59 protein-coding genes, 2 tRNA genes, 1 other RNA gene and 1 pseudogene are annotated in these 57,671 nt (G+C 29.4%); 7 read left to right on the top strand and 56 right to left on the bottom strand.

Annotated elements, in window-relative coordinates; genetic code table 11:
* Positions 1-51 precede the first annotated feature (51 nt).
* From BR69_RS0106380 to ssrS, 26 genes are all read right to left on the bottom strand, one after another.
* Positions 52-753, bottom strand: coding sequence for a TIGR03936 family radical SAM-associated protein (locus BR69_RS0106380; protein WP_027632443.1), 702 nt, complete (start codon positions 751-753; stop codon positions 52-54).
* A complete protein-coding gene (locus BR69_RS0106375; RefSeq protein WP_027632442.1) occupies positions 737-2,590 on the bottom strand; it encodes a TIGR03960 family B12-binding radical SAM protein in 1,854 nt (617 codons plus the stop codon). The genes BR69_RS0106380 and BR69_RS0106375 overlap by 17 nt, the downstream gene beginning before the upstream one ends.
* A 98-nt stretch (positions 2,591-2,688) precedes the next feature.
* The gene (locus BR69_RS0106370; RefSeq protein ID WP_027632441.1) at positions 2,689-3,549 is read right to left on the bottom strand and encodes a M50 family metallopeptidase; all 861 of its coding nucleotides are present in this window, start codon (positions 3,547-3,549) and stop codon (positions 2,689-2,691) included.
* 18 nt (positions 3,550-3,567) lie between these two features.
* Positions 3,568-4,371, bottom strand: coding sequence for a M23 family metallopeptidase (locus tag BR69_RS0106365; protein ID WP_027632440.1), 804 nt, complete (start codon positions 4,369-4,371; stop codon positions 3,568-3,570).
* 134 nt (positions 4,372-4,505) lie between these two features.
* Positions 4,506-4,880 carry a methylglyoxal synthase gene (gene mgsA, locus BR69_RS0106360; protein ID WP_027632439.1) on the bottom strand — a complete coding sequence of 125 codons (375 nt, stop codon included), beginning with the start codon at positions 4,878-4,880 and terminating at the stop codon, positions 4,506-4,508.
* 21 nt (positions 4,881-4,901) lie between these two features.
* A complete protein-coding gene (gene rodA / locus BR69_RS0106355; protein ID WP_027632438.1) occupies positions 4,902-6,017 on the bottom strand; it encodes a rod shape-determining protein RodA in 1,116 nt (371 codons plus the stop codon).
* Between the two features lie 112 nt (positions 6,018-6,129).
* Positions 6,130-6,396 carry a cell division topological specificity factor MinE gene (gene minE / locus BR69_RS0106350; protein WP_027632437.1) on the bottom strand — a complete coding sequence of 89 codons (267 nt, stop codon included), beginning with the start codon at positions 6,394-6,396 and terminating at the stop codon, positions 6,130-6,132.
* A gap of 13 nt (positions 6,397-6,409) precedes the next feature.
* Positions 6,410-7,207 carry a septum site-determining protein MinD gene (gene minD / locus BR69_RS0106345; protein ID WP_027632436.1) on the bottom strand — a complete coding sequence of 266 codons (798 nt, stop codon included), beginning with the start codon at positions 7,205-7,207 and terminating at the stop codon, positions 6,410-6,412.
* A gap of 17 nt (positions 7,208-7,224) precedes the next feature.
* A complete protein-coding gene (gene minC / locus BR69_RS0106340) occupies positions 7,225-7,857 on the bottom strand; it encodes a septum site-determining protein MinC (RefSeq protein WP_027632435.1) in 633 nt (210 codons plus the stop codon).
* A gap of 127 nt (positions 7,858-7,984) precedes the next feature.
* Positions 7,985-10,732: a penicillin-binding transpeptidase domain-containing protein gene (locus tag BR69_RS20070; protein ID WP_051623517.1), complete on the bottom strand. Its 2,748-nt coding sequence runs from the start codon at positions 10,730-10,732 to the stop codon at positions 7,985-7,987.
* A gap of 15 nt (positions 10,733-10,747) precedes the next feature.
* Positions 10,748-11,236 (bottom strand): rod shape-determining protein MreD, encoded by a 489-nt coding sequence (gene mreD / locus BR69_RS0106330; protein WP_027632434.1) that lies wholly within the window; start codon positions 11,234-11,236, stop codon positions 10,748-10,750.
* A gap of 13 nt (positions 11,237-11,249) precedes the next feature.
* Complete coding sequence (gene mreC / locus BR69_RS0106325) at positions 11,250-12,095, bottom strand: rod shape-determining protein MreC (RefSeq protein WP_027632433.1); 846 nt, start codon at positions 12,093-12,095, stop codon at positions 11,250-11,252.
* A 2-nt stretch (positions 12,096-12,097) separates the two neighbouring features.
* The gene (locus tag BR69_RS0106320; protein WP_027632432.1) at positions 12,098-13,117 is read right to left on the bottom strand and encodes a rod shape-determining protein; all 1,020 of its coding nucleotides are present in this window, start codon (positions 13,115-13,117) and stop codon (positions 12,098-12,100) included.
* Between the two features lie 19 nt (positions 13,118-13,136).
* Positions 13,137-13,820 carry a RadC family protein gene (radC, locus tag BR69_RS0106315; protein ID WP_027632431.1) on the bottom strand — a complete coding sequence of 228 codons (684 nt, stop codon included), beginning with the start codon at positions 13,818-13,820 and terminating at the stop codon, positions 13,137-13,139.
* 65 nt (positions 13,821-13,885) lie between these two features.
* Entirely contained in the window at positions 13,886-14,452 is a 567-nt protein-coding gene (locus BR69_RS0106310) for a Maf-like protein (RefSeq protein ID WP_027632430.1), read from the bottom strand.
* A gap of 12 nt (positions 14,453-14,464) precedes the next feature.
* Entirely contained in the window at positions 14,465-14,725 is a 261-nt protein-coding gene (locus tag BR69_RS0106305) for a DUF4321 domain-containing protein (RefSeq protein WP_051623516.1), read from the bottom strand.
* A gap of 317 nt (positions 14,726-15,042) precedes the next feature.
* Positions 15,043-15,750 (bottom strand): SPOR domain-containing protein, encoded by a 708-nt coding sequence (locus BR69_RS0106300; RefSeq protein WP_027632428.1) that lies wholly within the window; start codon positions 15,748-15,750, stop codon positions 15,043-15,045.
* A 113-nt stretch (positions 15,751-15,863) separates the two neighbouring features.
* A complete protein-coding gene (locus BR69_RS0106295; RefSeq protein ID WP_034849445.1) occupies positions 15,864-16,448 on the bottom strand; it encodes a C40 family peptidase in 585 nt (194 codons plus the stop codon).
* A 103-nt stretch (positions 16,449-16,551) separates the two neighbouring features.
* Entirely contained in the window at positions 16,552-17,025 is a 474-nt protein-coding gene (locus BR69_RS0106290) for a GNAT family N-acetyltransferase (protein ID WP_027632426.1), read from the bottom strand.
* 210 nt (positions 17,026-17,235) lie between these two features.
* Positions 17,236-17,895 (bottom strand): TVP38/TMEM64 family protein, encoded by a 660-nt coding sequence (locus BR69_RS0106285; protein ID WP_051623514.1) that lies wholly within the window; start codon positions 17,893-17,895, stop codon positions 17,236-17,238.
* A 16-nt stretch (positions 17,896-17,911) separates the two neighbouring features.
* Positions 17,912-18,793 (bottom strand): FUSC family protein, encoded by an 882-nt coding sequence (locus BR69_RS20065; RefSeq protein ID WP_034849443.1) that lies wholly within the window; start codon positions 18,791-18,793, stop codon positions 17,912-17,914.
* A 274-nt stretch (positions 18,794-19,067) separates the two neighbouring features.
* The gene (locus BR69_RS0106275; RefSeq protein WP_027632424.1) at positions 19,068-19,241 is read right to left on the bottom strand and encodes an HTH domain-containing protein; all 174 of its coding nucleotides are present in this window, start codon (positions 19,239-19,241) and stop codon (positions 19,068-19,070) included.
* Positions 19,242-19,308: 67 nt separating this feature from the next.
* Positions 19,309-20,142: a sulfurtransferase gene (locus BR69_RS0106270; RefSeq protein WP_027632423.1), complete on the bottom strand. Its 834-nt coding sequence runs from the start codon at positions 20,140-20,142 to the stop codon at positions 19,309-19,311.
* Positions 20,143-20,363: 221 nt separating this feature from the next.
* Positions 20,364-20,885, bottom strand: coding sequence for a peroxiredoxin (locus tag BR69_RS0106265; RefSeq protein WP_027632422.1), 522 nt, complete (start codon positions 20,883-20,885; stop codon positions 20,364-20,366).
* Positions 20,886-21,117: 232 nt separating this feature from the next.
* Entirely contained in the window at positions 21,118-21,555 is a 438-nt protein-coding gene (gene msrB / locus BR69_RS0106260) for a peptide-methionine (R)-S-oxide reductase MsrB (RefSeq protein ID WP_027632421.1), read from the bottom strand.
* 559 nt (positions 21,556-22,114) lie between these two features.
* Positions 22,115-22,311, bottom strand: a non-coding RNA gene (ssrS, locus tag BR69_RS21450) — 6S RNA.
* 176 nt (positions 22,312-22,487) lie between these two features.
* Between ssrS and BR69_RS0106255 the strand changes: the two genes are divergently transcribed.
* Both BR69_RS0106255 and BR69_RS0106250 read left to right on the top strand, forming a co-directional pair.
* Complete coding sequence (locus tag BR69_RS0106255) at positions 22,488-23,078, top strand: hypothetical protein (protein WP_027632420.1); 591 nt, start codon at positions 22,488-22,490, stop codon at positions 23,076-23,078.
* A gap of 486 nt (positions 23,079-23,564) precedes the next feature.
* On the top strand, positions 23,565-24,752 hold the full coding sequence (locus BR69_RS0106250; RefSeq protein ID WP_027632419.1) for a CapA family protein: 1,188 nt from the start codon (positions 23,565-23,567) through the stop codon (positions 24,750-24,752).
* Between the two features lie 214 nt (positions 24,753-24,966).
* On the opposite strand, the gene BR69_RS0106245 is transcribed toward BR69_RS0106250, so the two are convergent.
* Positions 24,967-25,161, bottom strand: coding sequence for an alpha/beta-type small acid-soluble spore protein (locus tag BR69_RS0106245; RefSeq protein ID WP_027632418.1), 195 nt, complete (start codon positions 25,159-25,161; stop codon positions 24,967-24,969).
* A 253-nt stretch (positions 25,162-25,414) separates the two neighbouring features.
* Positions 25,415-27,028: a beta-N-acetylhexosaminidase gene (locus tag BR69_RS0106240; protein ID WP_027632417.1), complete on the bottom strand. Its 1,614-nt coding sequence runs from the start codon at positions 27,026-27,028 to the stop codon at positions 25,415-25,417.
* A gap of 342 nt (positions 27,029-27,370) precedes the next feature.
* Between BR69_RS0106240 and BR69_RS22160 the strand changes: the two are divergent.
* Positions 27,371-27,985, top strand: a pseudogene (locus BR69_RS22160) (histidine phosphatase family protein).
* A 152-nt stretch (positions 27,986-28,137) separates the two neighbouring features.
* Here BR69_RS22160 and BR69_RS0106225 read toward each other — a convergent pair.
* The 12 genes from BR69_RS0106225 to glsA all read right to left on the bottom strand — a co-directional run bounded on the left by BR69_RS0106225 (position 28,138) and on the right by glsA (position 41,343).
* Complete coding sequence (locus tag BR69_RS0106225) at positions 28,138-29,613, bottom strand: protein adenylyltransferase SelO (protein WP_027632415.1); 1,476 nt, start codon at positions 29,611-29,613, stop codon at positions 28,138-28,140.
* A gap of 459 nt (positions 29,614-30,072) precedes the next feature.
* Positions 30,073-30,603, bottom strand: coding sequence for a GNAT family N-acetyltransferase (locus BR69_RS0106220; RefSeq protein WP_027632414.1), 531 nt, complete (start codon positions 30,601-30,603; stop codon positions 30,073-30,075).
* A 59-nt stretch (positions 30,604-30,662) separates the two neighbouring features.
* Positions 30,663-32,054, bottom strand: a complete 1,392-nt coding sequence (locus BR69_RS0106215; RefSeq protein ID WP_027632413.1) for a HAMP domain-containing sensor histidine kinase — start codon at positions 32,052-32,054, stop codon at positions 30,663-30,665.
* Positions 32,036-32,719, bottom strand: coding sequence for a response regulator transcription factor (locus BR69_RS0106210; protein WP_027632412.1), 684 nt, complete (start codon positions 32,717-32,719; stop codon positions 32,036-32,038). Before BR69_RS0106210 ends, BR69_RS0106215 begins: the two co-directional genes overlap by 19 nt.
* Before the next feature lie 35 nt (positions 32,720-32,754).
* A complete protein-coding gene (locus BR69_RS0106205; RefSeq protein ID WP_034849441.1) occupies positions 32,755-33,510 on the bottom strand; it encodes an ABC transporter ATP-binding protein in 756 nt (251 codons plus the stop codon).
* Between the two features lie 11 nt (positions 33,511-33,521).
* Positions 33,522-35,849 (bottom strand): ABC transporter permease, encoded by a 2,328-nt coding sequence (locus BR69_RS0106200; protein ID WP_027632410.1) that lies wholly within the window; start codon positions 35,847-35,849, stop codon positions 33,522-33,524.
* A gap of 164 nt (positions 35,850-36,013) precedes the next feature.
* Positions 36,014-36,097, bottom strand: a tRNA-Leu gene (locus BR69_RS0106195).
* A 20-nt stretch (positions 36,098-36,117) separates the two neighbouring features.
* Positions 36,118-36,203: transfer RNA gene (locus tag BR69_RS0106190), tRNA-Leu, on the bottom strand.
* Positions 36,204-36,272: 69 nt separating this feature from the next.
* Positions 36,273-36,833, bottom strand: a complete 561-nt coding sequence (locus tag BR69_RS0106185) for a lytic transglycosylase domain-containing protein (protein ID WP_027632409.1) — start codon at positions 36,831-36,833, stop codon at positions 36,273-36,275.
* 20 nt (positions 36,834-36,853) lie between these two features.
* A complete protein-coding gene (gene coaE, locus BR69_RS0106180) occupies positions 36,854-37,453 on the bottom strand; it encodes a dephospho-CoA kinase (protein ID WP_027632408.1) in 600 nt (199 codons plus the stop codon).
* 12 nt (positions 37,454-37,465) lie between these two features.
* Positions 37,466-40,063 (bottom strand): DNA polymerase I, encoded by a 2,598-nt coding sequence (gene polA, locus BR69_RS0106175; RefSeq protein ID WP_027632407.1) that lies wholly within the window; start codon positions 40,061-40,063, stop codon positions 37,466-37,468.
* Between the two features lie 362 nt (positions 40,064-40,425).
* Complete coding sequence (glsA, locus tag BR69_RS0106170) at positions 40,426-41,343, bottom strand: glutaminase A (protein WP_027632406.1); 918 nt, start codon at positions 41,341-41,343, stop codon at positions 40,426-40,428.
* Positions 41,344-41,712: 369 nt separating this feature from the next.
* Here glsA and BR69_RS0106165 point away from each other — a divergent pair, with 369 nt between their 5' ends.
* Positions 41,713-42,306 carry a recombinase family protein gene (locus BR69_RS0106165; protein ID WP_027632405.1) on the top strand — a complete coding sequence of 198 codons (594 nt, stop codon included), beginning with the start codon at positions 41,713-41,715 and terminating at the stop codon, positions 42,304-42,306.
* An 82-nt stretch (positions 42,307-42,388) separates the two neighbouring features.
* On the opposite strand, the gene lgt is transcribed toward BR69_RS0106165, so the two are convergent.
* Together lgt and BR69_RS0106155 are read right to left on the bottom strand one after the other, a co-directional pair.
* Positions 42,389-43,147, bottom strand: coding sequence for a prolipoprotein diacylglyceryl transferase (gene lgt / locus BR69_RS0106160; RefSeq protein WP_027632404.1), 759 nt, complete (start codon positions 43,145-43,147; stop codon positions 42,389-42,391).
* A gap of 156 nt (positions 43,148-43,303) precedes the next feature.
* On the bottom strand, positions 43,304-43,870 hold the full coding sequence (locus BR69_RS0106155) for a hypothetical protein (protein ID WP_027632403.1): 567 nt from the start codon (positions 43,868-43,870) through the stop codon (positions 43,304-43,306).
* A gap of 445 nt (positions 43,871-44,315) precedes the next feature.
* Between BR69_RS0106155 and BR69_RS0106150 the strand changes: the two genes are divergently transcribed.
* Positions 44,316-44,645 (top strand): HesB-like protein, encoded by a 330-nt coding sequence (locus tag BR69_RS0106150; protein ID WP_027632402.1) that lies wholly within the window; start codon positions 44,316-44,318, stop codon positions 44,643-44,645.
* Between the two features lie 234 nt (positions 44,646-44,879).
* Positions 44,880-45,344 (top strand): hypothetical protein, encoded by a 465-nt coding sequence (locus BR69_RS0106145; protein WP_027632401.1) that lies wholly within the window; start codon positions 44,880-44,882, stop codon positions 45,342-45,344.
* 246 nt (positions 45,345-45,590) lie between these two features.
* Here BR69_RS0106145 and BR69_RS0106140 read toward each other — a convergent pair whose 3' ends face one another.
* Entirely contained in the window at positions 45,591-46,379 is a 789-nt protein-coding gene (locus tag BR69_RS0106140; RefSeq protein WP_027632400.1) for an EFR1 family ferrodoxin, read from the bottom strand.
* Positions 46,380-46,834: 455 nt separating this feature from the next.
* Between BR69_RS0106140 and BR69_RS0106135 the strand changes: the two genes are divergently transcribed.
* Positions 46,835-47,590 carry an exodeoxyribonuclease III gene (locus BR69_RS0106135; protein WP_027632399.1) on the top strand — a complete coding sequence of 252 codons (756 nt, stop codon included), beginning with the start codon at positions 46,835-46,837 and terminating at the stop codon, positions 47,588-47,590.
* A gap of 41 nt (positions 47,591-47,631) precedes the next feature.
* Here the strand turns inward: BR69_RS0106135 and BR69_RS0106130 are convergent, their stop codons facing one another.
* The 13 genes from BR69_RS0106130 to BR69_RS0106070 all read right to left on the bottom strand — a co-directional run bounded on the left by BR69_RS0106130 (position 47,632) and on the right by BR69_RS0106070 (position 57,530).
* On the bottom strand, positions 47,632-48,294 hold the full coding sequence (locus BR69_RS0106130) for an MIP family channel protein (protein WP_027632398.1): 663 nt from the start codon (positions 48,292-48,294) through the stop codon (positions 47,632-47,634).
* Between the two features lie 167 nt (positions 48,295-48,461).
* Complete coding sequence (locus BR69_RS0106125) at positions 48,462-49,175, bottom strand: FtsZ/tubulin family protein (protein WP_027632397.1); 714 nt, start codon at positions 49,173-49,175, stop codon at positions 48,462-48,464.
* A 62-nt stretch (positions 49,176-49,237) separates the two neighbouring features.
* Entirely contained in the window at positions 49,238-50,035 is a 798-nt protein-coding gene (locus BR69_RS20055) for a helix-turn-helix domain-containing protein (RefSeq protein WP_034849439.1), read from the bottom strand.
* Between the two features lie 280 nt (positions 50,036-50,315).
* Entirely contained in the window at positions 50,316-50,654 is a 339-nt protein-coding gene (locus BR69_RS0106115) for a DUF2500 domain-containing protein (protein WP_027632396.1), read from the bottom strand.
* A gap of 92 nt (positions 50,655-50,746) precedes the next feature.
* Positions 50,747-51,619 carry an aminoglycoside 6-adenylyltransferase gene (locus BR69_RS0106110; protein ID WP_027632395.1) on the bottom strand — a complete coding sequence of 291 codons (873 nt, stop codon included), beginning with the start codon at positions 51,617-51,619 and terminating at the stop codon, positions 50,747-50,749.
* Positions 51,620-51,815: 196 nt separating this feature from the next.
* Positions 51,816-52,178 carry an NUDIX domain-containing protein gene (locus BR69_RS20050; protein ID WP_051623512.1) on the bottom strand — a complete coding sequence of 121 codons (363 nt, stop codon included), beginning with the start codon at positions 52,176-52,178 and terminating at the stop codon, positions 51,816-51,818.
* A 332-nt stretch (positions 52,179-52,510) separates the two neighbouring features.
* Positions 52,511-53,647 carry an amidohydrolase family protein gene (locus BR69_RS0106100; RefSeq protein ID WP_027632394.1) on the bottom strand — a complete coding sequence of 379 codons (1,137 nt, stop codon included), beginning with the start codon at positions 53,645-53,647 and terminating at the stop codon, positions 52,511-52,513.
* A complete protein-coding gene (locus BR69_RS0106095) occupies positions 53,640-53,894 on the bottom strand; it encodes a hypothetical protein (RefSeq protein WP_027632393.1) in 255 nt (84 codons plus the stop codon). The genes BR69_RS0106100 and BR69_RS0106095 overlap by 8 nt, the downstream gene beginning before the upstream one ends.
* Before the next feature lie 137 nt (positions 53,895-54,031).
* Positions 54,032-54,529 (bottom strand): hypothetical protein, encoded by a 498-nt coding sequence (locus tag BR69_RS0106090; RefSeq protein WP_027632392.1) that lies wholly within the window; start codon positions 54,527-54,529, stop codon positions 54,032-54,034.
* Between the two features lie 266 nt (positions 54,530-54,795).
* Positions 54,796-55,290 carry a hypothetical protein gene (locus BR69_RS0106085; RefSeq protein ID WP_027632391.1) on the bottom strand — a complete coding sequence of 165 codons (495 nt, stop codon included), beginning with the start codon at positions 55,288-55,290 and terminating at the stop codon, positions 54,796-54,798.
* A gap of 211 nt (positions 55,291-55,501) precedes the next feature.
* Positions 55,502-55,714, bottom strand: a complete 213-nt coding sequence (locus tag BR69_RS0106080; protein ID WP_027632390.1) for a phage integrase SAM-like domain-containing protein — start codon at positions 55,712-55,714, stop codon at positions 55,502-55,504.
* Between the two features lie 101 nt (positions 55,715-55,815).
* On the bottom strand, positions 55,816-56,814 hold the full coding sequence (locus BR69_RS0106075; RefSeq protein WP_027632389.1) for a GGGtGRT protein: 999 nt from the start codon (positions 56,812-56,814) through the stop codon (positions 55,816-55,818).
* Positions 56,815-56,837: 23 nt separating this feature from the next.
* Positions 56,838-57,530 (bottom strand): iron-sulfur cluster assembly scaffold protein, encoded by a 693-nt coding sequence (locus BR69_RS0106070; protein WP_027632388.1) that lies wholly within the window; start codon positions 57,528-57,530, stop codon positions 56,838-56,840.
* Between the last annotated feature and the right edge of the window lie 141 nt (positions 57,531-57,671).

Genomic DNA, 57,671 nt, shown 5'->3' with positions numbered 1-57,671 from the left:
TTTTTAATTGCCTAAAGTATTAAGCCTTCAGAAAAACTGAAGGCCACTCTACTATACATATTTATATAAAGGAATAAACTCTTCATCTTTTTTTGTAAACATTTCAGTTCTCTCTATATATGTAAAGGCTTCTCTATCTGATCCTTCTACATTTCCCTTTATATAATCTGTAAAAAGTTCTGGGGATAGATGTTCTCTACTTCCACAATAAGCTCTAAGATCTATGATAACATATTCTGAATCGTATCTTAAGGCTGCATTAATAATTTGTGGCCTTATGTCTACCATCTTTTCTCCCTTTTTACTCTTTTTTATTATCTCCCAATTAGTTTTTTCTAAAAGTTTTTCTATATGATAAAGTTTTTCTTTAGGATTTTCAAACTTTATTTTAATAATATAATCTGCAGCATCTATTAATGCCATAGCCTTTGGAACTCTCTTCTCATTCTCAATTATTTCTATAGGTGTAACCTCTAGAAACTCTATTCCTAAGTTACTAAAACTATTTAATTTTTCCTTAAGTTCTTCTATGTCTATATCTTCTGTTAAGATTAAATCCATATAATCTCCCTTTGAATAATGTCCTACAGATAGAGGCTGAGCTATAGAAAGACTCATATGAGGATTAAAACCTTTAGAATACTCTGCAGGAAGAGCTGCTCTTCTTACGATCTTTTGAAGGGTTCTCATAAGATCTAAATGAGATATAAATTTTATTGAATCATTTTTTGTAAATTTAATTAGATAACGCACCTTCAAAGCACACTCCTTCCTTAAAATTAACATTTACTCCGCAACCTGTACAACCTTCTCTACAATTTTTAGTAAGCTCTGCTTTTTTAGCCTTTTCATTTTCTCTTACTAAATATTCTCTATTTACTCCAATATCTATAAAGTCCCATGGAAGAATTTCATCATAGCTTCTTTCTCTATAAGCATAGAAATCACCATCCACATTACATTCTCTCATAGCTTCCATCCAAAGGTCAAAATCAAAGTATTCAGACCATCCATCGAATTTAGCACCTTTTTCGAAGGCTTTTATAATCACATCACAAAGTCTTCTATCTCCCCTTGCAAATACAGCTTCCATATAGGATACTAAAGACTCATGATAATTATAATTAACTGCACTACTTTCAATGCTTAACTTAACAGCTTTTATCTTTTCTCCAACCTCTTCCATAGTAGCTTGAGGCGCCCATTGGAATGGTGTAAAAGGTTTTGGTACAAATATAGATGTACTTGCAGTTACCCTAAGCCCCTTATTTCTAATATACTTTGGCACCTTAAAATACTCTCCTGCTACCTTGTCTGCTAAATGAGCTATTCCCTGAACATCTTCTATTGTTTCATAAGGGAGACCTATCATAAAATAAAGCTTAATAGTAGACCATCCTGCCTCAAAAGCTGAATGAGCCGCCTCAAGAACTCTTTCTTCTGTAACACCCTTATTTATTATATCTCTCATTCTTTGGCTACCAGCTTCTGGCGCAAAGGTAAGACCTGTTTTTCTAACCTTTTGAATCTCCTTAATTAAGTCGACAGAAAAGGCATCTATTCTTATGGACGGTAAGGATACTGCTACCTTATTCTCCCCATGAGTTTCCATTAATGTATGTATTAAATTTTGTATATCTGAATAATCACATATACTTAAAGAACTTAAGGATATTTCGCTATATCCTGTGCTTTTAAGTAAGGTGTCCGCTTGCTTTAAAAGGGTTTCTGTAGATTTTTCCCTAACTGGCCTATATATCATTCCAGCTTGGCAGAATCTACATCCATTAGTACATCCTCTAAAGGTTTCAAGAACTACTCTATCATGTACTATTTCTGTATATGGCACTATTATTTCATCTGGAAATTCCACTCCATCAAAATTAGCTATAAATCTTTTTGAAACTTTATTCGGAACATCCTCGTATTTAGGAGTAAATTCCTTTATGGTTCCATCTTCATTATAGGTAACATCATATAATGAAGGTACATATACTCCCTGTATTTTAGAGATTTCTCTTAAAAACTCTTTTTTCTTATTCTTACCTTTATATTTTTTATATACCTCTAATACATCATTCATAACTTCTTCTCCCTCTCCAAGTTCAAAGAAGTCTACTATATCATAAAGAGGTTCTGGATTATAAGCACAAGGACCTCCTGCCATAACTATTGGCTCATCTTCCCCTCTTTCAGAGGCTCTTATTGTTATATGTGCCATATTAAGCATATTTAATATGTTAGTATAACTCATTTCATACTGAAGAGTAAATCCAAGAAAGTTAAATTCCTTTAAGGAATCCTTAGTTTCTAAAGTAAAAAGTGGTATATTTTTTTCCCTTAATAGACCTTCCATATCTGGCCATGGAGCAAAGCATCTTTCACAATATGTATCTTCTCTCTTATTTAAGGTATGATATAATATTCTGCTTCCTAAATGAGCCATCCCTACTTCATAAGTATCTGGAAAACAAAAAGCAAATCTTATATGCTCTTTATTTAAATCTTTATAAACAGAATTTAATTCTCCCCCTGTGTATCTAGCTGGTTTTTCTACTCTAAATAAAATATCATCTAAGTTTATATTCATTAAATTTTCCTCCCAAGGACATAGTTCTTATAATTTACATTCTAAGATATAATTATAAGAATAAACCTAGGATTTGTAAATGAAAAGCCATGGAAAACTTATTCCATGGCTTTTTTTTCCCTCTTTATCATATATTCTTCAATGGACATATTTCCATATAACTTAAGAGTTTCAATTACTTCATATTCATATATTACTCCTAAAACCTTCATATTCTCATCTAATATAGTAAAAATATTGTTTTTATTTTTATCCACAATCCCTAAGAGATTTATTAAATCCCTTTTATAATAAACAGATATGCTTTTATTTTCTATATAATTATCCTTTAGAAATCTATTTTTCTTTTTCACTATGTCTCCCATAATTATATATACTATCCTCTCTTTCTCTTTATAAGATATTATAAGTATTAAAAGTCCTATTAGAAGGAGGGTTATATTAAACACCTTATTTATAACAAGGATTATAAATAAACCTAATATGAAAAAACCACTTATAAAACTAACTCTTATGGTTATAAGATTTGCTTTTTTATATATTATTTTTCTACTTAATAAAGCTCTTAAAATCCTAGCACCATCTAAAGGAAATGCTGGAATTAAGTTAAATAAACCAAGGCTTAGATTAATAAATCCACACCATACTATTGTATTATTTTTTATAAATATACTCATAAGAAAAAAAATAATAGCAAAAATAAGATTTAAAAATGGGCCAGCTAATGACACTAATATATCTTCTTTAGGTTTAAGATCATCAAATTTTTTACTTTCTATATAGGTACCCATAGGTATTATTTTTAAACTAATATCTTTAATCCCTAATATTCTAGCACATATAATATGAGCCATTTCATGTAAAAATACAAATATAAATCCTCCAATAAAAGCTTTTCCAAATCCTATAACAATAATTAATGCTATGTATGGTATAAATAATTTATTAATCTTAATCATGAAAATCTCCTAGAAAAATTATTTTTTTATAAATTCTAAAGGATTTTTTTCTTCTCCCATATAAGACAATTGAAAGTGTACAAACTTTATTCCACCATTTTCTTTAGCTCCATACCCTATGACTTGTCCTTTTTCCACCATATCATCTTTTTTAACTTCTATCTTATCTATAAAGGAATATTTTGTTTCTACTCCCCCTCCATGATCTATTGTTAAGTAAAATCCTTGTCCTTCTTTTTCACCATACTCCTTTACTCTCCCTCTATAGCTTGATTTAATTTCATTTTCCCTACAAAGTATATCTATTCCTTTATGATTCCCTTCTCCTATACAGGATTTTTCTTCGTTAAATGCCTTGAGTACTTCTCCCTCTAAAGGAAAAACATACTCATCACTTAAAGATTTAAGAGGAGAATTGAAATTTTCAAAAGAAGCTTTTATGTTTACCATTTTAGAAGACATATACTCCTTAATCTCTTCTATTTTTATGTTCTTAAAATCTATGGACTTTATATATGTTACATATCCTTTATAATCAATATCCCTGCTAACCATTTCTTTTCCATAGGTATATATATATTTGGTTTTATCAGTTTTAATTTCTCTGCATAATAATACAATAGAAAATAGCATTAAGGTTCCTATAAGCTGAAATATTATAATATTTCCTATGTTATCCTTAGTAATTCTCGGAAGTATTGATATATTTCTTTTTCCTTGTAATCCATAAGGTTTTTTAGCATAATTCTGATCTCTTCCCCCATTGTTTTTTTGTACTATTTGTGAATAATAGCTTTCATATTGATGATTATAATTTCCCATTCCTCTCCCCCTTTCTACTAGATAATTATTTTTCTTATATTCCTAATAGAATATATATGATACATGAACACCATATTATTCTTAATATAAATATAAAAATACCTTGGTAAGAACTTACCAAGGTATTTTTATATTTATACTTGTTTTCTTTTTAAAGCTGCTAAAAAAACTTCAGCACTACCAATATTAGTTGCCACAGGAACACAGTGAACATCACATATCCTAATTAGGGCTGTTACATCTGGTTCATGGGGTTGAGATGTCAAAGGATCTCTTAAGAAAATAACAAAATCAATTTTTCCTTCTGCTATTCTCCCTCCTATTTGTTGATCTCCTCCTAAAGGACCAGATAAAAGTCTTTCAACCTTTAGGTTTACTATGTCCTCTAAAAGTCTTCCTGTAGTACCTGTTGCAAAGAGTTCATGACTTTCAAAGATACTTTTATATCTTCGAACAAATTCAATCATGTCATCTTTTTTCTTATCATGGGCAATTAATGCTATTCTCATAAAATCCCCCTCTTATATGTTTTAGAAATTTATTTTTTTTCTTCGCATTCCAACATTAAGCACAAGAGCTAAAGCCATGTAATTGGATAAAACAGCACTACCTCCATAACTTATAAGGGGAAGGGTTATTCCTGTAATAGGCATAATTCCAATAGTCATACCTATATTTTGAAGTATAGAAAATAGCCATGTGGATAAGAATCCAGCACAAATCATACTTCCAAAAATATCTTTAGAACCCTTTGCTATTTTTATGACTCTATAGAGAAGTATTCCATATAAAAAAAGTAAGAAAAGTCCTCCTATAAAACCCCAATGCTCTCCTATAACAGCAAATATAAAATCCGTATGGTTTTCTGGAACGAATTCTGATACATAGCTAGTTCCAGAACCTACTCCACTACCATAGGCTCCACCTGAACCTATTCCTATCATTGATTGTTTAAGCTGCAATCCTATTCCTAATTCATCTGATTCTGGACTTAAAAAAGATGTTAATCTCTTCTTCCAGTGTGGTTGCATTAATGAAGAATTCCATACTACCGCAACTAAGGTTATTACAGACATAAACCCACCTACAATAACTTTAAGTTCAAGACCTGCTATATACATCATTCCAAGTACTATAAAGAAACATATCATAGTAAGTCCCATATCCGGTTGAAGTAATATAATAACCATAGGAATAGCTGCATATACTGCAAGGATACAAAAGTTTTTTAAATCATTTATCTTTCCATCCATATCATCAAGCTTTTTTGCAATCATAAGGATTATTGCAAGCTTTGCAAATTCTGCTGGTTGTATAGATATAGGTCCTACCTTTATCCATCCTCTTGCTCCATTTATAACCGCTCCAAAAAACCTAGTTCCTATAAGGGAAAGTACTGTAGCCCAATAAAACAAAGGAACTAAGTTTTGTATTATAGTATAATCCATAAGTAGTATAATATATACTACAAACAAGCTTACTCCTAACCACATAATTTGTCTTTTAATAGAATACATTCCGGATTTTTGATATGTAGTTAAATATATATTCAGTATACCAAATAAAAAGATTATTAGGGATAATATAATAACTCCAAAATCTAATTCCTTTAGCAGCTTCGATTCTAACTTTAGTTTATTTAGCACTTTTATCCCTCCACTTAAGTTTTCAATTCATAGTATAACATATTAAATGCTTTTTAAAACTATTTTAAATAAATATTCACAATGTATTTATTGTTTTGGAGGAAGTGCTTCTCTATTTATTCCTTAAACTTCTTATAGGAATATTAGCTACTAGTGCTGGAGAATCTCCTTCCCCTTCACTACCTTGATTTATAGCTATGTCTATTTCTTCACTTTCTATATCAACATATTTAGATATTACCTCTAAAATTTCATTTTTTATTTTATCGATAATCTCTGTAGGCATATCTCCTCTATCATGAATCAATATAAGTTTTAATCTATCCTTAGCTACATTTTTTGATCCTCCCTTAGAGGTTAATTTTCTTAAAAAATCCATTAAAAGAGACCTCCTATTTAAGCTTAAATAGCTTTTTTAATGAGTTAAAGAATCCAGTGTTCTGAGCTTCAAAAGTCATAAAAGGGACTTCTTCCCCAAGAATTCTTTTTGCAATATTTCTAAAGGCTTCTCCTGATTGAGCATCATTATCTAACACTATAGGCTCACCTTTATTTGTAGATACAGTTATTTCCCTATCATTAGGAACAACCCCTAATAGTTTTACAGAGAGAATCTCTATAATATCATTTATATCTAACATTTCCCCATTTTTAGCCATTTCAAAATCTATTCTATTAACTATAAGATCATGAGTTTCAAGACCCTTAGCATCTAATTTTCCTATAACTCTATCTGCATCACGTACAGAAGTTATTTCTGGATTTACAACTACAACCGCCCTGTCTGCTCCTATAATTGCATTTTCAAAGCCTTGCTCTATACCAGCAGGACAGTCAATTAAAACATAATCGAACTCCTTTTTAAGTTCATTTACTAAAGTAAACATTTGCTCTGGAGATATATCATTTTTATCTCTAGTTTGTGCTGTTGGTAGTAATGCAAGATTTGAAAATCTCTTATCTTTTATAAGAGCTTGTTTTAATCTACATCTTCCCTCTAACGCATCTACTATAGTATATACTATTCTATTTTCAAGACCCATTAAAACATCTAAGTTTCTAAGCCCAGTATCTCCATCAACCACAACAACCTTTTTACCAAGAGCTGCTAAAGCAGTTCCTATATTTGCTGTAGTTGTAGTTTTGCCTACTCCTCCCTTTCCAGAAGTTATAACAATAGACTCTCCCATAAAAAATTACCTCCAATTTAAATGTATTTATTTACTAGATACGGCTCTACTACTATTGATCCATCTCTTATCCTTGCGACCTCAGGATAGCGAGGTTTTTCTCCATCATCAGGTGATATAGTAAGAATGTCACCTATTTGCATAATTTGTGGTTCCATAGAAAAAGCCGCAATTATAGCTCTTTCATTACCACTAGTACCTGCATGAACATGTCCTTTTATAGCTCCTAATACTATTATATTTCCTCCTGCAAATACCTCTGCTCCAGAATTAATGTCTCCAACTATTACGATATTTCCAACATAGCTTATACTTTGTCCGCTTCGTATAGTTTTTCTAATAAACTTTGTCCTACCTTCATAAACTCCAGTAAAAACCTTATTTATCTTTTCATCTTTATCCTCATAAATGCATTCTTTTATAAGGAATTCTTCAAATAAGAGATTTTCAAGCTTTCTCTTATCCCTATCAGTTATGTATTTTAGATTGGTAGTTATTTTTAATGTAGAACCTTTATAAAACTGCTTTCCCTTTGAAAGCTTTTTAACTAAGGCATCAATTGCATCATCAAAATCTCCATATCTCTCCAGCTTAATAACTGCATTTAATCCTTCCTTATTTCCTTTTATAATTATACCGTCATCAAACATAATAAACCTCCATGCAGCAATAGCTTAACATACTATTTCAACAAACAATAATCAAAATCCTTCAAATTTAAACATAAATTATATTAAATTTTATAAAAAAAGAGGCTTTTTACAAGCCTCCTTAATTTTATTCTGGTAATTTGTAGTTATACATAGGTTTATAACCTATTTTATCTAATTCTTCCTTAAAATACTGCTCATATATGGCTCTTGCAACTGGTACTGCCTCACCACCATGTCCACCATCATATATTACAACAGTTACTGCTATTTCTGGTTTTTCAAGTGGGGCAAAACCTACATAGGTAGCATAAGAAGTTCTTCCAAGTTCATCTTGTTTACCATCTTCTTTAAAGGTAGCACTACCAGTCTTACCTCCATTGTCTATAGGGAAACTGGCAAGACTTCCAGCTGTACCATCCTTGACAGTTCTATACATTCCCTCTTTAACAACTCTTATAGTTTCGTCAGACATTTCCACCTTTTCTAAAACTTGAGGTTTTACTTCTTCTATAACCTTTCCCGTAGAATCAGTAATTTTGTCTACTAAATGGGTTCTGTATCTAGTACCACCATTAGCTACTGTTGCAATGAAGTTTACCATTTGAAGAGGAGTAAATTGATTTATACCCTGACCAATAGCTGCATTAAGCACATTATATATAGCATCTATGTTATTTCTAACATCAAATATTATATAAGAGGTTAAATCATAAGTCATAGCATCCAGCTGTTTCATATAAGTAGCTTGCTCATCCTCTGGCATAGTTTCTATGAAAGCCTTAATCTTTTCCTTAAACTCTTTACTTACATCATTAAAGTTTTCATCCTTTTCTCCAGCTGTTCCTATAACTTTTCTTATACTTTCTTTAATAGCTTCCTTAGCATTTGCTACATCATCACTATCTTCACTACTTTTTCCTATATCCATTCCTTTAAAGGAACTTCTTCCAAAGGACCCCTGTTTAAACTTATCCACCACATCGATTATTGAGTATAGTGCAACACTTTCCCTATTACTTTTAAGGTTATAAGTTTGACCAAAAATGTTTTCCTCTATCTCTATTCCAGTGGTTGACTTCATCTCTTTAGTTGGGTCACTTCCAAGTCCGAACTTCCACGCATATTCAGCTAACTTATCTATTCCCATCTGTTTTCCAAGTCTGTAGGCAACTTCAAAGAAATAATAGTTAGATGATTTTGCTATGGCTTTTCTCATATCCGTAGCTCCATGTGCATAACCACCATCATTCTTTCCTTTAAATCCTTTTAAGTCTTTATATCCTGTAGTGGTATCATTAAAGAATCCCTTATCATTAATAACCTCTCCGGCACTAATAACTCCAGTTTCAAGACCTGCAATTGCTGTTAAAGGTTTATAAATAGATCCAGGAGCTGTTACCCCTTGGGTAGCATAGTTAAAGAATGGTTTTGGGTATAAATCATAAGGGTCCTGTCTTAAGGATTTTACTCTTTCATCCTTAGGGAATAAATCATCTACAGTTTTAGAAAGCCCCATCTTCTTTATATACTCTTGTCCAAACTTTTCTAAATCTGGACTAAAGTATTCCTTTATTTGCTCTTCAGTAAGCCTACCTGGTACAGCTAAATCATTTGGATCAAAGCCTGGTTTTGATGCCATAGCTAAAATTTTTCCAGTGTTTACCTCCGAAACAACTACAGATCCTCTTGTAGCATTCTTAGTTATAAGACCGTCTCCAGTTCTTCCCTTTTTCTGTAATGCCAGCATAGTGTCTTCTAAAGCTTTTTCTGCTGTATATTGAAGATCCTTTCTTAGGGCAAGGTGTATATTCTGGCCTGGAGCTGGGTCTAGCCTAAATAGCTCCTCTGTCTTTCTACCCTCTTTATTAACCTTAACAACAGTACCACCTTTAGCTCCCTTTAATCTATTTTCAAAGGCCGACTCTATACCTGATTTACCAATAGTATCTACTGATACATCATATCCTCTTTCTTCATATCTCTCCTTTTGAGAGCTATTTATGGAACCTATATATCCTATAACTGAAGAAGCTAAGTCTTTATAAGGATAGTATCTTATAGGCTGAATATTTATATCTATACCAGGCATTTCATTTAGTCTTTGAAGGAAGATAAAAGCTGATTCCTTCTTTATGTTACTAGAAAGTACTACTGGCTTATACCCTGTAAACATCTGCATCTTTATGTTATCTCTAACTAATACATATTTTCTTATTTCTTCTAATGAATATTTTTCAAGAAGCTTTTCCTTAATCTCGCTCCCCTTTAAATCCTTTGCTTCTTTAGGCTCCATTCCTAGAAGTCTATAAAGTTCATAATCTTTAATAAGCTTATCAAAGACTTCTTCTGGAGTTATTTTTAAAAGCTCCTCATTTACCTTTTCCTTTTGCTCATCTGTAAGCTCTTCAACATTTTTAAATAACCTTCTTTTTATTGCTTCATCAAAACCACGATCAAGTTTAAATCTTATTTCCATTGCTTTTACTACATCTGGGTCGCTAGATTTAAACTCTAATCTATATGGATCTGTTTTCAATGCGAACTCATCTACCAAAGTCTCTCCTGTTTCATCTAAAACTTTGAAAAGATTGGTTAAGGTATCAAAAATCTTTGCTTTATTATCCTTAGTTTCCATATAAACTACCATGTAGCTTTGCTCAGACTTTGCAAGAACTGACCCTGTACTGTCTAATATCATACCCCTTGGTGCTACTTCTGCAATCTGCTTAATAGATCTATTAGCTGCTAGTTCCTTATAATTATCATAATTTATTACTTGTACGTAAAAAAGTCTAACTATAATAATAGAAAATATAACTAGCATAATCACAATTAAAACATTGTACCTGTCTAAATTTCTTTTCTTTTTCATAGCATCACCTAATTTTTAAAAATTCCAATCTTTTTTCATATATGGTTTCTGACTTAACTTAAAGACTCTTTTATACATAATCATAGCCATTATAAGACTATACACGCTTCCTATAGCTACAGTTTGAAGGTCTGTGTTTTGTTTCAATACATATAGTATTAAAAATACCATGATCCCTTTTAACATACTCATAAAGAAATTAGTTATAACAGGAATAAATGATTTTTCTTTAAATATATTTGTTCCTATTTTACAAGTTGCTATACAAAGAATCATATTTACAAGAGAATTTATCCCAAATCCTTTAAACATATATATATCTTGAAGGATACCAGATAATAATCCTATAAACAGAGCCTCCCACTCATCTACAACTATAGAATAGCATATTGCAAAAGAAAACAGTAAGCTTCCGTAGGCACCTCTAAAACTAAGAAATGGCATAACTGTATTGTCTAACACTAAAAGTCCTATGCATATTAATGCAAGAATAAATCTCCTCATAAATATCACCTAATTAATACTTTATTTCTCTTTTATTTTTAGGTACTACAATAAGCATATCTTGAAGCTTATTAAAGTTAACATAAGGTTCTATGGTAGCTATTTTCATAACCTTACCCTTATCTTCCTCTACAGATATTACTTTACCTATTCTAAGATTTTTAGGATATATCTCTCCTAATCCTGAAGTTAAAATAACATCATCCTCTTTAATTTCTGAATCTACTGGAAGGTGATAAACTTTTGCAAGTATGGAATTTGAAGAACTTTTATATCCTTTAACTACCCCATCACTATCTTGAGTACTTTCAACCATAGCTGCTACTGAAATATTCTCATTAGCTAAAGATTGAACTATAGACCAATTAGAAGCAACTGAAGTAACCTGGCCAACTAACCCTTTAGAGGTTACTGCCACCATTCCTATAGCTAATCCATCATTAGTTCCCTTATCAACTATATATCCATCTAAAAAGCTATTACCTGCTTTTCCTATTATGTTAGTTTTTACATAGTTATAGTTATCTCTCTCTTCTGTAAATTTCAATGTTTCCTTTAATTCTTCATTTTCTCTTTTTAACCCATTAAATTCTACTAATTTATTTTCTAGTTCGTCATTCTTCTTTACAAGATCATCATTTTCTTTCTTTACCTTTGAAAAATTAGTGGCAAACTCTAAAGCACCCTTAAACTTGTCACTAATTGTATATGCAACCTTTTGTATAGGATTTAATGCTGTTCCTACTCCACTCTCTATAATACTCTTATTGTCCCTCTTTACAGTAAAAATAATTATACCTAAAAAGCTAACTGACAGCACCACAACAGTAACTGCCAGTTTATTTTTAAAGAACTTCATGATTATCCTCTTTGTTGTCTTGCTATACTGTCAAAGTTATCTAAAGCTTTTCCAGCTCCAAGGGCAACACAATCTAGAGGAGATTCAGCTATATATACAGGCATATGAGTTTCATTCTTTATAAGTTCATCAAGACCTCTAAGAAGAGCTCCTCCGCCTGCAAGCATTATTCCTTTATCCATTATATCTGCTGAAAGCTCTGGTGGAGTTTTTTCAAGAGTAGTTTTTATAGCTTCTATAATAGATGCTACTGGCTCTTTTAAAGCACTTCTTATTTGAGTTTCTGTAATTTCTATTATCTTTGGTAATCCAGAAATTAAATCACGACCCTTAATTTCCATAACTCTTTCTTCTTCACCTTCTATCTTAAAGGCTGATCCTAATTCTAGCTTAATTGCTTCTGATGTTCTTTCACCTATCATTAGGTTGTATTCTTTCTTTATATAATTTATTATTGCATGATCTAATTCATCTCCTGCAACTCTTAAGGACTTAGCAGTAACTATTCCTCCAAGGGATACTACAGCAACCTCAGTGGTTCCCCCTCCAATATCAACTATCATACTTCCAGTTGGTTCATCCACTGGAAGACCAGCTCCTATTGCTGCTGCCATAGGCTCTTCCATAAGTACAACATCCCTAGCTCCTGCTTGCTTTGTAGCCTCAAGTATTGCTCTTTTTTCCACCTCTGTTACTCCAGATGGGAAGCAAACTATTATTCTTGGGCTTGCAAAAGCTGATTTTGCAGTAATCTTGTCTATGAATTTCTTAAGCATTGTTTGAGTTATATCAAAGTCAGCTATAACCCCATCTTTCATTGGTCTTATAGCTACTATATTTCCTGGTGTTCTACCTATCATAAGCTTAGCTTCTGCTCCAACAGCTAGCGGCTTTTTTGTGTTATTATTTATAGCCACAACTGAAGGTTCTCTTAAAACTATGCCCTTTCCTTTTACATATACAAGTGTATTAGCTGTTCCTAAATCTATACCCATATCTTTAGTTATCCCGAATAATCCCATTTATATATCTCCTTTCACCTTACAATAAACCTTTTTCTTTTAAGCTTACATAATTATTCATTCCTATTATTATGTGGTCTATTAATTCAACGCCTAACATTTTACCACATTCTTTTAACCTAATGGTTACATTTATGTCTTCTTTACTAGGTGTAGAATCTCCTGATGGATGGTTATGACAAATAACTATTGAAGCTCCACTCTTTCTTATTGCCTCTTTAAATACCTCCCTAGGATGAACAATAGAAGAATTTAAGCTTCCAATAGAAATATTTTCATAACATATAACCCTGTTTTTACTATCTAAGATAATCACCTTTAAGACTTCCTTATCATATAAGGACATTTCATTTTTAACTAAGGTAAATACATCCTTAGGGGAAGATACCTTATAAGCTTCCCCTGAAAAATAGCTATTAAATCTTTTAAATAGCTCTGATAAAGCTAAAATTTGCGTTGCCTTAGCTTTTTTTATTCCTTTTAAAGAGGTAAGCTCTTCATAATTAGATTTTAGTAAAGCATTTATTCCCGAACTTTCCTTTAATAATCTATTGCTTAACTCTATTACATTTTCATACTTAGTTCCACTCCTCAGAATTATTGCCAGTAACTCTGAATTTGACAAAGTATTAGGTCCATATTTTATTAATCTCTCTCTTGGTCTCTCATTTTCAGGTAAATCCATAATTTTTAAATTATCCATAAAAAGCACTCACCTTTTATATAATATTTGAATTTACCCCATACCTCAAAATATGTACTTTAAGCTTATAGAAAGTTTTTTAGCATACTATTTAATTTATTTATAGGAAGTCCTACTACATTATAATAGCATCCTTGAATTTCTTCAACAAAGACTCCTGCAAGTCCTTGTATCCCATAAGCTCCTGCTTTATCTAAAGCATCCCCAGTATTTACGTAATTTAAGATTTCCTCATCACTTAAATTAGAAAACTTTATTTTAGTTGCTACACTAGTGCTTAAAATTTCACTGGTTAAAGTTTTCATTAAAGTTATTCCTGAATATACAGTATGAACTTTTCCACTTAACATTTTTAGCATAGCATAAGCTTCTTCATTATCCTTAGGTTTTCCAAGAACCTTTCCTTCAAAGGCAACTATGGTGTCTACTCCTATAACTAATGAATCTCCAACGAGCTTGCTTGCAACATCTGTTGCCTTTCCTTTTGATATTTCTTTTACATAGTCTTCAAAATCTCCATTAAACTTTACAGTTTCTTCTTGAAAATCACTTATTATAACTGTAAACTCCTCTAAAACCCTTGTTAAAAGTTCCTGTCTTCTTGGGGAAGCTGAAGCTAAAACAATTTTCAAATTAATCACATCCTAGAACTTTTTTATTATGAAAATAGCAAGTATAATTCCTAAAATGGATAATATGTTAAAATTAAACTTTAATCCTATGCTCATACTTACTATCCCTAGGTCCAATGTTAGTGGTTGAGTAAGACCTATAGAATAAAATTCCTTTAAAAATCTAAGAGCATAGACACTATTTCCTATAAGTTCACCTAACAAATTTCCTAAAATAGCAAAAAGAACTATCAATATCCATGATAATCCTCCCTTAAACACGCCTTCGCGCAACCCCACCACCTCCATCTTATATAGTTTACCATTTAATATTTTAATACACAAGCAAATTTATAGGTTTTTAGTTTAAAAAACTATAAACTTGTTAATAAAATTATCTATATTAAAATGTATTTCTATAAAAGCATACTTTATATTAATGTGTTAATAAAACACTTTACATTAAGTAAAAAAGACCCTACTATGTTTTCCATTATATAGCCTTATAAAAAAGTATAATAAAAAAGACTATATATTAGTACAATAGCACTAGTATACAGTCCTTTATGTTTAATAAATATATTTTAATTAAGTATAAGTGTATAGACTTTTTACTTAACTTTCTTCAATACATTGTATATAGCTTCATAATATACAGGAACTTTATCCTTTGTAATTTCATCTGGAAGCTCTAAGGTAAACTTTTTTATCTCTTCTAAAACCTCATAATTTCTGCTATCTTTTTCTACTTCTTTAAGATTTTTAGTCCATTCTTTTAATTCCTTAGTTTGTATTGGTTTACTGTTTTTATCTTCAAATTTATTTAAAATCTTTAGATTTCCTCGTAGAATCTCTCCTATTTCTGCATCACAAAAATCCTTCTTTTTTAATGAAAAGGTAACTTTAATTGGAGCTAACCCTTCGTTAGTAAGGCCATCCATAGTCTCTTTCACCTTATCCTCTTCGTATATTCCCACCATAACTCTTAATTTATCATTTTCTTTACCATAGAATACATTATATTTATTATTCATTTTATTCTTCGTATTATCAGCATTTTCTTTTTTAGAAAACACTCCAATCTGAACCCCATAAAAGTTAAAATCTTCTTCTTTATTAATCACATTCCCTTTATTATTGTCATCAGATACCTTAGGTATATTGATATTAGTATTATCTTTTTCTATCTTTCCCTTTATAAAAACTCTATAAGCAGCAGTTCCTATTAGAAAGGATGTAAAGACTATAAGTATTAAAGTAAATAAAAATTTAAATATGTCATTATTTTTTTTCTTATAATTGTATCTTGTGTATTTCACTTTATTCCCTCCTAAAAACAATACTTTAATTAATATATATTATTTAAGAAAGTATTTTATACTAAAAAAGCACCGACAAAATTTGCCCGTGCTTTTAATCATAGTATATAAAATTAATTTAAGTATCTTCTTGCTCCTGCATACCTAGAAGAATAATATCCATTATTAATATCACTTATAGTGACTTTTTTACCACTTCCAGGTGCATGTATAAATTCTCCTCCACCTATATAAACCCCTACATGAGATATAGGGCCATAGGTATTAAAAAATACTAAATCTCCTGGCTTTAAATCGTTTCTCTGAACTGAACTTCCCATGGAAAACTGTGATCCAGTGTAATGAGGAAGGGATATACCAACCTTACCATAGACAAAGGCTGTAAGACCTGAACAGTCAAAAGCCTTTGGTCCCATAGCTCCCCAAACATAAGGAGATCCTATGAAATTATGAGTATAGGCTGCCACCTGATTCCCTTGGGTGCTACCTCCTCTAGATAAAGCTAAACTTCCCTTTGAATCCTTTATTTTTTCTTTTTCAGGTACGGTTACAATTTTTTTAGTAGACAAGGTTGTAGATTTTATTACTGCTCCCTTTTTTGTATTTCCAGTGGTGTCAGCATTAGTTGTTTGGGTCCCTAAAACAGTTATCCCACCTAAACATAACCCTGTAAAAATCAAAAACCTAAATTTTTTCACAAATATCCCCCCAACCCCATAATTTTAAAAGTATTACAAATCCGTAACCATAAGTTTATAACCTTATTATATTTTCCATTTCATGGTTAGTCAACTATAAATTTCATTTATGCATTATTATGAGATCTTTATTTTCTAAACAATAGTACTCTTTTACTCTTCTTATTTTTGTAAATCCGTTACTATTCCAAAAGTACTGTGATTTTACATCCCCCTCCATAACAGCAATATAAGTTGCTTTTATTCCTAGTGATTCTATATCCCCTAAAAGTGAATCAAAGATAATTTTTTTTAGCTTACTTTCTTCTAATTCCCATGTTAAATTATAAAAGAGAATAAATAGTCTTTTTTCTTCATCTATTGTTCCTCTCATAGCCCCTACTATATTGCCCTCTTGGTTTTCAATAGATAAAAATAATTCGTTTTCTGTTATATAATAACCTAAGAAGTTTTCCCAAAAACTTACCTTTTCTACTTCTTTTATATTCTTAAAAATCCACTCATTTATATTAGCAACATTGTTTAAATCTACACTCTTAACTACAAAGTTATTGATATTTAAATTAACCTTAAGCACAATATCACCTCTCATAAAAAAATAATTCTACATTTCTATAATAAATCCTTTTTATTATAATTATTTTATTAAAATAGGATTTAAGAAAAATAGGACTTGTAAGTAAACATACTTGAGTTAATAGTATAAAAGAAAAACACAATGAAATTATGTTGAAACTCAACAACTTCATTGTGTTTATTTTAGAATACTAGTTTTATAATTATTAAATTAATTATCCTTAGCTTTTTTAAATGCAAATCCTGAAAGTATAGTAGCTACTATAACTACTCCAAGAGGAATTAAAAACTTTGCTGATAAAGGATCTCTAAAATTTTCACCCATTATGGAATAACACAGTGTTTCTGGCATTACCCCAATTAAAGATGCAGTTATAAAATGTACATATCTCATATTACTAAGTCCACAAGTATAACTTAAAGGATCATAAGGTAATACTGGAGGAAGTCTTAAAAGTAATAAAACCTTAAATCCATTTTTATCTAAGTTCTGATTTATCTTAAGAGCTTTTCCTTTTAGGATCTTGTCCACAAAATCCTTCCCTAAAAACCTAGATATAAAGAATGCTATGGTTCCTGAAAAAAAGAATCCTACCATATTTAAAATAAATCCATAGACCGGCCCAAAAATAACCCCTGCCGCTACGGACATCATTGCTGATGGTAATACTAAAATTAATGGTTTGAGGGAAAACATAATAAAGAAAACAACTGCTGCATATTTTCCTCTTAATTTTATAAATTCTATTAAGGAATCCAGATTTCTAAGTTTATGTAATAGTTTAGCATGTCCTAATAATTTTATTACTATTAATAATAATACTAAAAATAATAATATTTTAAGTATAGTTTTTAATTTCTGCTTATTCATTATCAAGAATCCTTTCTTAAATTATTTCATCTTCTCTATGTCTTACTATTAGAAATTTTTGTAAAATATTCTTTATATTAAAATTATATATAATACTTTGGTGACTCTCTGAAATTTCACCCTCATCCATTATAACATTTTTATTATGAAATAACTCTTTAAAGAATCTTAAATTTTCCTCATTTAATTTTTCGTAATTTTCTAAAACATAGGTAGCTTCTATATGTACCATTATCTCTTTTATATAATCTATTATCTCTTTGTAAATCCTAATTTTATCTATATCATTACTAATAAAAATTTCATTTTCATAAACTTTAATAATATTTTCAAGCTGCACTATTTCTGCCTTTATTTCTGTTAATTCTTGCTTTCTATTATTCAAAATAAAATCCTCTATAATATAAAGAAGTCTATCTCTTATACTATTATATTTAACTTCAATTTTTTTATTATGATCTGGTGGCTTTATTAAGTAGTTTATAATTAAAGCTATTGATATTCCAAGCAAGGTTTCCAATAATCTATGACTACTATATAAGAAAGGATCTCTACCATCTAAATTTATCATTATAGCGTTAAAAACAGTGCAAGAAATAGTAATTGCCTTATTCCATTTAAAATATTTACATAAGGATATTATTATAAATATTCCTAGGGCTGCTAAGAATGGGTTTCCTGGAGAAATAAGTGCGAACATAAGTCCTATAAATGCTCCTAGTATTGTACCAATTATTCTATTAATCCCTGCTCTAAAGGAATGTATAATAGAGCTTTCCATAGATATAACCGCAGCTATACATGCGAAAAATCCACTTTCTAATCCTAAAAATCTAGAGATTACTATAGAAAAAAATACTGCTATAGATGTCTTAACTATCCTCATGCCTATCTTCATTACCATCCTCCTAACCTATTAAACCTTTTAAAATATAAAATTAACTTTTAAACATTGTATCATAAGATACTAATTAATAGAATTCTTTCTGTTTTACTTTCATAATCCTTATAGAATTTTAAATTCAAATGTTAATCTATATGCATTAATTTTAAAAATTAAAACTCCTATAACTTTCTTAAATATAAATAAACACTATGAAAATCCCATTGCCACTAGTGATTTCATAGTGCTTATTTTTAAAATTATGTTTATTTAAAATCAATATATGTTACTACACTGCAGAGTAAAAGCATCTTTTAGGAGATGTTATTTTTTCTTCTTTCTTTAACTCCTTTATTGCCTTATCTACCTCTTTTTTATCTATTCCTAATTTTTCAGATATTTCTCCAGCCTTTAAAGCTTCCTCTTTTTTTAATAAATCTAAAACTTTATCTTTAATTTCCATGGTATCTCCTCCTAATTAAATATTATATGAAAATTATACCATAAGAATAATTGTAGTTCTATAACAATTATTCCTCTTCTGTGCTAACTGGATTTTCTTCATAACTACACCAATCACTCCAGCTTCCTGCATAAAGTTTGGAATCTATATTAATCTCTTTAAGCATAAGAACATTAACACATCCTGTTATACCTGAACCACAATGAACTATAATGTCTTTATAATCCTCTACCCCTTTAAACCTTTCTTTTAAGTCATTTTTTGAAATAAGTTTACCATCCTTAAAATTATTAGCCCAGTCATAGTTTTTAGATCCTGGTATATGTCCTGCTTTTTTGTCCATAGGTTCAACCTTTCCAAGGTATCTTTCTCTAGCTCTTGAATCTATTATAATAGTATTTTTATCCTTCATTCTTTCTTTTACATAGTTCACATCACAAATTAAGTCTTCATTAAGTTTTACAGTTATACTTCCCTTATTATTTATATTGGATATTTCATCAGTGGTTGGATTATTCTCTAAAATCCACTTCTTTATTCCACCTTCCATTACATGTACATTTTCTATACCAATATATTTAAGCATCCACCAAAGTCTTGATGCTCCTGCTAAATCACCATCATCATATACTATAACTGTAGAATTATTAGAAACTCCTAAGTCCTCCATAAAGCTTTTGAATTCTTCAACCTTTGGAAGTGGGTGTCTTCCCCCATGTTTTTCAACCTTTGAGGCTAGATCTTTATCTAAATTTATCTTTATGGCCCCTTCTATATGCTCTTTTTTATATGCTTTTTCTCCATATTCCGGATCCATAAGAGAAAATCTACAATCAAAAATTACTGCATCAGTATTACCTAATCTTTCTTTTACCCACTTTGTACAAACTAAGTTTTTCATAAAACAAATCCCCCTTAAGTATAGTATATTCTTTCCTATATAAACATTATAATAAATGTTTACAACTTTGTATAGAAAAGCATTGATACTAAAGGGTTTAATTATGTATTTTAAAAAATATAATAACAATAAGACCCCCATGAATATCATGGGGGTCCTGAAACTACTTGAATGAATCTATTGTTTTAAGCCTTAGCTTAAATTATTATATAAGCTTTAAATTATAGAGTATCTTCTCCTTCATTCCAATCTATTGGACATAGTCCTCCATTTTTTAAAGCCTTCAATACTCTTAATGTTTCATCAACACTTCTACCTACGTTTAAGTCATGAACAACAGAATATCTTACCTTACCTTCTGGATCGATTATAAATAATCCTCTTAATGCTAATCCATCTTCTTCAACTAATATTCCATAATCCTTAGCTACTGACTTAGTGAAGTCTGATGCCATTGGGAATGCTAACTTTCCAAGGTCTCCCTTTATCCAAGCTTGGTGTGAGAATTCACTGTCACAGCTTACTGCTAATACATCTGCTCCTTCAGCCTTGAAGTCTTCATATCTCTTGCTGAATCCAGTTATTTCTGTTGGACAAACAAAAGTGAAATCTAGTGGGTAGAAGAACATAACAAGCCACTTTCCTTTGTAGTCATCCTTCTTAACTGTTATAAAGTCACTACCTTCTCCATTTACTGCCTTCATGTTAAAACATGGAGCTACATTTCCTACTAATCTTTCCATAATAAAAAACCTCCTAAAAATTTATTTAAAATCTAATTAAATATGTTTACTCATTACTAGTTAATAATTATTATTTATTAACTCCTTGGTTACTATGATAATGGTTCTCATAAATTTTGTCAACAGATTATAAAAAGTTTTTAATAAATTTTTCTAATTAATATGTTTTATCAATATCTTACCTATAGATAGACTAGTAAAGTTATAATAGTTAACGATATTTTTCCAAAAATCACCTAAGCACCTCTATATATTCTCCATACCCTTCTTCTTTAAGATTATCATAGGGTATAAATCTTAATGCTGCACTATTTATACAATATCTAAGACCACCCTCTTCTAAAGGTCCATCATTGAACACATGACCTAGATGGGAGTCTCCTTCCTTACTTCTTACCTCAATCCTATGCATATTATGAGTAAAATCCGCTTTCTCAGTAATATTTTTTCTAGTTACAGGTTTTGTAAATGATGGCCATCCACATCCTGAATCAAATTTATCTAAAGAAGTAAAAAGTGGCTCTCCTGATACTATATCCACATATATTCCTTTTTCTTTATGATTCCAAAATTCATTATTAAAAGGTCTTTCTGTACCGTTTTCTTGAGTTACCTCATATTGTATTGGGGTAAGCTCCTTCTTTAATTTTTCTTTATCATATCTACTCATATCCTAACCTTCCTTCTATGTTAAAATTTATAGCTAAAATTAATTCTATTATTTAATATAAACCTATCTATAATAAAATACTTATATTAAATTACTTTAACTTATATAGTTTTTACATAAACACTTAACTTAGTCATTAAAAATATCCTTGATTTATCTTTCTTTGGATATATGTATAAATTAAACTTAAAACTTAAAACCCTATAAATATAAAGGTTTTAAATATAAGCTTTATTTATACAATATTTAAAACCTACAATTTCAAGGAAAGAATCAACAAATAAGTTAAATTTAATTTTTTAATATTTCTGCTTCATAACATAATATTACCACTCATCCCTTTTATAATACTTTAGTATGTTATTTTAATGGTATTATAGGGTTCCATACTCGAAAGGTAGTTTATACATGCAAATTATTCGTTGATAAGTCTCAAAGTTTATGAATGTATAAATTAAGAAATGACCATGGAATCCCATATAAATAATCACTTCTTACTTTAATTTATAGTATGCAAAAAGGAGAGCTTAACTTAAGCTCTCCTAAAGAAAAATCTAATATATAATCCAAAATACCGGCGCCCTGATTTTGACACCTATCACTCTGATAGGTGGGTGCTCTCACAAAGGTCTCAATCTCTCCAGGCCTAGTAAAAATAGTAGGGCTTATAGGACTACAAATCCACCTTTAAATATTGAACTCCCTTTTAAATACTGTAGGTTCAAAATAAGAGCTTCTCGTATATCTCAGATCAAAAGCTATTTAATTTCTTTTCTAATATGATTATATCACATTCTTATATCATTGCAATATTTTTTTGTAACCTGTTTTAGGCACATTGTAAGTCTTATTAGATGTTATCCCATATTTTAGTAACTATTCCAAAAGCATATGAATATACTGACCATAAGAATAATATTAAGAGGTTTATTATGACTAGAAGACAAGGATTTTCTTTAACATGGACTGAAAATATGGAGAAATATCTAAAAGAAGGTGAGGTTCTTGGTCATGGTAATAATGGTATTGTGTATCTCCTTCCTAGTGGAAAGGTTATGAAGATATTTGGCAGAAAAAAAGTATGTGATGATGAATATTATATTCTAAAAAAAGCTTGCAAAAAAAGTTCTAACTTCCCTAAAGTATACGAGAGTGGTGAAAACTACATAATAAGAGATTATGTAGATGGAAAACGACTTGATAAATATTTAAAAAAACATAAACTTGATAAAGTACTTTCTATTAACTTAATAAAACTTATAAAAGAATTTGAAAAGCTTGGTTTTAAAAAATTAGATATCCGTTGTAAAGATTTATATGTTCAAAAGGATTTGACCTTAAAGGTTATTGATCCTAAACAATCTTACAAAAAAAATGTACCCTACCCTAGACACCTTATGAAAGGAATTGAGAAAAAAGGACAATTACCTATATTTTTAAATATTCTTAAAGAATATGATAAGGAATTATATGATTTCTGGAGTTTTAGAATATATCAATATTTAGTATTAAACATAAAGTAAGGCTACAATTAAGAGTAAGGATTTTTCCTCTCTCTTCATTGTAGTTTAACCTATTCTAGATTCTATAACTTTAATTTTTACTTAATGCTAAAGTTATTAGAGTTATAAAGTCTTGAATAAAGTAAACTAAAACCTTTTAATAGACTTCTTCATACTCTTAAGAAGCTATTGAAAGGTTTTATATTTATAGTAAATTTAAGACTTTATCCGTTGAATAAGTATAAAGATTATATTAAAATTAACTTAGTTTATTATTCTAATTTAATCTTTAAAATAGACAATTTTAAATTCATACTTATATTTTAATAAAGTGATCTAATTATAATTAAAAGTCTTATTATGTACTTGTATTAATATAGTTTATAAAAAATAAAATCTAATATTTATACTATTATAATATTGAGTTTTATTTTCACAAATTATTCTAAGTTATATAAAAGATATTTTAAAAATTTAAGTAAGCTATTACTTAGAAAGGGGATTAAATTGAGGAGAAGAAGGCGTAACTCTAAGAAATTCAAAATAAGAAGAATAGGTTTTGCAACTTTTTCAATTATAATACTTATATTATCTGTATATTCATTTAGTAAATTATTTTATTCTAATAAGTCCAATGGAAATAATCCAGTAACAGAACCAAAAGATAATGCTACTACTACAGTAAACCCTACCCCTACTACAGATGATAAACCAAAAGAAAAAGACTTAGAAAAAAAAGAAATTTTACTTTCTGCTGCTGGCGACTGTACATTAGGTACAGATACTAACTTCGCCAAATCTACAAGTCTTCCTACAATGCTTCAGAATCAAGGGAATGATTATACTTATTTTATGAAAAATGTAGAACATATATTTAAAAATGACGATTATACTTTAGTAAATTTAGAAACCACTTTTACTGATGCAACTAAAAAAGCAAATAAGGGGTCTGGTACAGTCTTTCATTTTAAAGGTTCAAAGGATTTTGTAAATATACTCACTTCTTCTAGTATTGAAGGAGTCACTCTATCAAATAATCACATATATGATTATGGAAAACAGGGCTTTGATGATACTGTGGAGGTTCTTAAAAATGCTAAGGTAGACTTTTGTGGAGAAGGTTTTAAAATATTAAAAGATATTAAAGGAGTAAAATTTGGATTTCTTGGATACCAAGGTTGGAGTGATACAGAAAAACTAAGAAATACAATAAAAAAAGATATTGATGAGTTAAAAGAGAATGGAGCAACTGTTATAATTCCATATTTTCATTGGGGAATAGAGAGTCAGTTTAAACCTATAGATACTCAAGTGAATTTAGCTAGATTTTCAATAGACAGTGGAGCTCATATGGTTCTTGGTTCTCATCCTCATGTTATACAAACCATGGAGAATTATAAAGGTAAATTAATAGCCTACTCCTTATCTAATTTTAGCTTTGGAGGAAATTCTAATCCTAGAGAAAAAAGAACTTTTATTTTACAAACAAAATTTAATATTCAAGGTAATGAGCTTAAGGATTATACCTTTAAGGTAATTCCAGCATCTATATCTTCTGTAGATTATAAAAATGACTATTGCCCAACCCCTGTTGAAGGAGATAAAAAAGATTCCTTATTAAAATTTATGAATGATCTATCTCCAACTCTTAATGGGTCTATTAAAGATGAATTTACTGAATTAAATAATAGCTAAAGTCATAATCACAAGTAAAATGAAAACTTAAGCCTCTTATTCTTTTTTAGAATACTATGAACTTTAAGTATAATATTTATATATATTTAAAATCTATATAAAACAGGAGCTAGTATTACCTATAAGGTATTACTAGCTCCTATCAATTATTCTTATGACTTATTTATATTAATGCATCAAGTTAATTCTTAGTACATCAATAATTACTTATATTTTAAAGTCCTCTTTCGTAGCTTTCTACCATTCTTCTAACCATTTCTCCGCCAACACTTCCATTTTGTCTAGAAGTAAGGTTTCCTTTGTCTGCATTCTCATAGTTTTGTATTCCAACCTCTGTTGCAACTTCATTCTTTAATGTGTTTAAACCCTTCTTTGCTTCTGGTACTAAAGTTCTATTGTAACTAGCCATATTAGTTTCCTCCTTAAAATTTTATTTTAATTATTATTTGCCGGCATTAATATGTTAACCGTTCTAGTAAATAATAATCTATAAAAATCTTAGCATAACTAGCATTAAAATCTTCTATTGGATAATTTTAAGTTATATTTATATTTATCTCTTAATTTAAAAGAATGGCCGAGTTTTAAATTCTTGGCCATTTCCTTTCACTTTTTGTATCTCTTTTATTAAAATCCTACTATAAGATATAACTATTTTAAAATCATTTCTTTTTACTTCTCCATATAGTACTATCATTGTAGTAATTTATTCCCTGATTTTTCATTCTCTCTCCATGTTTTTCTAGCCTACTCTTATACTCTATCCACTCTCTAGCATTTTTAGGTGTCCATCCTATTTCAGCATAACCTAATAGTCTTGGATATATCATATAATCCATAGCCTTAGTATCTTCAATTGTTTCTGTCCATAATGGAGCTTCTATGCCTAGAACTAATTCCTTGGGAGCATAGTCTGTAGGATCCCACTTATATGCAGTTTCTACTGGAATATATCCTGCCCAATTTAATCCATATGGAGTGTTCTCATCATACTTCATATCTAAATAAGCTTTTTTTGCAATAGAAATAATCATTTTCATATTCTTTTCTCTAGCTGCTGCATTGGAATCTTTCCAATTTTGAAGTATAACACTTGAATTAATTTGAGGTGAGGTATCAATTGGATCCCATCCAATTGCAGTTTTTCCATACTTCTCAACTATTTTAGATACCCTTCCTACAAAATAATCATAATCTTCCTTTTTAGTACTATCTGCTTCATCTCCCCCTATATGAATATATTTTGAAGGTGATATTTCAGAGACTTCTTTAATTACATCCTCAATAAATCCATAGGTTTTTTCATCGTGAGTCATAAAGGAACTAAAACCTACATTTGTACCTGTATATAATGGTTTCTTCTTACCATCCTCATTTAAGAATCCATAAGAAGCTAAAGCTGCATTGCTATGGCCTGGCATATCAAATTCAGGAACTATTTCCACATACCTCTCAGCAGCATATTTAACTATATCCTTAAATTCTTCTTGAGTATAATATCCTCCTGGTCCACCGCCTACCTCTGTACTTCCTCCTATCTTCGTTAAATCTGGCCATTTCTTTATTTCTAATCTCCAGCCTTGATCATCACTAAGATGTAAATGAACCCTATTTATTTTATATTGTGCCGCTAAATCTATTTGACGCTTAATTTCATCTACAGTAAAGAAGTGTCTAGCCACGTCAATCATTAATCCTCTATAGGCATGTTCTGGCTTATCATCTATTGTAGCAGCTGGGACACTCCATTCTATATTAGTTACTAATGTATTTTTTTCAATATCTGCTGGTAATAGTTGTCTTAAAGTTTGCACTGCCCTTGAAAGACCCTCTGGTTTATTTGCTATAATTTTAATATTTTCTGGGGTTATTATTATTGTATAGCCTTCACTTCCCTTATCTTTAGCTCCTCCTATAGTAGTTAAATATATACTGCCTGGTGGAGGATTATCTCCTTTAATAATATTTAAATCAAATCCTGTGGAAGGTTTTAGTTTTCCTTTTAAAAATTCAGCAATTTTATTAATTTCTTCTGTTTCCTCTTCAGTGTTTCCCTTCACATAAATTGGAGTATCTTTTTTTAGAATAAATTTCCCTTCTCCCTTTTTATAACTTAAAGGTTTTGGAATAATAATATTACTCCCATCCTCTACCGCAAAAGTCGGATTAGTTTTATTGATCTCTTTAAAACTTATAGCAAAGGAAAACATGACTAGTATTAAAAACACCATACTTATAGATATAGATTTCCAATGGATATTAGGTTTATTTTTCATTAGTTCACCATCCTTAAATATTTTAAAATATAAGTCTAATTACATGTATGTATGGAAAACACTCTAAAACCTTCATTATTATTTTATAACCTAAAATCAATAGTATATACATCAAAAGATAGAGTCATAGAGTCATTAAAACCTAGAATACAGTGATTGTAATAAGGAACTTAAAAATAATACCGCTATTCTGTTAGGGAAACTTGCTTCAAAGCAAATAAGTTCCAACCAATATATGGTATAATAATCACAGCTCTCAACTATAAAATATTACAAACCAATGTTTACTAACTTGAAACTACAGTTCACTTTAAATAAAAAAATTAATTTAGGGGTGGGTCAATGAATATTTATTTATTAAGACACGGACAAACTAATTTGAATAGAGATGGAAAATTTCAAGGTGCTGCTGATAAAGATTTAAATGAATTTGGAAAAATTCAAGCGGAATTATTAGGAAAGAGAATACAGAAATATAATATAGATATTATATACTCAAGTGATTTGAAAAGAGTTATAGAAACCTCCAAAATAATAAACAGTTATGTAAACACAGATATTATTATTAAAAAAGAATTAAGAGAGATTAATATGGGTTCATGGGATACATTAACTATGGAAGAGAGATATACCACTGATGAAGATTATGCATAAGAGTGGCATAAGCATTTAGCAGATTTGCCTTATCCTGATGGCGAATGCGGTGAAGACGTTCGCACTAGAGTAATGAAAGTTATAGATGATATAAAAAAACAGCAATATGAAAATGTTGTAATAGTAACTTCTGGAGGCACCATTGCAATACTTTTATGTGAATTTTTAGATTTAGAACAGTATAAGAGATTTGGTATAGAGATTGACAATTGCAGCATCAGCATTGTAAAGTATGATATTTTAAATAATAACCTAACTATAAAGTGTATTAATGATACTGGACATTTAGAAGATTTGGTTTAATAAAGAATATTTTTATGACTATACGTAAAAAAGATAGAATTTTAAGTCTAAAGATCAATTTATATATCTTACTATAAAAATATTAATAATGAGCAAGGTAAGGGGTTATATTAAACCCCTTACCTTATTAATTATTAATCTTAATTTTTATATTAGGTTCCACAATAAGTTTTATATTTGCAACTTGATGTCTCAGGTAATGTAGAATAATAATCCTGCTCTTTAGAATATGAATAAGGTTTTGAAAGTGCCTTTAAAAGTCCCTCCATAACACTATAGTCTCCTTGGTCTGCAGCAGCCTCTAGTGCTTCTTCTACCCTATGGTTACGTGGAATTACTGATGGATTATTATTTTTCATAAGTTCTCTTGAATCTTCCTCTGATTTTTCTTGTCTTTTTAATCTCTCTTGCCATAAATCATACCATTTCTCAAATTCTACTGTACCAGATAGTGCTATATCTTCTTTCTTAGAAATGGTTAAATCACGAAAAGTATTAGTATAGTCCGCCTCATATTTTTGCATAGTGCTTAAAAGTCCTTCAATAAGATATTCATCCTCAGCTTCTTCATTAAAGATACCAAGCTTTCTTCTCATGCCAGAAATCCAATTATTCTTATACTGATTAGGAAAATCTGCAATAGCATCATTGGCTATATTAACTGCCTCATTTTGATTAATATGAAGTAATGGTAATAGAGTTTCAGCAAATCTTGCAAGATTCCATCCAGCAATATTAGGTTGATTAAAGTAAGCATATCTTCCATGAATATCTATAGAACTAAATACAGTTCTAGGATCATAAGTATCCATAAAAGCACAAGGACCATAATCAATAGTTTCTCCACTAATTGCCATATTGTCAGTGTTCATTACCCCATGAATAAATCCAACTAGTTGCCACTTTGCAATAAGATCTGCTTGTTTTTTTATTGCCTCTTTAAGTAAGAAAATATATGGATTCCCACTATAATTCTCCTCTTTAAAATGTCTTTTTAATGTATAATCTGCTAAGGCTCTAATGTCTTCTACTGTCCCCCAATTAGCAGCATACTGGAATGTTCCAACACGTATATGACTAGCAGCTATACGAGTGAGTATTGCTCCTGGAAGCTTAGTTTCTCTTATTATTGATTCACCTGTTGTAACCACAGCTAAACTACGAGTGGTAGGAATCCCTAATCCATTCATTGCCTCACTTATAATATATTCTCTTAGCATTGGACCTAATGATGCTTTTCCATCTCCACCCCTAGAATATGGAGTTCTACCAGAACCTTTAAGCTGAATATCAACTCTCTCTCCCTTCGGTGTTATATGTTCCCCTATAAGCATAGCTCTTCCATCGCCTAACATAGTAAAGTTTCCAAATTGATGTCCTGCATATGCCTCAGCAATGGGAGTAGCACCTTCTGGAATTTTATTTCCTGAAAGTATATCTACTCCATTGTCACTTTGTAGTGCCTTAGCATTTAACCCCAAGGATTCTATTAATGGATAATTCAATACTGCTATCTTTGGTGATGGTACATGTCCTAAGATTTGATTAGTAAAAAATATTTTTGGAAGGTTAGCATAGGTGTTTTCTAAATTTAAGCCTGCTTCTATTATTACTTCTCTCTCTTTCATTAGTATCTCCTTTTCTCATTTTTATTTTTATATAGTGTTTTACATAAAATAAAAGTCATATTATATAGAATTTTTCAAATATAAAATTTTGTAGCAACTTAACTCTTTTTAGTTTACACTTCTAAAAATTTATTATTCTATAATATAACTTTAGTAACCTCATCTTTGATGCTATATAAATTTATATGAAACTAATTTATTATAAAAATCTGTATAACCTAAAATAAATGTAAGTATATTTAATTTGTATACATTAGTCATTAATATATTTTATGTCTTAATTGATAGATTATATATTTAATATATTTTAATTTCAAGTTTTATTATTTTTATAAAATAAGATAGACTAATCGTTAGTCTATCTATCTGTTTTTTCTTATCTTTTTTAGTTTTAACTATCGAAACTTTAAGGTTTTTCTCTATTATTTTCTATATTAAATAAAGTTCCTATTGTTAATATTATTGAAAGAATTCCTTAGCATACACTACAGTGCCATTTACATATTGAAGTGAATTTTTTTCTAGTTCAATTGCCATAAAGTTCTCACTTGGAACTTCAAATTGTGCTTTAATTCCAAACTTTAAGGCTTCCTCAAATCCAAAACGTGGATAATATTTATTACTACCCAGTACTACAACTGATTTGTATCCTAAATCTTTTGCTCTCTTTAAACCTTCATTGATTAGCTTACTTCCAATACCCTTATTTTGATAGTCTGGTAATACTGAAAGTGGTGCTAAGGCTAAAGATTCATGTTTTGTATCTCTATTTTCTATAACTATCTTTGTAAACATAATATGTCCTACTATAATTCCATGATCTAAGGCTACTAATGAAAGTTCTGAAATATAATTTTCAGATTTCCTAAGTCTATTTACTAAATTATGTTCCTCTCCATCTGAATGTTCAGCACATTCAAATGCTTTTTTTATTAACATATATACCTTATTATTGTCCTCATTATCTTCTTTTCTAATAATTATTTCCATAAACTATACCAACTTTCTACTTCTCATATTATTTAAAACTTTTTATATTTCTTAAAAATCTATATTTTAGGTATGGTAAAACTAATAATAGTCCCCTCCTCAAAGGAAGATGAACATTTTATGGTTCCTCCATGGAACTCCACTATATACTTAGCTATAGAAAGACCAAGACCTGAACCAGGTATATTAGTATTCCTATACTTTTCTCCTCTATAAAACTTATTAAAAACAAAAGGGATATCCTCTATACCAATACCACTTCCGAAATCCTTAATATTTATAGTAATTTTAGATATATCTTCATCTATTAAAACTTCAATATTTTCTCCTGATTTAGAGTATTTTATGGAATTTGTAATAATATTATTTATAACTTGGTTTATTCTTATTGTATCTATAAAAACTAAGGTCCTTGGAACTACTCCTTTAACAATTAATTTCATATTATAATTAGCTACATCAATAGATAAATCCTCCAAAGTTTCTATTAGGTAGTCATCAAAATATACCTCTCTTCTCTCCATTTTCATCTCATTTAATTCTGTCTTTGATTGTTCTAATATATCATCTATTAATTTTGAAAGTTCTTTAGACTTCTTTAATATAATATTTGAATATCTTTTTATCCCCTCTTCATCTTTTACAATTCCATCTCGTATGCCTTCAATATATCCTGAAATAGAGGAAAGTGGTGTTTTTAAATCATGGGAAATACAAGCTAATAATTCTTTTTCATTTCTTTTAAGCTCTTCTTCCTTCTCTTTCGAGTGCTTTATTTCGTCTCTCATAGCTTCAAAGTCATGACAGAACTCTCCAACTTCCCCATGATAGTCATAGATTATTTTACTATTATAATTTCCATTTAATATAGCTCTTGCACTACTATGAATCTCCCTAATTGGATTTATTATATCAATTTGTACAAATTTATTTACCTTAAAAATTAATATTCCTATTAAAAATAAAAGTAACCACAAAGGTACAAATTCCCTATTTCCCTCTCCATACTTTAGTACCATTTGTGGTAAATCTATAATTATAGTGCCTTCTTGAAGTCCATCAATAACTAAAGGAGTACTATATCTAATTAGCCCTTGATTATTTTTTATAAACACATTATCATACCCTATTTGGGTTTCAATATTTATCTTTTCTCCTTTTACAAAATCATCTATTGAAGAAAAGATAACTTCACCATTTAAATTTATAACTACATAATTATAAAAATCACTCTTCATATAATAATTGTTTTCTTTAAACATTTCTTTAACTAAATCTCTTTGATTTGAAGTTTCTATTCTTAATGGATTAGATGTATCTATTTTTTCACTCTTTTTATTTAGCATTAAAATAGAATATATGAGAGATAACACAATGATGATATATATTGCCCATGTGAGTATAGCAACCCTTTTACCTATATACCCTTTCTTTATTCTATTATTTCCCACTTATACCCTACTCCCCATATTGTCTTTATTGATTTTTCACCATATTCTCCAAGCTTCTCTCTTAGCCTTTTAACGTATACAGCAATGGTGTTTTCATCCATATACTCACTATATCCCCATACATGTTCGTATATCTGAGATTTTGAAAACACCTGTGAATGATTAGATGTAAAAAAGTCTAATATTTGAAATTCTTTAGAGGTTAATAATATTTCCTTATCCTTTAATATAGCCTTGTACCCCTTGGAGTCTACTATCAAATCTCCAAACTTTTTTACATCTAAGGGTATATCACTAGAGAATGAAGTATACCTTCTTATATGAGCCTTTACCCTTGCAACTAATTCCATGGGAGAAAAAGGTTTTGTCATATAGTCATCTGCTCCTATTCCTAATGTTAGTATCTTATCCATATCTCCACTTTTAGCTGATAACATAAGTATTGGCATCTTTGATATTCTTCTTATTCTTTTACAAACCTCAACACCATCTAAAAGTGGGAGCATAATATCTAGAATAATGAGTTTTATCATAGGATCATTAGCAAGTTCTACACCTTTTAGACCATCATTAGCTCTTAATACATGAAATCCATTTATCTCTAAATAGTCTTTTATTAGGTTTCCTAAATCATTATCATCTTCAATTACCAAAATCGTATCCATGATTTCACTCCCCCCACTTTTATTATAACATTATTTTACCATCCTCTACTTTTTATAAATTCAAAGATTTTCTTTTCTCTACTCTCTGAATCTTTTTCATTATATCTTCCTAAGGATAAATCCCCATCAATTCTTCCATCCTTTAAATAGACTAATCTACTAGCTCTTGATGCTGCCTTTAAATCATGGGTTACCATTACTATAGATTGTCCTTCTTCATTCAATTCTGTAAGTATATCTAATACCTTAGCCCCAGTTGAAGAATTAAGGGCTCCTGTAGGTTCATCACCAAAGATCACCTTAGGGCTATTTATTAATGCTCTGGCAATTGCAACCCTTTGCTGCTGTCCTCCTGATATTTCTGAAGGGTATTTATTTTCTATATCCTTTATATCTAACCTTTCTAATAATTCATCTGTTCTTTTATTTACCTCTTTCTTATTTCTATTACTTAAGTAGCCACAATAAGTAATATTCTCTTTTACAGTTAAATCGTAAAGTAAATTTATACTTTGGAAAATAAATGATATATCATTACTTCTAATCCTTGTAGCTTCCTTTTCATGTATATTATTTATCTCTTTTCCTAAAAGCTCAACGCTACCTGCACTAGGGTAGTCCATGGTACCAATAGAATATAGCAATGTAGATTTTCCTGAACCTGAACTCCCCATTATTACAGTAAAGTCCTTTTCATATATATCTAAATTAATATTTTTTAATACATTATTTGATGTTTTGCCTAAAATAAATGATTTACATAAACCTCTGACTTTAATTATCCTTTCCATTAATTCTCCCCCTATTCTTCCATAAGCTCTACTGTGGATATTTTCTTTATATTAAACATTGTAATTATTGTTGTAACTATAGTTAAAATGGATATAAATAAGATGGTAATTACAACTTGATTCTGAGAAATAATTAATCCATCTATTTCCATCATAAGTATTTTAAACATAGGCTTTGATATAGTTGTATTTAAAGTAAATCCAACTAAGGCAGAAATAGTTGTAAGTATGATAATCCTATATAAGGTTCTCTTTAGAATATATATATTTGAAAACCCCAAAGATTTCATAATAGAATTATTTCTTCTGTTATCAGTATTATTCATCATTATAATATTTATAATATTTATAACACTAAACAATAATATTCCTAAAAGTATAATTGTTGTTATTGGCACAATTGTTTCAACCACTGACTTATTAGCTTGGACAACTACACTTGGACATATATCCATAGAAGATATTTCATATCTTTTGTTATAATGTTTTTTAAAATCTTCATAATCCATCTTATCTTTTAAAGTTACATTAATATTTAGGTTATCAAGGTTATTTCTACTTTCCTTAGGTATCACATCCAAAGTCATTCTCATACTATGGTTATTTGAAATCATACTAGCATATCTACCAGTTATAAGTAGTGACTTTTCTTCTCCTAATATTTTCACCTTAATATAATCTCCAATAGATAATTTAGCACCCTTTAAAATTTTATCTGTAACAGCAACTTCATTCTTAGATTTTGGATTTCTTCCTTCTAGAATAGATACATTAAAGCCTTCTCTATTATCATAATTATCATATAAACTAGTAGCAACTTGAGCATTTTGTATATTGTATTTAGAAATGTCTAAATATACAGCTTTACCTATATCTATTGAGGATTCTCTTACCCCTAAAACTCTTGAATCCTTCTTTATCTCATCTAGGGCTCTATTATAAGAACTATCTCCTGTAGGAAAATCTATTGTAATATCCCCTTGCAATATTCCAAATATATTCCATGCATTATATTCTGCATTATTCATAGAGTAATTTACAGTAACTAAAAAGGATGAAAGATACATTACAAAGGACAACACCATAACTATAATTAAGTTTTGCTTTCTATATTTAAAGATATCATTTATAGCCATAGAAAGAGGTGAAAATGCATCTTCAATCTTAGATTTCTTAAATTTTTCTTTAGATGAATTTACTCCAATTCTTAATGCCTCAACTGGCTTTATCTTTCTTAACCTTCTAAGCAAGAAAGATATATTAGCCATTAATATAAAGCTCATTAGAACTATTGTTAATCCTATAAATACAGTATTACTTACATCACTTATATATATACCAATATACTTAACAGATATCCTTACCATATAATTTATAAGAGTTATACTTAAAAAGCTTCCAAGGCTTATAGCTATAATTCCAACTATCCCGTAACTTTTCAAATATATATTTCTTATTTTCTTTGAGGTAAATCCTAAAGATTTATATATCCCTATAGATTTATACTCCTTTAAAATGTTATTCCATAAAATAAATCTTATTATTATAATGGATAAAATAAAGATTAACATTGCTGTACTCATACCTATAGCCCCTGTAATTATACTGGTAGCATTTGCTGAAAAAATAGTAATCCACTTATCATATATAATCCCTTCTACAGAACCCCCTATATAAGAAGTAAGTTCTAATATTGCATCATTACCCTCTTTAGATGAATCATATCCAATATATTTAGATTTCATAGGATTATTAAAAATCTTATAATCCTCATTATTTATATATAGATTATTATAAGAAGTCAAAGAACTTGGTGTTAAAGAATCATTTACTAAAGCCGATATTTTAAAACTTTTATAGTTTTCTCCATCTTTTATCCTTATTCTATCTCCTATATTTAAATTTTTATCATCAGCTAAAATATTAGTTACCCAAATACTGCCTTCACTTGGAGTATTTCTTTTCTCCCCTTTAGTTATTACCACATCCCATGGATGCTTTTTCTCACTTTCATAAGTTACTAAATTAGCCATTCCTAAGCCGAGATTTTTATCATCTAAAAATACTTGTCTATCTATCATAAGTCCCTTTGCATATCTTATATCATTTTCTTCTAGTTCTTTTTCTTTTATAAAATTCTCAATCTTTGATAGAATAGTTTCATTATAAGTTTGAACTACAATATCCTTTATATTCTCTCCTTTATAGTAGTTCTCAGTATGTTTTGAAACTGTACTTGTAAAACTTATAGATGTTGCAAATATAGATGAAGATACCATTAAAATAATAGATATTAGAATAAACTGAATCTTTTTCTGGGCAATTTTCTTTTTCCACATCTCTATCCCCTCCATAGTTTTATAATACAAATTACTTTTTAATATATTTATTTTAAATTCTTAATGAATTCTTAAATTCTAGTCTTATTTCTATATTCTAACATTTAATTATAAGAAAAAGGATACTGACTAAAAAGTCAGTATCCTTTTTTCTTATATTCTATTGGTGCAGATGAAGGGAGTCGAACCCCCACGCCTAAGGCGCTAGATCCTAAGTCTAGTGCGTCTGCCAATTCCGCCACATCTGCATAATATTTAATTTTTATAATGGTGCAGGTAATGGGATTTGAACCCATACGAGTATTCACTCGCCACCCCCTCAAGATGGTGCGTCTGCCGTTCCGCCACACCTGCATATTATATATATTATTATATAAACATCAGGTAATACTGTCAAGAAAAAAGTAGATAGAATAATACTATCTACTTTTTATCTAAGTCCTTATATAAAAACTTGTATATTTTATAGTTTACATCTACCTTCTTTACATACTTATCTGTTTCCTTAAAGGGAATGAATTCTAAGGTTACTCCATCCTTTGAATATCTATCATCTTTAAGCCATTTATTCACATTTCCTCTTCCTGCATTATAAGCAGCTAACACTAAATTGCTATCATATTTAAATTCTTTGTTTAAGTTTTCTAAATACCAACATCCCATGGATATATTTCTCTCCGGATTATTTAAGTCCTCTATATTAAAATCTTTTATACCCATTTCCTTAGCCACCCACTCTGCAGTGCTATCAGTAAGTTGCATAAGTCCCATAGCATTCTTATTTGATTTAGCCTTAGGTCTAAAGCCACTCTCTGTTCTTATAACTGCTGCTACAAGATATGGATCTAAATCATACTTTTTAGAATACTCTACTATAGTATCTTTATATTTTAATGGATACATTATCCTAATGGCAAAGTACATCATGGATAATGATAAGATAAATATTGCTAGTATTAAAATAAGGCTTTTCATCTGCTTCATTTTTTATACCCCGCCTTCAATTATTTGCAGGAATTAAAGAAACTGGCAATTTCCATAACCTGATTTTTGGTCTCTTCTACGGATTCAGCGTTACTTATAACAAAATTAACCTCTTCTATTTTTTCTTCTAAGGACATTTGAGAATTAATTCTCATTAAAATATCATCACAATCCATATTATCTCTTTCTTTTATTCTTCTTATTTGAGTTTCCTTATCCACATATACTAATATATTATAATCCATATCTTTATGCAAAGAATTTTCTATAAGGGTTGGGGCATCTAAAATAATTATTTCTGCCCCTAAACCTTCATAGTCTTTAATCAATGAAAATATTCTTTTTTTAATATAAGGTATTATTATGTTCTCATATCTCATTCTTTCCTTAGGATACTTAAATATAAAGTTTCCAAATTCTCTTCTCTTTAATAGTCCATCCTCATCTAAAAACCCTTCTCCAAATTCCTTTCCTACTCTTTCAAGAATTTCTGGAAATAAAGAAAGCACTTCTCTTGCAATTAAATCTGCATCTATTATTGGAAAACCTATCTCTTTAAAAATAGCGGAAACAGTGCTTTTACCAGAGCCAATTCCTCCAGTTAGACCCACCTTCATCATAAAAACTTCCTCCTATTTTGCCTCGTACCAGTTTTCTCCAACATTTATATCCACTTCAAGTGGCACTTTAAGATCCATAACATTTTCCATTTCAACTTTTACTATTTCCTTAACTTTTTCAAGATCACCTTTATATACATTTAGTATTATTTCATCGTGAACTTGAAGTATTAATTCACTGTTAAGTTTTTCTTCCTTTAATCTATTAAATACCCTAACCATAGCAAGCTTTATAATATCAGCCGCGCTTCCTTGGATAGGAGCATTCATGGCTAATCTTTCTCCAAAGGATTTTACTATTTTATTTGAGGCCTTAATTTCTGGAATATATCTTCTTCTATTTATTATAGTTGATACATATCCATTTTCTCTGCCTTCATCTATTATATCTTTTAAATATTTTTCAACCTTTGGATATCTTTCAAAATATATATCCATATATTCTTTAGCTTCTTTTCTAGCTATCTTTAAGTCTTTAGCAAGACTAAAATCACTTATTCCATAAACTATTCCAAAGTTAACTGCCTTAGCTCTTCCTCTCATCAATGAAGTAACTTCATCTAGTGGCACATTAAATACCTCTGATGCTGTCTTTGTGTGTATGTCACTATGATTTTTAAAAGCGTTAATTAGATTATCATCCTCTGAAATATGAGCAAGAACTCTAAGCTCTATTTGTGAATAGTCTGCTGAAAGTATTACTGAATCCTTATTATATGGTACAAATACCTTTCTTATCTCCCTTCCCATCTCATACTTTATAGGTATATTCTGAAGGTTTGGTTCAGTACTTGATAGTCTTCCTGTGGTTGTTACAGTTTGATTAAAGGATGAGTGAATATTTCCATCCTCCTCTATAACATTCTTTAATCCTTCCACATAGGTTGAATATAACTTTGCAAGCTGTCTATAATATATTATTTTCTCTATTATAGGATGCTTATCTCCCAATGCTTCTAAAACTTCTGCATTGGTAGAATATCCGGTTTTGGTTTTCTTTATAACAGGTAAATCTAATTTTTCAAATAGTATTTTTCCTAGTTGTTTTGGAGAATTTATATTGAATTCCTCCTCAGATAAAGCAAATATCTCTTTTTGAGTCTTATCTATTTCCTCAGTGAATTTCTCTCCAAGGGTATCTAATATTTCCTTATTTACTTTAAATCCTAAGGATTCCATACTAGAAAGCACCTTTGTTAGTGGAAGTTCTATATCATATAAAAGCTTTTCCATATCACCTTCTAGTATCTTTTTATTTACTGCTTCATATAAATCTTTTAAATAGAAGGTTTCCTTCGCTCTTATCTCCCTATCTTCTCCTTCAACCTCTTTATGAAGATACTCATTTATTAACACCTTAGCTTCATAGTCTCCTTTAGATGCATCTACTAAATAGGCAGCCACCTTTACATCAAAAGTAAAACTTTTTAGCTCTATATTAATCTTCTCTAGGGCACTGTATGCATTTTTAACATCAAAACCTATTTTCTTAATATTTTCATCTTCTAAAATATTTTTTAGTTCTTTTAATACATTATTATCTATATTATTCATATTAATGAAATATACAATATCTTTAACCCTAATATACAATTCTTTTAAGGTTAACTCTGAATATTTTGAAGTTCCATCTATATTAAAGGACATATATAGACATTCATTTAAAGCTTCTTCTTTAAAACTATTAATATGCTCTAAGGTTTCTATGATCTTAATCTGAATATTTTCCTCTTCTTTTGATACCTGTGCCTTTGGTAGCTTATCTAGTAGGGATTTAAACTGTAATTTATAGAAAAGTTGTCTTACTCCTTCTATATCTAAATTCTTCTTAGACTTTATCTCTTCTAAATCAATTTCTACTGGAACCTCTGTCATTATAGTTGCAAGCTTTTTAGAAAATATAGCTTGCTCTCTATATTCCATAAGATTTTCTTTTAACTTTTTACCACTTATATTTTCTATGTTCTCTAAAACACCCTCTACACTTCCATAGGTCTTTATAAGTTTTATGGCAGTTTTTTCTCCAACGCCTGGAACTCCTGGTATGTTGTCTGAGGTATCTCCCATAAGTCCCTTAACATCTATAAACTCCTTAGGAGTAATTCCGTACTCTTCTACCATAGCATTTTCATCATATATTACTTTTTCTGTTATACCCTTTTTAGTTATTACTACCTTTATGTTCTTAGAGGCTAATTGAAGAGCATCCTTATCTCCAGTTACAATATACACTTCCATATTATTTTTTTCTGCATGATTTGCTAAAGTTCCTATTAAGTCGTCTGCCTCAAAACCATCTATTTCAAATATGTTTATATCCATAAGCTTTAACATATCTTTTACTATAGGGAACTGTTCTGCAAGCTCTGGCGGCATCTTCTTTCTTCCTGCCTTATAATCCTTATACTCCACATGTCTAAAAGTAGGTGCTTTCCTATCAAAAGTTGCTACCACATAATCTGGATTTATATCTTCCTTCATTTTAAAAAGCATGGATGTAAACCCAAGAACTGCATTGGTGTGAATTCCCTCACTATTGCTAAGTAAAGGTAAGGCATAATAAGCTCTATTCATAAGACTATTACTATCTAAAATTAATAACTTTTCCATATACTTCCTCCGAACTAAAAAATCACTTTTTATAAATATACATTATAAATCATAAAGCTAAAGTGATACCTATTCCATGATTACTTTTAATATTGTATTTATTTACATTCTTATCCTATATAAATAAATTTATTCTTACATATAATATATAAACTATTGTTATAGAATATCATTAGTAATCTTAATTATTTTTCTATACTATTAATTTACAAAAATCTACTAACTTTTAACTTCATAAAACTATAATACAACAACTTAGATAATTTTTAAACCAGTTATATATAAAAAAGACTTGTATTGACCTATTTGGTTTATACAAGTCTTTAATTTAATTTAATAGAATTATAAAGTTATAATATTTTTTAAAAAATACTTAAATCAAGTTCTTTAGATAATTCTTGAAGGACTTGAATTCCTGCAATGGAATTCCCCTTAGAATCTAAAGCTGGTCCATATACTCCTATGCCCATTCTCCTTGGTACAGAAGCAAGAATTCCTCCTCCTACTCCAGACTTTGCTGGTATTCCTATGTGAACTGCAAATTCTCCTGAGGCATCATACATACCACAAGTTACCATTATGGTTTTTACAATTCTACTAACTTCCCTTGAAATTACTCTCTCTCCACTCCAAGGTATTATTCCATCATTAGCCACCACAGCACCTATTCTAGCTATATCTCTACAGTTTCCCTCAATGGAGCATTGCCTAAAATATAAATCTAGTATTTCTTCTACATCCCCATCAATTAGCCCATTACTCTTCATAAAATAGGCTAATGCTCTATTTCTATTTCCCGTTTGTTTTTCTGATAGATAAACATCTTTATTATATGTTATATTATCATTTCCTGTAATTTTTCTTGTAAACTCTAAAAGCCTTTCTATTTTTTCTTCTAAGGTATTTCCACCTATTAAAGCTGTAGTTGCTATTGCGCCTGCATTTATCATAGGATTGAATGGTTTATGAGGATTTTTTACCTCTAAGCTTACAATAGAGTTAAAACTATCTCCAGTTGGCTCCATTCCTACCTTTGAAAAAACCTCTCTTTGCCCATTGTCAAGAATAGCTAACATAAGACTTATAACTTTTGAAATACTTTGTATGCTAAAGTTTTTTTCAAAGTCTCCAGCTCCATACTCTTTACCATCTAAATTTACAACACAAATTCCTAAATCACTAGGATTTGTTTTAGAAAGCTCCGGTATATAAGAAGCTACATTTCCATCCTTTGTATAGCTAATGTTATTATTAACAAGACTTGTTAGTAAATTTTCCAATTATCTCACTTCCTATTCTATATAATCCCCACAACTTATTATAAAACCTTATGTAATTTTTTAAAAGCTGTTATTTTTTAAATTGCATATGTTTTTTAAAAGCTTATGCCTTTAAAGAATACAAATAAACATCATAATTTATCTTTTATTTTAAATTATAATGTCTAAGTTTCATCCTATATATAGGTTAAAACTTATTTTTTTACAATATTATATTATTTTCTTCAGAATTATTTATATTTTTTATGCTTAAATATTTTTTTATTCTAAAAAATCTATTTTTATTTTAACTTTTGACTTTATTTTCTAAAATATTATGATATTATTAATGTATATACTATACTTTTGTCCTTATGAAAGGGTGGTATTATGTCACACACCAATGATAATAACCAATTTAGATTAATTGGATATATTTGTATTTCTCCTGCCAACACCTATATAGACACCGAAATTCTTGACCTAAGGCATGCACGCTGCCAAAATATATTTAAGGATATTGTTCCCTATTCAAGTAAGGAAAAACCTAATTTTAAGGGTTTACTTTCTACTCTAGAAAAAGGGGACATGGTAGTCGTCCCTTCTATATCAAGAACTGGAAGAGATCTTAAAGATTTATTAGACACTATTAAAGCTATTGAATCAAAAGGATGTTATATTAAGAGTCTTAAAGAAACTTGGTTTAACACTTATACCAATGACAGTAGTCTTATAACTGACATGATTAGTAGTTTTGTAGTCTTTGAGAAAAACCTTCTCCTTGAAAAGCAGCAAGAAGGTGTAAATGATGCCAAAGAACGAGGAGTTAAGTTTGGGCGGAAATTAGATCCATTAGCTGACGTAGATCTAGCTATGAATCTTTATACGGAAGGAAGATATACAGTAACAAAAATTTGCACACTTTGTCATATATCAAGGAACACCTTTTATCGAGAACTTGATAAAAGAGGTTTAGGTAGATAGTATATCCATTAATCTTAGGTGGAGAGATGTTTCTTATTGCAAGTAAAGGTTTAAGCCTATAAGAAAAAAGAAGGAATATAAGTTATTCCTTCTTTTTTCTTATATATATAAGGTATAATATCCATGTTGCTACCCCAAGTAAGCTTACTACCTGTGCTATTCTAAGTGGTCCAACCATTAAACTATCAGTTCTTAACCCTTCAATAAAGAATCTTCCTAATGAATATAATCCTATATAACTAAAAAATACAACACCCTTTGTTTTAATTTTCTTTAACATATATATAAGTATTCCAAATACTATAAGATTCCATATACTTTCATATAAGAAAGTTGGGTGATAATATGTTCCATTAATATACATTCCCTTTTGTATAAATTCTGGGAAAGACTTTATAAATTCATAGGACACAGGTCCCCCATGGGCCTCACTATTAAAAAAGTTTCCCCATCTACCTATAGCTTGAGCAAGAATTATAGAAGGAGCAGCCACATCTACCATAGATAAAAAATCTAACTTTTTAATCCTTGTATAAATTAATGCTGTAGCAAAGGCAGCTATTAAACCACCATGAATAGCAAGTCCCCCATTTCTAATATTAAATACTTCTATTAAATTATCTTTATAATTTTGAAATTCAAAAATTACATAGTATGCTCTGGCACCTATTATTGAAAAAAATAAAGATAATAATGCGCCATCAAAGAGCTTATCATAATCTACATTCCTATACTTACATAAATATTTAGTAAGTATAATACCTATTAACATTCCTGATGAAATAAAGATACCATACCACATAATATCTATTCCAAATAAAGAAAAAGCTACTGGATTCATAAGTACACCTCTTTCAAACCTCTAATTTATTTAAATATTTTCCATTATCTAATTAAATATTTCCTTATCACTAAGTAGAGAAATTGTAAAACCTCTATCCATCTAGGTAAAATTTATTTTCCCCTTAAGGATTAATAGAAACCTCTAAGAAAACTATTATTTGTAACTAATATCCCTAATAAGTAAACTATTGTTTTTAGCTATATTAAGATATGAATTTAGAGCCCTTTCTCCCTTAAAAAACATAGGAAAACTCAAATTATAGTTTCCCCATAAAGCCAAAGGAACTTCTGTAAAATACATAGTTATAAAGAAAATTTCTCTTGTAGATAGTCTAGTTAAAAAAGGAATTAATCCTTCTTCTTCTACAAGAAAATATATGGTATCTTCCTTTAAGGCTTTAAGGTTATCTATGAAAATTAATTTATCATCATAATCTAATAAGTCTAAAATTTTAAGTATGGATTCACTTTCAAGATCCTTTAAATAAAAATCTATTAATATAGGTTTCCTATTGTTAAGAATAAAAGCTTCTTTAACAAAATTAATAAATCTACTCTCATACTTAAGGTTATAATCCTTAAAATCTTCACCATCTTTTGATTCTTCTACTGAAAGAATGCCACTTGTATAATTTTCAAACCCTTCATTTATATTATTAAATTTTATTTTAGATAATATGTTAAACTCTTCCTTAGTTAAAGGCTTTAATATATTACTCATTTAAATTCTTCTCCTTTAAACTCTATTTCCTTATTATAGGGTTTCAATATAAATGATTATCTTATTTATTGAAAGGATATTTGATTTATACTGCTTTAAGTAAAGGTATAAAATAGCTTCAAAACTTAAACCCTATATCTTTAAAGACTTTATAATTATATTTCAAATCTCTACATAAATTATAACTTAAAATATAATTATAAAATTCTATGTTAAATTAAGCTAATATACATAGAATTAAACTTTTCTCTGAATTAAGTTTCAATTTATTATACACTATTACAATAGTATATTAAAATTATGAATTTTTTATGGGTTACCTATTGTTTATTCAAATAGTTGTTTATATATGTATTATTTATTTCAATTTGTTTTATACTAATTATTAGTTTAAAATATAAACAAATAAAGGATAATGGTTATCCACTAGAAAAGAGGTATAAATATGAGTGTTATAAATATAAGCGATGTTGCTTATGATGAATTTAAAGCTTTTCTTGACTCTAACGATGTTAAGGATTATAAAATAAGAATAAACTTAGCTGGATTTGGATGTAGCGGTCCTGCTTTCAACATAACCTTAGGTGGGGATGAAGAAGGAGATATAGTTGAAAAAGTTAAAGATATAACTTTCTTAATAAAGCCTGAACTAATAGATGATTTTAAAGGCTTTACCATAACAGGAACTGCTGAAAATGGTCGTGGATTATCCCTTGAGCCACTTGAAAATGCTGGTGGCGGCTGTGGAAGCTGTGGTGGCGGCTGCGGTCAATAAAAATTTTTACTAAGATTAAACACTAGGTAAAAATTGAATATTTACTTTTATAATGAAATAAATGTAATATAAAACTAAAAGTTTAATATAGTCTATAAAAAGCAAAGAGCTGATGTTATAGTATCAGCTCTTTGCTTTTTAATTTATTAATCTTTAAAACATTCTTATTTTATGTCTAACCCTGTCACCTAACATGGATTTTTCACATATTCTGTACTACAAAGGGTGATTCTTATGAGAAAAGCTTTCACAGAACTAAAAAAACTTTGGAATACTCAATGCCTTGCAACTAGATTAATCTCCTTAATTGGATTAATCCTTTTCTTTCATACCATTATAATATCTTTAACTGGAATTGGTATGAATAATGAAGCATATACAACTATAAAAACTGTTATGGCTTCTATATTTGGATATATATTCGGTGGTAAAGTTATCACAAACAATAATAATATTTATAATAAAAGATTCCAGGTAATATTTACAGGTATAATTGCATTAGGATCTTTAATAGCAATAATCCTATCTCATTGGATATATATGTATGACACTGAAAATCCTGTAGCATTAGAAATAAGAAATACTCTTTTTACTGCTGTAGGTTTTTTAATAAGTAAGGCTGAAAATCAAGAATCAGAAAAACAATGTATGGAAGACAATCATAAGAAGACAGTCCACAATAAAAATAATAAATACTAGTTAAAATATAATATAATTTTTTTGCTTTAGGAGGTAATTTATATTAACTCTCCCCTCCTAAAGCTTTTTAGCTTAACCTCTTATTTATATTAAAGAATTTATATTAAGCTCTAAAGATAATTTCCTATATGTTTTAAAAATTTACCTTTATAACCAATATATTTAATTAACAGCTCTTTTATAATAGATTAAAACTTTTAAATAAATTCTATAAAATAAACTATGTCCTAGCCTATTTCTTCTTTTCTATATTATCTCCATATCCTTTATTTTAACATTAGGATTTTTATATCTTCCCTTTGCCTCGGTTCCTTTTCCATATTGTATTGCTTTTTGAGGACATAGATGGATACAAGCTAAACATTGGGTACACTGTCCCTCCCACCTTGGCTTTTCAGTAACCTTAATAATCTGGCTGTTACATACCTTCTCACATACTCTACAGCTATTACAATTATCATTAGCATAGAATTCTTTTACACTTATTCCCCTCTTATTAAACATAGGATTAACTATAATAGTTAACACTCCCCCCATAAATCCTTTATCTATTTGAAATACTTGATTTTCTTTATTCCTTATTATTTCATTAATAATTTTAACTTTCTCTTTAGCTGCTAAAAGCTTATGTTCCTCTACTTCCTTACTATCTACATTCCCTAAAACTATATAGTTATTAGGCATCTTTATAGAAAATCCACTACTTAGTTTTAATCCATTTTTATTTAAAGCTTTGTCTAAAACCTTCATGGTATTTCCAATATTCTCTCCACAGGTGGCTACTGAAAATATATAGTTATCCTTATAATTTTTAAGCCTTAATTTTTTAATAAATTCAATAACCATAGAAGGTGGTGCCCAAGCATAAACTGGATATATAAATCCTATGGTTTCATTCTCTTCTAAGATATATTCATAGTAATCCTTCCTATCATTCATTACCCTTCCTATAGATACTAATTTTTCTCCTTGGTTTTCTCCAATACTTTTAGCTATGTCTAAAGAGTTTCCAGTGCCTGAAAAATAAAAAATCATAATTATTCCCCCATAATCTTTATATTATTTTATTACCTATTCATTTAATATATAATTCTTTTTTTCTTCCCTATCCTATATTATATATACTATATTATAACTTTTCATATACCTTTATCTAGGTATAACTCTCTATATTAAGGTTTTTCTTTACTTATGTACTTATATTTACATAATAATTATTCTTCCCTAGAATTTTATGATATACTAACTATTGAGAAAGTACTTAATAAATTAATTTTATTTAATACACTTTTTTATTTAAGATAACTTTTATTAAAATATTTCTATACTATAAATATAATTTTATTAATGAAACATATACACTCTTTTATTAAATAATATGTTTATAATGACTTTTTAAAGTATATTTAGATAATATTATATATAGATATACTTTTATATTGATTAATGGTACTTTTATAATTAAGAATTTAACCTAAGGAGCTGATAAAATGAAGAAATTTATATCTTGGAATGTAAATGGAATTAGAGCCTGTGTTCAAAAAGGCTTTTTAGATTTTTTTAATGAAGTGGATGCAGATGCTTTTTGTCTTCAAGAAACAAAACTTCAAGAAGGTCAAATAGAGTTAGATCTTCCTGGATATCATCAATATTGGAACTACGCTGAAAAGAAAGGTTATTCAGGTACAGCTATTTTTACTAAAGAAAAACCTTTATCTGTGTCCATCGGTCTTGGAATAGAGGAGCATGATAATGAAGGTCGTGTGATTACAGCAGAGTTTGATGATTATTACTTAGTAACAGTATATACTCCAAACTCTAAGGAAAAGCTAGCAAGACTTGACTATAGAATGGTTTGGGAAGATGTATTTAGAGCTCACCTAAAAAAACTTGAGGGAACTAAACCTGTAATTGTGTGCGGAGATTTAAATGTAGCTCACAAAGAGATAGACCTTAAAAATCCTAAATCTAATAGAAAAAATGCTGGTTTTAGTGATGAAGAAAGAAGTAAATTCACAGAGCTTTTAGAAGCTGGTTTTACTGATACCTACCGTTACTTTAACCCTGATACTGAAGGGGTTTACAGTTGGTGGAGCTATAGATTTAATGCTAGAAAAAATAACGCTGGTTGGAGAATTGATTACTTCTGTTCTTCTAAGGCTTTAGATTCTAGATTAGTAAGTGCTAAGATACATACAGAAGTTCTAGGTTCTGATCACTGTCCTGTAGAGCTTGTAATAGAATAAAAAAATCCCTCCCTCTAAATTAAGAGGGGGGATTTTTTTACTTATTCTGCTTTTCCATCTTGGAAGTAATAGAAGTTAAGAAGTCCTGCTAATACTCCTCCTATGATTGGAGCAACTATAAATAACCAAAGTTCATTTAAAGCATTACCACCTGCAAATAAAGCTGGTCCTAAGCTTCTAGCTGGATTTACTGATACTCCTGTTATAGGAATACCTACTAAGTGAATCATAGCTAAGGTAAGACCTATAGAAAGACCTGCAAAGTCTCCATTTACTTTCTTAGAAGTAGCACCTAATATAACTAAAACAAATATAAAGGTTGCAAATATCTCAAATATTAATCCTGCTTTTATTCCTACAGCTGTATATAGGTTTTCTCCCATTCCATGGCTACCACCTATTGCCTCTGCTAATGCATAAACAACATAGGCACCTAATGTTCCTCCAATACATTGAGATATAATATATCCTAAAGCATCAGAAGCTTTTATTCTTTTACTTACAAGAGCACCTAATGTAACTGCTGGATTTAAGTGAGCTCCTGAATATTTTCCTAGCCCATAAGCTGCTGCAATTATAGTAAGTCCAAAGGTTATTGCAATACCTGCAAACCCTATTTTATCACCTGCAAATACTGCTGATCCGCAACCAAAGAACACTAATATAGCAGTACCTATTATTTCTGCTACATAACTTTTTTTCATATATATTCCTCCTAATTTTCCCATAAAAAACTACATAAATTACTAAAACTTATTATTTCATTTATATTATGTGGATTTTTTATGATTTTATTCTTGAATTTTCCCTGTATACCCTAAGAGGAATAATGTTTATATTAGATTTTTACTTTATTTATAGATATTATTTACTATAAAACCTGAGTTCCTATAACTACTATTCGTGCACTATCTTTTAACTCATTATTTTCTTCCACTGAAAAAATAAAGTCAGCGCCTTCACACAAAATGTTCTCGCCCTCATCTATTATAAAATCAATATCTTCATCTCTTAGATTTTCATCACCTTGCAAAGAAAAGAATCCTTTCTTTGCTCTTGATAGTATACCTTTGTTATATTCGTTATCAATTTTAAGAGATTCTATTAACTTTTGGAACTTTTCATCTCCTTTAGCTTCTATAATGAACATTGGTGCAAATCCTCCTTCAGTAAAGACATATTTTATGTCATCTAAAGTAGGGTTTTCTTCATCCTCATATCCAATAATCTCCAGTAGTCCTTTAGTGAATTTCACCATTTCTAGAGATTTCTCCTCTTCTCCTTGTATATCTGTAAAGAAAGGTACTATTGTATCTACTTTTCCTAAAAGAGCAGTCATTCTATCTGCATAGAAATTCATATTCCCTTCTTCATAAGGAACTAATAGTAAAGCTATCTTTATTTTATCCTCCATATCATCTACTATCTCACTTATTACTTGAACAGAAAAATCGTCCTCCATATCTCCAAGTAATATAACTATATCTGAATCTTTTTCTTCTTCACTATAAAATCCCTTTTCTAATAAAATATTATAAGCCTTTTCTGGTATTGTACTTGATGAAAATATTTCTATGTTTTTCATTATGTTTCCCCTCTCTATTTGTGCTTTAATAATATTATCTAATCCTAAGTAAGACTATTAACTTACTTTACTATATTTTTATTTTTTATTAGTATTTTTCTTATCCTAAGAACAAATTCTTCCTCTTCACCTAAAATATCGCTAATGAGCTTAGTGTCCATACCTCTTTTAATCATATTTATAGTAGCTGTTAGTTTTGTTCTTATTCCTGATACATCTTGAAAATCTTTGTATCCTATAAGTAATTCTAGATATTCATCATAATCTTTATAACTACCCAAAATATCCTTTAGTATTATTGAGGTATATTTTTTTACATCCTCTTTTGCATTCTTTAATTTTATATCTATTGTATTTAATATAGCTCTTTCTAAATCCTTATGAAAATTAAATTTAAACTTCTCAAATATTGTATGAAAATCTAATGGATTATACTTTTCCCCCAACCTCTCCTTTATTCTATCTTCTTCCTCTAAAATGACTCCCCTAATCCCTTTCTTAACTCCAAAAGAACTTGAGTAATAAAAAAGTTGATGAAATATAATTTCTACACTTGAATTTCTTAAGAAATTCTCTACATGACGATCCTTATTAACCTGTTCATATATTTTATTTCCAAACTCTTCTCCCTCTTTGTATGGAACTGGATCTAGCTGAAGGTTATCCCCTATAGGCAAATCCCAAAAGTCTAAGTCTAGAAAATTTATAAGCTTTGTTATAATATCTAAACTAGGCTCTCTTTGATTTTGTTCATATTTAGCTATGGTATGCTTACTAACCCCTATCTCTTCTCCTAATTGATCTTGGGTCAAACCCTTTTCCTTACGAGCATTTTTTAACACTTCACCCAATGTATTCATATAACCACCTCTACAACATAATAACACGTATTGGGTTTATAATTGAATATACTTTTTCAAATCAACCCATAAAGGGCGAGTTCATATGTTCCATCTTATTATGGGTGATAACGCTTTAATTCTTTATAGTATAAAATTTATTATATATTTTTAATATTTCTATTGCAATTAATTTATTTTAGTGTTATTATAAATATGCAGTTGGTACTTAACAGTGCTAATTACAGAAGCTTAGCCTACCTTCGCCGGGGGCTAAGCTTCTTCTATTTTTATCAGACTTCTATTTCTCTACTTCTCCATTATCCCATTGAAATTTTAGGAATCGTGTACCTTGAAAAGTTAAAATTCCCCACTGATATTCTGAAATATTTCTAAATATACGGCCTCCAACATTAAAACTAACTTCACTACCAGTATCTAATTGAAATACTAATATTAATGTTTCGTTTGTTGTCATAACCCCATTAACATCAGTATGAGTATGCCTGTCTCTTTTTTTCTTAATAAGTGGTGCTTTTGTAGATACAATAGGTGAATTTTCATTTTTAATATAAGTGGTAATTCCTTTAACTATTATTAAAACTAAGATAATAAAAAACAGCATTTCAAACCCAAGCATATAAATTTCCCCCAATTTATAAAATCAATCTATTAAGTTATATGAAGATTAAACTTATATTAACAAATCTCTTCTCTAAAATAACCTTCCTACTACCCATTTTCCATTGTTTTTTCTTCTTTCATTGCATTAAGATATTCCATAATATTTTCTGCTTCATCCTTAAAATATTCAAACTTAAAATACATTGCCACCTTAGATTCAATTTCATGAAAAAACTTACACGTTTCAAAAAACTTATCCCAGATATCATTATATGTGCCATTAGGAAATAAGTTTGTAAATCTATCCATATCCTTTTTACTAAGATATCTCTTTAAATACTTGTAGTGTTTTCCTATTGAAACTGAGAAATCATAATCAATTCCGATTTTCCACTTTAGCATTTTTAAAAACATATTCATTTCATATCCTTCCATAAGAGACTTAACAAACATAAATTCTTCTCTACATAAACCTTTTCCAACATTTATACTTAACCACCAAAATTCATTACAGCAATCCTTAAACTCTTCTGCTGTTGGTTTTTGAATATAATAATAATTACCAACTTCAATAGTATCTAATCCATCTATTTTATCCTTATCAAGTAAGATAACTCTAGGTTCTCTATCCTTTATTGTATCTTGAATATTTCTTATATCTATAAGGGTCAAATCAATTCTATTACCATCCTTAAATTGCATCAAGTATGTAAATGATTCAGTGCTATTATAATCATATGAATGGTTGTACCAATCAACAGGTTTTTGCATAATTAATAAATCTCCAAAACCATCTAACCATTGTTCATTGTTTGTAAATGATCTAATGTCTTTAACAATATAAACAATATCAAAGTCTGAATACTTATCATGTGTTGCATTAGGGTCTATTCTTGAACCAGACATATATACAGCACGGATCCTACCATCTTCCTTGGCAGTCTTCAATATAGAATCCATAATTTCTTCTTCGCTTCTCATATTTACTCATCCCTTCTTTGCATATCTAGTATATAATGTATTAGTCCATTGTAATAACTATGTTTATGTATAGAATAAATATAAACATAGTAGTCTATAACTTAACTATTTTTAAATTATAAATTGCAATAACAAATTGAACTAATTTTTATTTATTACTTAAACACTTGAATTTCTAAGCCGTGTATATATCTATTTACCACCTTCCTACATTAGGATAAGAATTGATTAAATACTCATTAATCCTTTTTCTACTTCCTGGAGAAATTCCTTCCGGAAGATCTTCAACTTTAAAATAATCATATTTTTCAATTTCACTATCTATTTTACCTGTAAAAGTAAAATCATTACATATAAAAACCACAATGCTATCATTTTTATTCTCATAAAAATTATTGTATACACCAAATAATTTTAATTCCTCTAGCTCTCCATCTAATTCTTCCTTAAATTCTCTTCTTACTGCTTCTTCAAAGGTTTCACCTTTTTTAACACCCCTACCGGGTAAATACCAAGACTCTTGATTTTTATAAATTATTCCACATTTTAATTTAACCATATTTTTAATTAATCTTTACGAAGATTGGCAAGGTTTCTTTCTATTTAGTTGTCTATATAAAAATCTATATAGATTTATATTTTTTACCGCTGTATCTCATATGTAAAGTCAGGAAAATAAAAAGGCTGAGCCCCCAATGAATAGGAAAACCTTCATGGCTACTCAGCCGAAAACAAACTTTATTGTTATCTCACATATGTATCATAACCTTTTTGTTATTCAATACTTGTTATAATGAAAATCATTAATCATCTTATGTATCTAACTCTAATCACTCCCCATATCTTCTTAAAACTAATTCTATTATAATAATAACTAATTTCCTTTTTCATTTAAAAAACTAAATCATTTTTTACAATTTCTCCATTTTTAATAATAAGATTTATATTTTTTAAACATTCTAAATTCATTAAAGGATTACCATTAACCACAATTATATCTGCTATTTTATTTTTTTCTATAGTCCCTATTCTATCACTTAAACCTATTACCTCTGAACCATTTTTAGTTAAAGCAATTATTATCTCATTGTTATCTAACCCTGCGTCTTTTAATAATTGTAATTCATATAATGGCATCCCTAACTCAAACCAAGGTAAATCCTCTTCAATAAAATCAGTTCCTATTGCAATTTTTCCCCCAGCCTGTTTGAACCTTACAAGATTATCAATACAAGTATTATAAAATGGTGCAGCATACTTATCGCTAAATGCCTTATATAAATTCATAGTGGGAACCATGTAAATATTTTTCTTAACCATTTTTTCTATAAGTTCATCAGATATTTTATCACACACATTATGAGCTGCTTCATTAATTCCAGCATCAACTAATATTTCTAAATTCTTTGCCTTCGATACATGTGCTGAAACCCAAGCACCTTTATTATGTGCTTCATCGCATATAGCTTTTAATAAATTCTTAGTCAATTTAGGAAGTCCAAAAGTGCTCGGATCATATCCATCTTCTAAAACTGTCTTTATAAGATCACATCCCATATCCAACAGTTCATCTACTTTTTTTATCGCTTCTTCCTCAGTAGAAATTCCTATTGGACCACTTCCTCCATATCCCCCTAATGCTGTAATAAACTTACCAGCAATTATAAGCCTAGGGAATTCATTTGTATTAAGTATTGTCTTTCTTTTTTCTATCACATCTGAAATCTCTAAGGTATCTAATATCCCCATATCTCTTACAGTTGTAACCCCTGAATAAAGCCATTTTCTAATATACCTAGGTTCAGCAAAATTAATATGAACATGAGTATTTATAAATCCTGGTAATACTGTTTTACCCTCCAAATCAATCACTTCACATTCTATATCTTTTATTTGGATTTCTTTATTTTTAATAATTGATGCTATTTTCCCATCCTTAATAGTAACACATGCATTTTTTACTGGCTCTCCTCCTATACCATCTACAAGATAACCGTTAGTTAATATTAAATCAAAATCACTAAACATCCCTTATCCTCCATGAATTTATCATAATAATTATCAAATCTTCTCTTAGCTTTGTTCTAATATCCTCAATTACATACTCTAATAATATAATTTCGAATGGATATATCCAATAACAAAATATGTATGATTTTAATTTATAGTTAGAAGTAGTGAATAATAGATAATTAAACATTATTTTATGACCACTATTTAGCTCTATATCCAATATCATTGTACAATTATACCATTTAACAGTAAGTTTTTCCATTTATTCAAAATCCTAAAAATTACTAATCATAGCAAAAAATAAAAAGGCTGAGTAACAAATGAACGGAATCCCCCTCATTGATGCTCAGCCTAAACTAAACTTTATTGTTATTTCATGTTTTATATCAAATTCATTAATTACTTCTTAGTTAACATATCATAACTTAGAGACTTTTCATCAATAAAAGTTTGGAGTGCATCTATCATATTGCTATCTACAAAATAACTATTTTCTTTATTACCATAACCATCAAATGCAACCTTACTTTCTTTATTAATAGCAATTTGAGCTATTACTATCGTCCCCATATTATAATCAAAATTTGCTTCATTTTTACCTTTAGGAAATTCATTGAAATTTATAATAATATTCTTTGATGTTTTTTCATTTGCTTCTTTGTCTGTTCTTTTCCACTCATTTAAAGATAATATTTTCATCAGTTCTGGGATATCTTTTTTTAGTATATACTTGTCACTGCTTACAACATAACAATAAGCCATACCGTCATTAGGCTGGTTTGAAAGCAATTCAATAAAAGCATCTGGTTCATTTTTTATTTTTGCTTTGTTAAAAACTACACTGAAAACAATTAAAACAATACATAAAATAAATAAAATATACTTTTTCTTACTCAATCCTTTGCCTCCTTAATAACTTTATTCTTATAATATTTTACTTACGTAATTACTAATCTAACAAGCACTCCAAATATTGTATAGATTCATTACCACACTTAGGGCATGGTAGTTTAGTTACTTCATCAAAACATTCTATCATTCCAATATTTTCCTTGCATCAACTACAGAAAATACTATTTTAAAAAACTTGTCCTTCATCATAAGTTATTTCTATTATAGGCTTTTCATACAATCTAGCGCATCTTTTGAAATAAGACAAATCTCTAGTAAACTTTAAATTTATCTAACTTAGAATGTAAATCAGTCAATAATTTTTTATTAAGCAAAGGAAAAATTGGTGCAAATATAATTATGCATTCTTTATCGTCTGCATCTAAATATTCAACTATTAGAAAGTTTCTTATATACTCTTTTTTCTTTTTTACACCCCAATCAAAAAGTTCTAGCATGACAATTCTTGATAATGTTATATCTTCTTTAATTTCCTTTTCTGACTTAAAGTATATATCTTTCAACCTATTGTAATTTATTTCTAATTTATATATAGAGTTATTGGTTTCTATTAATACTTTATTATCATATACTACGAACTTCATAGAAACTCCCTCAGATAATCTATTCCATCCTCCAGCATATGTCACTGAGTATATCCCAACATTTCCATATCTTTTTTTCTCTTGATTTTTTACTACAATCCAACCTACCATAACAAATATTATAAATAAAATCCCTACTCCAGTTAATATCCAACAAAACATATAACAAACCCCTCATATAACATTTCACACCACATACAATACCATATTTACATATATATTACAATATTTTATACTAATTCATATTTTTATCTGTGGGTCAAAATTAACTCTACTTAGAGCATAAGAAAAAAGAAGAGGAAAGTAATTTTAAAATAATATAATATAGTTTTCAAATCTCTTGTATACGTGTAAACTGTCATTTCTCCAACATCTAGATTTTTTTGCAATAAGCTATAAAGTCATTTACTGTACTTTTATTAATATCTTTAATTGAGGTATCTTTGTCTAAAAACTTAATTATGCTTTTACAAGGTTCTTCATAATGTTTAATTGTTTCAGATCTTAAATTTCTAACCCTAAAACTCTCTAAAGATTCCTCAAATCCTTCACTAAACATCTTGTCATTAGTATTTAGTATTTTCATTTTCTAAGCATTCATCCCCTATAAAAGAACATAAAAAACACACACATTTAACTAAATTAATAGTAAATAATGTGTGTGTAAAACGTGTATTTTAATTTTTATTACTTTGAAGCTTCTTCTATAGCAACAGCTACAGCAACAGTTGCCCCAACCATTGGGTTATTACCCATTCCTATAAGTCCCATCATCTCAACGTGAGCTGGAACTGAGGATGATCCTGCAAACTGTGCATCAGAGTGCATTCTTCCCATAGTATCTGTCATACCATAAGAAGCTGGACCTGCTGCCATGTTGTCTGGGTGAAGAGTTCTTCCAGTACCACCACCTGATGCCACTGAGAAGTATTTCTTACCTGCTTCTATACATTCCTTCTTATAAGTACCTGCAACTGGATGTTGGAATCTTGTTGGGTTTGTAGAGTTTCCTGTTATAGAAACATCAACTCCCTCATGATGCATTATAGCAACACCTTCTCTAACATCATCTGCTCCATAGCATTTAACCTTTGCTCTTGGTCCTTTAGAATATGGAACTTCTCTTACTATTTCAAGGTTTCCTGTATAGTAATCAAACTTAGTTTGAACATAAGTAAATCCATTGATTCTTGATATTATTTGAGCTGCATCTTTTCCAAGACCATTTAATATTACTCTTAATGGTTCTTTTCTAACCTTGTTAGCTTTTTCTGCTATTTTTATAGCTCCTTCTGCTGCTGCGAAAGATTCGTGTCCAGCAAGGAAAGCAAAACATTTAGTTTCTTCTCTTAAAAGCATAGCTCCTAGGTTTCCGTGTCCAAGACCAACCTTTCTATCATCTGCAACAGATCCTGGTATACAGAAAGCTTGAAGTCCTTCTCCTAAAACCTCTGCAGCTTCTGCAGCTTTTGTACATCCTTTTTTAAGTGCTATAGCAGCTCCTAAAATATATGCCCAACAAGCATTTTCAAATGCTATTGTTTGTGTACTTTTTACTATATTATAAACATCTATACCCTTTTCTTCACATAAAGCTCTAGCCTCTTCTAAAGAAGCTATTCCATACTTTTCTAAGACAGGTGTAATTTGATTTATTCTTCTTTCATAACTTTCAAATAGTGCCATGTTAGATTCCTCCTTACAAATAATTATTCATGTCTTGGGTCTACAACCTTTACAGCTTCATCAAATCTTCCGTATTGTCCTGTAGCCTTTTCTAAAGCTTCATTAGCTTCCATTCCCTTACCTACGAATTCCATCATCTTTCCAAGGTGAACAAACTTATATCCTATTATTTGATCTTCCTCATCTAAAGCTACCTTTGTTACATAACCCTCAGCCATTTCTAAGTATCTAGGTCCCTTAGCTAAAGTTCCGTACATTGTACCAACTTGGCTTCTTAGACCCTTTCCTAAGTCCTCTAATCCTGCTCCTATAGGTAGTCCACCTTCTGAGAATGCAGTTTGAGTTCTTCCATAAACTATTTGCAGGAATAGTTCTCTCATAGCTGTATTTATAGCATCACAAACTAAGTCTGTGTTTAAAGCTTCTAATATTGTCTTTCCTGGTAATATTTCAGATGCCATTGCAGCTGAATGAGTCATACCTGAACAACCTATAGTTTCTACTAAGGCCTCTTGTATTACTCCGTCCTTTACATTTAAAGTTAATTTACAAGCTCCTTGTTGAGGTGCACACCAGCCTACTCCGTGAGTTAATCCTGATATATCCTTTACTTCCTTAGCTTGTACCCATTTTCCTTCTTGAGGAATTGGTGCTGATCCATGATTTGGTCCCTTTGCAATAGAGCACATGTTTGAAACTTCAGTACTGTAAATCATGTTTTATTCTCCTCCCTATACAACTAATATGGCTTATTACCAAATACCTTTGTAGGCTACCCTTTTATTTTTTATATATATAATTAATTTTTTAACTAATTTATTAAAATAAATAGGGATATATTTCGTCCCACATGGTCA

It is taken from the genome of Clostridium hydrogeniformans DSM 21757 (assembly GCF_000686705.1).
Classification (GTDB): Bacteria; Bacillota; Clostridia; order Clostridiales; family Clostridiaceae; genus Clostridium_Z; species Clostridium_Z hydrogeniformans.
Note: the sequence above shows the minus strand (reverse complement) of the source record. Positions and strands in the feature narration are given on the sequence as shown.

Coding starts and splice junctions, on each gene's coding strand:
- BR69_RS0106375 (WP_027632442.1), bottom strand. CDS start 2,590: ATGAATATAAACTTAGATGATATTTTATTTAGAGTAGAAAAACCAGCT.
- BR69_RS0106370 (WP_027632441.1), bottom strand. CDS start 3,549: ATGATTAAGATTAATAAATTATTTATACCATACATAGCATTAATTATT.
- BR69_RS0106365 (WP_027632440.1), bottom strand. CDS start 4,371: ATGGGAAATTATAATCATCAATATGAAAGCTATTATTCACAAATAGTA.
- mgsA (WP_027632439.1), bottom strand. CDS start 4,880: ATGAGAATAGCATTAATTGCCCATGATAAGAAAAAAGATGACATGATT.
- minE (WP_027632437.1), bottom strand. CDS start 6,396: ATGGATTTTTTAAGAAAATTAACCTCTAAGGGAGGATCAAAAAATGTA.
- minD (WP_027632436.1), bottom strand. CDS start 7,207: ATGGGAGAGTCTATTGTTATAACTTCTGGAAAGGGAGGAGTAGGCAAA.
- minC (WP_027632435.1), bottom strand. CDS start 7,857: ATGTTTGATGACGGTATAATTATAAAAGGAAATAAGGAAGGATTAAAT.
- BR69_RS20070 (WP_051623517.1), bottom strand. CDS start 10,732: ATGAAAAAGAAAAGAAATTTAGACAGGTACAATGTTTTAATTGTGATT.
- mreD (WP_027632434.1), bottom strand. CDS start 11,236: ATGAGGAGATTTATTCTTGCATTAATATGCATAGGACTTTTAGTGTTA.
- mreC (WP_027632433.1), bottom strand. CDS start 12,095: ATGAAGTTCTTTAAAAATAAACTGGCAGTTACTGTTGTGGTGCTGTCA.
- BR69_RS0106320 (WP_027632432.1), bottom strand. CDS start 13,117: ATGGGATTATTCGGGATAACTAAAGATATGGGTATAGATTTAGGAACA.
- radC (WP_027632431.1), bottom strand. CDS start 13,820: ATGGATAATTTAAAAATTATGGATTTACCTGAAAATGAGAGACCAAGA.
- BR69_RS0106285 (WP_051623514.1), bottom strand. CDS start 17,895: ATGAATAAGCAGAAATTAAAAACTATACTTAAAATATTATTATTTTTA.
- BR69_RS20065 (WP_034849443.1), bottom strand. CDS start 18,793: ATGAAGATAGGCATGAGGATAGTTAAGACATCTATAGCAGTATTTTTT.
- BR69_RS0106275 (WP_027632424.1), bottom strand. CDS start 19,241: ATGGAAATTAAAGATAAAGTTTTAGATTTATTAAAAAAAGAGGAAGCT.
- BR69_RS0106270 (WP_027632423.1), bottom strand. CDS start 20,142: ATGAAAAACTTAGTTTGTACAAAGTGGGTAAAAGAAAGATTAGGTAAT.
- BR69_RS0106265 (WP_027632422.1), bottom strand. CDS start 20,885: ATGGAAAGATTAGTAGGAAATGTAGCTCCATGTTTTAACATGAAGGCA.
- msrB (WP_027632421.1), bottom strand. CDS start 21,555: ATGAGTAGATATGATAAAGAAAAATTAAAGAAGGAGCTTACCCCAATA.
- BR69_RS0106255 (WP_027632420.1), top strand. CDS start 22,488: ATGACTAGAAGACAAGGATTTTCTTTAACATGGACTGAAAATATGGAG.
- BR69_RS0106245 (WP_027632418.1), bottom strand. CDS start 25,161: ATGGCTAGTTACAATAGAACTTTAGTACCAGAAGCAAAGAAGGGTTTA.
- BR69_RS0106240 (WP_027632417.1), bottom strand. CDS start 27,028: ATGAAAAATAAACCTAATATCCATTGGAAATCTATATCTATAAGTATG.
- BR69_RS0106225 (WP_027632415.1), bottom strand. CDS start 29,613: ATGAAAGAGAGAGAAGTAATAATAGAAGCAGGCTTAAATTTAGAAAAC.
- BR69_RS0106220 (WP_027632414.1), bottom strand. CDS start 30,603: ATGGAAATAATTATTAGAAAAGAAGATAATGAGGACAATAATAAGGTA.
- BR69_RS0106210 (WP_027632412.1), bottom strand. CDS start 32,719: ATGGATACGATTTTGGTAATTGAAGATGATAATGATTTAGGAAACCTA.
- BR69_RS0106205 (WP_034849441.1), bottom strand. CDS start 33,510: ATGGAAAGGATAATTAAAGTCAGAGGTTTATGTAAATCATTTATTTTA.
- BR69_RS0106200 (WP_027632410.1), bottom strand. CDS start 35,849: ATGTGGAAAAAGAAAATTGCCCAGAAAAAGATTCAGTTTATTCTAATA.
- BR69_RS0106185 (WP_027632409.1), bottom strand. CDS start 36,833: ATGAAGCAGATGAAAAGCCTTATTTTAATACTAGCAATATTTATCTTA.
- coaE (WP_027632408.1), bottom strand. CDS start 37,453: ATGATGAAGGTGGGTCTAACTGGAGGAATTGGCTCTGGTAAAAGCACT.
- polA (WP_027632407.1), bottom strand. CDS start 40,063: ATGGAAAAGTTATTAATTTTAGATAGTAATAGTCTTATGAATAGAGCT.
- BR69_RS0106165 (WP_027632405.1), top strand. CDS start 41,713: ATGTCACACACCAATGATAATAACCAATTTAGATTAATTGGATATATT.
- lgt (WP_027632404.1), bottom strand. CDS start 43,147: ATGAATCCAGTAGCTTTTTCTTTATTTGGAATAGATATTATGTGGTAT.
- BR69_RS0106155 (WP_027632403.1), bottom strand. CDS start 43,870: ATGAGTAATATATTAAAGCCTTTAACTAAGGAAGAGTTTAACATATTA.
- BR69_RS0106150 (WP_027632402.1), top strand. CDS start 44,316: ATGAGTGTTATAAATATAAGCGATGTTGCTTATGATGAATTTAAAGCT.
- BR69_RS0106145 (WP_027632401.1), top strand. CDS start 44,880: ATGAGAAAAGCTTTCACAGAACTAAAAAAACTTTGGAATACTCAATGC.
- BR69_RS0106140 (WP_027632400.1), bottom strand. CDS start 46,379: ATGATTTTTTATTTTTCAGGCACTGGAAACTCTTTAGACATAGCTAAA.
- BR69_RS0106135 (WP_027632399.1), top strand. CDS start 46,835: ATGAAGAAATTTATATCTTGGAATGTAAATGGAATTAGAGCCTGTGTT.
- BR69_RS0106130 (WP_027632398.1), bottom strand. CDS start 48,294: ATGAAAAAAAGTTATGTAGCAGAAATAATAGGTACTGCTATATTAGTG.
- BR69_RS0106125 (WP_027632397.1), bottom strand. CDS start 49,175: ATGAAAAACATAGAAATATTTTCATCAAGTACAATACCAGAAAAGGCT.
- BR69_RS20055 (WP_034849439.1), bottom strand. CDS start 50,035: ATGAATACATTGGGTGAAGTGTTAAAAAATGCTCGTAAGGAAAAGGGT.
- BR69_RS0106115 (WP_027632396.1), bottom strand. CDS start 50,654: ATGCTTGGGTTTGAAATGCTGTTTTTTATTATCTTAGTTTTAATAATA.
- BR69_RS0106110 (WP_027632395.1), bottom strand. CDS start 51,619: ATGAGAAGCGAAGAAGAAATTATGGATTCTATATTGAAGACTGCCAAG.
- BR69_RS20050 (WP_051623512.1), bottom strand. CDS start 52,178: ATGGTTAAATTAAAATGTGGAATAATTTATAAAAATCAAGAGTCTTGG.
- BR69_RS0106100 (WP_027632394.1), bottom strand. CDS start 53,647: ATGTTTAGTGATTTTGATTTAATATTAACTAACGGTTATCTTGTAGAT.
- BR69_RS0106095 (WP_027632393.1), bottom strand. CDS start 53,894: ATGGAAAAACTTACTGTTAAATGGTATAATTGTACAATGATATTGGAT.
- BR69_RS0106085 (WP_027632391.1), bottom strand. CDS start 55,290: ATGTTTTGTTGGATATTAACTGGAGTAGGGATTTTATTTATAATATTT.
- BR69_RS0106080 (WP_027632390.1), bottom strand. CDS start 55,714: ATGAAAATACTAAATACTAATGACAAGATGTTTAGTGAAGGATTTGAG.
- BR69_RS0106075 (WP_027632389.1), bottom strand. CDS start 56,814: ATGGCACTATTTGAAAGTTATGAAAGAAGAATAAATCAAATTACACCT.
- BR69_RS0106070 (WP_027632388.1), bottom strand. CDS start 57,530: ATGATTTACAGTACTGAAGTTTCAAACATGTGCTCTATTGCAAAGGGA.